The 54,819-nt window shown below is 60.8% G+C and carries 57 protein-coding genes (1 of these 57 only partly in view); 18 read left to right on the top strand and 39 right to left on the bottom strand.

Annotated features, from left to right (window positions below):
• The first annotated feature begins 311 nt into the window (after positions 1 to 311).
• From PH605_RS09830 to recO, 3 genes are all read left to right on the top strand, one after another.
• Positions 312 to 1,064 (top strand): Crp/Fnr family transcriptional regulator, encoded by a 753-nt coding sequence (locus PH605_RS09830; RefSeq protein ID WP_065654134.1) that lies wholly within the window; start codon positions 312 to 314, stop codon positions 1,062 to 1,064.
• 136 nt (positions 1,065 to 1,200) lie between these two features.
• A complete protein-coding gene (locus tag PH605_RS09825; RefSeq protein ID WP_125145847.1) occupies positions 1,201 to 1,578 on the top strand; it encodes a response regulator in 378 nt (125 codons plus the stop codon).
• 69 nt (positions 1,579 to 1,647) lie between these two features.
• A complete protein-coding gene (recO, locus tag PH605_RS09820; protein WP_125145848.1) occupies positions 1,648 to 2,427 on the top strand; it encodes a DNA repair protein RecO in 780 nt (259 codons plus the stop codon).
• On the opposite strand, the gene PH605_RS09815 is transcribed toward recO, so the two are convergent.
• Entirely contained in the window at positions 2,428 to 3,642 is a 1,215-nt protein-coding gene (locus PH605_RS09815) for an MFS transporter (RefSeq protein WP_161987829.1), read from the bottom strand. It lies immediately after the preceding gene.
• A gap of 178 nt (positions 3,643 to 3,820) precedes the next feature.
• On the opposite strand from PH605_RS09815, the gene PH605_RS09810 reads away from it, so the two are divergent.
• Positions 3,821 to 4,555 carry a class I SAM-dependent methyltransferase gene (locus PH605_RS09810; protein WP_142844792.1) on the top strand — a complete coding sequence of 245 codons (735 nt, stop codon included), beginning with the start codon at positions 3,821 to 3,823 and terminating at the stop codon, positions 4,553 to 4,555.
• Positions 4,556 to 4,730: 175 nt separating this feature from the next.
• Here the strand turns inward: PH605_RS09810 and PH605_RS09805 are convergent, their stop codons facing one another.
• From PH605_RS09805 to PH605_RS09790, 4 genes are all read right to left on the bottom strand, one after another.
• On the bottom strand, positions 4,731 to 5,573 hold the full coding sequence (locus tag PH605_RS09805; RefSeq protein WP_142844793.1) for an MOSC domain-containing protein: 843 nt from the start codon (positions 5,571 to 5,573) through the stop codon (positions 4,731 to 4,733).
• A gap of 11 nt (positions 5,574 to 5,584) precedes the next feature.
• Positions 5,585 to 6,229, bottom strand: coding sequence for an HD domain-containing protein (locus PH605_RS09800; protein ID WP_059752335.1), 645 nt, complete (start codon positions 6,227 to 6,229; stop codon positions 5,585 to 5,587).
• Entirely contained in the window at positions 6,226 to 8,976 is a 2,751-nt protein-coding gene (locus PH605_RS09795; protein ID WP_161987830.1) for a DUF2339 domain-containing protein, read from the bottom strand. Before PH605_RS09795 ends, PH605_RS09800 begins: the two co-directional genes overlap by 4 nt.
• A gap of 111 nt (positions 8,977 to 9,087) precedes the next feature.
• Positions 9,088 to 10,647 carry a VOC family protein gene (locus PH605_RS09790; protein ID WP_080856175.1) on the bottom strand — a complete coding sequence of 520 codons (1,560 nt, stop codon included), beginning with the start codon at positions 10,645 to 10,647 and terminating at the stop codon, positions 9,088 to 9,090.
• A 290-nt stretch (positions 10,648 to 10,937) separates the two neighbouring features.
• Between PH605_RS09790 and PH605_RS09785 the strand changes: the two genes are divergently transcribed.
• The 3 genes from PH605_RS09785 (at position 10,938) to PH605_RS09775 (ending at position 13,794) form a co-directional block, all read left to right on the top strand.
• The gene (locus PH605_RS09785; RefSeq protein WP_142844794.1) at positions 10,938 to 11,981 is read left to right on the top strand and encodes an ABC transporter substrate-binding protein; all 1,044 of its coding nucleotides are present in this window, start codon (positions 10,938 to 10,940) and stop codon (positions 11,979 to 11,981) included.
• Between the two features lie 209 nt (positions 11,982 to 12,190).
• Positions 12,191 to 12,979, top strand: coding sequence for an ABC transporter ATP-binding protein (locus PH605_RS09780; protein WP_065654124.1), 789 nt, complete (start codon positions 12,191 to 12,193; stop codon positions 12,977 to 12,979).
• Positions 12,976 to 13,794, top strand: a complete 819-nt coding sequence (locus PH605_RS09775) for an ABC transporter permease (protein ID WP_080856177.1) — start codon at positions 12,976 to 12,978, stop codon at positions 13,792 to 13,794. Before PH605_RS09780 ends, PH605_RS09775 begins: the two co-directional genes overlap by 4 nt.
• Positions 13,795 to 13,846: 52 nt before the next feature.
• Here the strand turns inward: PH605_RS09775 and PH605_RS09770 are convergent, their stop codons facing one another.
• The 9 genes from PH605_RS09770 to PH605_RS09730 form a co-directional block, all read right to left on the bottom strand.
• Positions 13,847 to 14,533 (bottom strand): metal-binding protein ZinT, encoded by a 687-nt coding sequence (locus tag PH605_RS09770; protein WP_142844795.1) that lies wholly within the window; start codon positions 14,531 to 14,533, stop codon positions 13,847 to 13,849.
• A gap of 166 nt (positions 14,534 to 14,699) precedes the next feature.
• Entirely contained in the window at positions 14,700 to 15,521 is an 822-nt protein-coding gene (locus PH605_RS09765; RefSeq protein ID WP_065654121.1) for a mechanosensitive ion channel family protein, read from the bottom strand.
• Positions 15,522 to 15,596: 75 nt separating this feature from the next.
• A complete protein-coding gene (locus PH605_RS09760; protein WP_142844796.1) occupies positions 15,597 to 16,115 on the bottom strand; it encodes a tyrosine phosphatase family protein in 519 nt (172 codons plus the stop codon).
• On the bottom strand, positions 16,112 to 16,735 hold the full coding sequence (locus PH605_RS09755) for a YfbR-like 5'-deoxynucleotidase (RefSeq protein WP_161987831.1): 624 nt from the start codon (positions 16,733 to 16,735) through the stop codon (positions 16,112 to 16,114). Before PH605_RS09755 ends, PH605_RS09760 begins: the two co-directional genes overlap by 4 nt.
• Before the next feature lie 2 nt (positions 16,736 to 16,737).
• Entirely contained in the window at positions 16,738 to 17,586 is an 849-nt protein-coding gene (gene ygfZ, locus PH605_RS09750; protein ID WP_142844797.1) for a CAF17-like 4Fe-4S cluster assembly/insertion protein YgfZ, read from the bottom strand.
• Positions 17,587 to 17,707: 121 nt separating this feature from the next.
• Complete coding sequence (locus PH605_RS09745; protein WP_142844798.1) at positions 17,708 to 18,475, bottom strand: hypothetical protein; 768 nt, start codon at positions 18,473 to 18,475, stop codon at positions 17,708 to 17,710.
• 14 nt (positions 18,476 to 18,489) lie between these two features.
• Positions 18,490 to 18,747, bottom strand: a complete 258-nt coding sequence (locus tag PH605_RS09740) for a hypothetical protein (RefSeq protein WP_003501987.1) — start codon at positions 18,745 to 18,747, stop codon at positions 18,490 to 18,492.
• Between the two features lie 105 nt (positions 18,748 to 18,852).
• Positions 18,853 to 19,290, bottom strand: coding sequence for a TIGR02301 family protein (locus PH605_RS09735; protein ID WP_142844799.1), 438 nt, complete (start codon positions 19,288 to 19,290; stop codon positions 18,853 to 18,855).
• A gap of 113 nt (positions 19,291 to 19,403) precedes the next feature.
• Complete coding sequence (locus PH605_RS09730; RefSeq protein WP_003520673.1) at positions 19,404 to 19,820, bottom strand: NUDIX hydrolase; 417 nt, start codon at positions 19,818 to 19,820, stop codon at positions 19,404 to 19,406.
• A gap of 132 nt (positions 19,821 to 19,952) precedes the next feature.
• Here PH605_RS09730 and PH605_RS09725 point away from each other — a divergent pair, with 132 nt between their 5' ends.
• Both PH605_RS09725 and PH605_RS09720 read left to right on the top strand, forming a co-directional pair.
• The gene (locus PH605_RS09725; RefSeq protein WP_142844800.1) at positions 19,953 to 20,276 is read left to right on the top strand and encodes a YnfA family protein; all 324 of its coding nucleotides are present in this window, start codon (positions 19,953 to 19,955) and stop codon (positions 20,274 to 20,276) included.
• A 10-nt stretch (positions 20,277 to 20,286) separates the two neighbouring features.
• Positions 20,287 to 21,048, top strand: coding sequence for an SOS response-associated peptidase (locus PH605_RS09720; RefSeq protein WP_142844801.1), 762 nt, complete (start codon positions 20,287 to 20,289; stop codon positions 21,046 to 21,048).
• A gap of 224 nt (positions 21,049 to 21,272) precedes the next feature.
• Here PH605_RS09720 and PH605_RS09715 read toward each other — a convergent pair whose 3' ends face one another.
• From PH605_RS09715 to PH605_RS09690, 6 genes are all read right to left on the bottom strand, one after another.
• A complete protein-coding gene (locus tag PH605_RS09715) occupies positions 21,273 to 22,565 on the bottom strand; it encodes a GGDEF domain-containing response regulator (RefSeq protein ID WP_078054109.1) in 1,293 nt (430 codons plus the stop codon).
• A gap of 388 nt (positions 22,566 to 22,953) precedes the next feature.
• Complete coding sequence (locus PH605_RS09710; RefSeq protein WP_003496883.1) at positions 22,954 to 23,085, bottom strand: hypothetical protein; 132 nt, start codon at positions 23,083 to 23,085, stop codon at positions 22,954 to 22,956.
• A gap of 172 nt (positions 23,086 to 23,257) precedes the next feature.
• Complete coding sequence (gene pssA, locus PH605_RS09705; RefSeq protein ID WP_059753142.1) at positions 23,258 to 24,127, bottom strand: CDP-diacylglycerol--serine O-phosphatidyltransferase; 870 nt, start codon at positions 24,125 to 24,127, stop codon at positions 23,258 to 23,260.
• A gap of 22 nt (positions 24,128 to 24,149) precedes the next feature.
• A complete protein-coding gene (locus PH605_RS09700) occupies positions 24,150 to 24,848 on the bottom strand; it encodes a phosphatidylserine decarboxylase (RefSeq protein WP_003520681.1) in 699 nt (232 codons plus the stop codon).
• A gap of 162 nt (positions 24,849 to 25,010) precedes the next feature.
• Entirely contained in the window at positions 25,011 to 26,897 is a 1,887-nt protein-coding gene (locus tag PH605_RS09695; RefSeq protein ID WP_142844802.1) for an ABCB family ABC transporter ATP-binding protein/permease, read from the bottom strand.
• 110 nt (positions 26,898 to 27,007) lie between these two features.
• Positions 27,008 to 29,014, bottom strand: coding sequence for a LysM peptidoglycan-binding domain-containing protein (locus PH605_RS09690; protein ID WP_142844803.1), 2,007 nt, complete (start codon positions 29,012 to 29,014; stop codon positions 27,008 to 27,010).
• 156 nt (positions 29,015 to 29,170) lie between these two features.
• Here PH605_RS09690 and PH605_RS09685 point away from each other — a divergent pair, with 156 nt between their 5' ends.
• Both PH605_RS09685 and PH605_RS09680 read left to right on the top strand, forming a co-directional pair.
• Positions 29,171 to 29,791 carry a TIGR00730 family Rossman fold protein gene (locus PH605_RS09685; RefSeq protein WP_142844804.1) on the top strand — a complete coding sequence of 207 codons (621 nt, stop codon included), beginning with the start codon at positions 29,171 to 29,173 and terminating at the stop codon, positions 29,789 to 29,791.
• A 249-nt stretch (positions 29,792 to 30,040) separates the two neighbouring features.
• Positions 30,041 to 31,801, top strand: a complete 1,761-nt coding sequence (locus PH605_RS09680; RefSeq protein ID WP_142844805.1) for a peptidoglycan D,D-transpeptidase FtsI family protein — start codon at positions 30,041 to 30,043, stop codon at positions 31,799 to 31,801.
• Between the two features lie 54 nt (positions 31,802 to 31,855).
• Here the strand turns inward: PH605_RS09680 and rarD are convergent, their stop codons facing one another.
• Positions 31,856 to 32,764 carry an EamA family transporter RarD gene (gene rarD / locus PH605_RS09675; RefSeq protein ID WP_142844806.1) on the bottom strand — a complete coding sequence of 303 codons (909 nt, stop codon included), beginning with the start codon at positions 32,762 to 32,764 and terminating at the stop codon, positions 31,856 to 31,858.
• A gap of 237 nt (positions 32,765 to 33,001) precedes the next feature.
• Here rarD and PH605_RS09670 point away from each other — a divergent pair, with 237 nt between their 5' ends.
• Positions 33,002 to 33,256: a hypothetical protein gene (locus tag PH605_RS09670; RefSeq protein WP_065654109.1), complete on the top strand. Its 255-nt coding sequence runs from the start codon at positions 33,002 to 33,004 to the stop codon at positions 33,254 to 33,256.
• Here PH605_RS09670 and PH605_RS09665 read toward each other — a convergent pair.
• The 14 genes from PH605_RS09665 to alr all read right to left on the bottom strand — a co-directional run bounded on the left by PH605_RS09665 (position 33,237) and on the right by alr (position 45,439).
• Positions 33,237 to 34,325 (bottom strand): helix-turn-helix transcriptional regulator, encoded by a 1,089-nt coding sequence (locus tag PH605_RS09665; RefSeq protein WP_065654108.1) that lies wholly within the window; start codon positions 34,323 to 34,325, stop codon positions 33,237 to 33,239. The two genes, PH605_RS09670 and PH605_RS09665, sit on opposite strands and share 20 nt — an antisense overlap.
• A 95-nt stretch (positions 34,326 to 34,420) precedes the next feature.
• On the bottom strand, positions 34,421 to 35,377 hold the full coding sequence (gene pip, locus PH605_RS09660; RefSeq protein WP_142844807.1) for a prolyl aminopeptidase: 957 nt from the start codon (positions 35,375 to 35,377) through the stop codon (positions 34,421 to 34,423).
• Positions 35,374 to 35,859 carry a GFA family protein gene (locus tag PH605_RS09655; protein WP_142844808.1) on the bottom strand — a complete coding sequence of 162 codons (486 nt, stop codon included), beginning with the start codon at positions 35,857 to 35,859 and terminating at the stop codon, positions 35,374 to 35,376. The genes pip and PH605_RS09655 overlap by 4 nt, the downstream gene beginning before the upstream one ends.
• Entirely contained in the window at positions 35,856 to 36,320 is a 465-nt protein-coding gene (locus PH605_RS09650; protein ID WP_142844809.1) for a GFA family protein, read from the bottom strand. Before PH605_RS09650 ends, PH605_RS09655 begins: the two co-directional genes overlap by 4 nt.
• On the bottom strand, positions 36,320 to 36,793 hold the full coding sequence (locus PH605_RS09645) for a GFA family protein (RefSeq protein ID WP_142844810.1): 474 nt from the start codon (positions 36,791 to 36,793) through the stop codon (positions 36,320 to 36,322). Before PH605_RS09645 ends, PH605_RS09650 begins: the two co-directional genes overlap by 1 nt.
• Positions 36,790 to 37,158 carry an endonuclease domain-containing protein gene (locus PH605_RS09640; protein WP_142844811.1) on the bottom strand — a complete coding sequence of 123 codons (369 nt, stop codon included), beginning with the start codon at positions 37,156 to 37,158 and terminating at the stop codon, positions 36,790 to 36,792. Before PH605_RS09640 ends, PH605_RS09645 begins: the two co-directional genes overlap by 4 nt.
• A 252-nt stretch (positions 37,159 to 37,410) precedes the next feature.
• Complete coding sequence (gene cysS / locus PH605_RS09635) at positions 37,411 to 38,796, bottom strand: cysteine--tRNA ligase (RefSeq protein ID WP_142844812.1); 1,386 nt, start codon at positions 38,794 to 38,796, stop codon at positions 37,411 to 37,413.
• Between the two features lie 217 nt (positions 38,797 to 39,013).
• Positions 39,014 to 39,757, bottom strand: coding sequence for an SDR family NAD(P)-dependent oxidoreductase (locus tag PH605_RS09630; protein ID WP_142844813.1), 744 nt, complete (start codon positions 39,755 to 39,757; stop codon positions 39,014 to 39,016).
• 144 nt (positions 39,758 to 39,901) lie between these two features.
• Positions 39,902 to 41,410 carry an amidophosphoribosyltransferase gene (purF, locus tag PH605_RS09625; RefSeq protein ID WP_003520704.1) on the bottom strand — a complete coding sequence of 503 codons (1,509 nt, stop codon included), beginning with the start codon at positions 41,408 to 41,410 and terminating at the stop codon, positions 39,902 to 39,904.
• Positions 41,411 to 41,549: 139 nt separating this feature from the next.
• Complete coding sequence (locus tag PH605_RS09620) at positions 41,550 to 42,137, bottom strand: CvpA family protein (RefSeq protein WP_035261832.1); 588 nt, start codon at positions 42,135 to 42,137, stop codon at positions 41,550 to 41,552.
• A gap of 89 nt (positions 42,138 to 42,226) precedes the next feature.
• On the bottom strand, positions 42,227 to 43,633 hold the full coding sequence (gene radA, locus PH605_RS09615) for a DNA repair protein RadA (protein ID WP_035217985.1): 1,407 nt from the start codon (positions 43,631 to 43,633) through the stop codon (positions 42,227 to 42,229).
• Between the two features lie 6 nt (positions 43,634 to 43,639).
• Positions 43,640 to 43,930, bottom strand: coding sequence for a type II toxin-antitoxin system RelE/ParE family toxin (locus tag PH605_RS09610; protein ID WP_142844814.1), 291 nt, complete (start codon positions 43,928 to 43,930; stop codon positions 43,640 to 43,642).
• Positions 43,887 to 44,198 (bottom strand): type II toxin-antitoxin system ParD family antitoxin, encoded by a 312-nt coding sequence (locus PH605_RS09605; RefSeq protein WP_142844815.1) that lies wholly within the window; start codon positions 44,196 to 44,198, stop codon positions 43,887 to 43,889. Before PH605_RS09605 ends, PH605_RS09610 begins: the two co-directional genes overlap by 44 nt.
• 65 nt (positions 44,199 to 44,263) lie before the next feature.
• A complete protein-coding gene (gene alr / locus PH605_RS09600) occupies positions 44,264 to 45,439 on the bottom strand; it encodes an alanine racemase (RefSeq protein WP_142844816.1) in 1,176 nt (391 codons plus the stop codon).
• A gap of 86 nt (positions 45,440 to 45,525) precedes the next feature.
• On the opposite strand from alr, the gene PH605_RS09595 reads away from it, so the two are divergent.
• The 3 genes from PH605_RS09595 (at position 45,526) to PH605_RS09585 (ending at position 47,522) form a co-directional block, all read left to right on the top strand.
• Positions 45,526 to 46,383 carry an AraC family transcriptional regulator gene (locus PH605_RS09595; protein ID WP_161987832.1) on the top strand — a complete coding sequence of 286 codons (858 nt, stop codon included), beginning with the start codon at positions 45,526 to 45,528 and terminating at the stop codon, positions 46,381 to 46,383.
• Positions 46,384 to 46,518: 135 nt separating this feature from the next.
• On the top strand, positions 46,519 to 47,223 hold the full coding sequence (locus PH605_RS09590; RefSeq protein WP_065654095.1) for an AzlC family ABC transporter permease: 705 nt from the start codon (positions 46,519 to 46,521) through the stop codon (positions 47,221 to 47,223).
• Complete coding sequence (locus tag PH605_RS09585) at positions 47,220 to 47,522, top strand: AzlD family protein (RefSeq protein ID WP_003520714.1); 303 nt, start codon at positions 47,220 to 47,222, stop codon at positions 47,520 to 47,522. Before PH605_RS09590 ends, PH605_RS09585 begins: the two co-directional genes overlap by 4 nt.
• Positions 47,523 to 47,621: 99 nt before the next feature.
• Here PH605_RS09585 and PH605_RS09580 read toward each other — a convergent pair whose 3' ends face one another.
• Positions 47,622 to 49,118: a replicative DNA helicase gene (locus PH605_RS09580; protein WP_003520716.1), complete on the bottom strand. Its 1,497-nt coding sequence runs from the start codon at positions 49,116 to 49,118 to the stop codon at positions 47,622 to 47,624.
• A 298-nt stretch (positions 49,119 to 49,416) separates the two neighbouring features.
• Here PH605_RS09580 and PH605_RS09575 point away from each other — a divergent pair, with 298 nt between their 5' ends.
• From PH605_RS09575 to PH605_RS09565, 3 genes are read left to right on the top strand one after another with little or no spacing between them, the layout of a single operon-like run.
• Positions 49,417 to 49,872 carry a MarR family winged helix-turn-helix transcriptional regulator gene (locus PH605_RS09575; protein WP_065654093.1) on the top strand — a complete coding sequence of 152 codons (456 nt, stop codon included), beginning with the start codon at positions 49,417 to 49,419 and terminating at the stop codon, positions 49,870 to 49,872.
• On the top strand, positions 49,869 to 51,614 hold the full coding sequence (locus tag PH605_RS09570) for an MFS transporter (protein WP_161987833.1): 1,746 nt from the start codon (positions 49,869 to 49,871) through the stop codon (positions 51,612 to 51,614). The genes PH605_RS09575 and PH605_RS09570 overlap by 4 nt, the downstream gene beginning before the upstream one ends.
• Positions 51,615 to 51,633: 19 nt before the next feature.
• Positions 51,634 to 52,701, top strand: a complete 1,068-nt coding sequence (locus PH605_RS09565) for an HlyD family secretion protein (RefSeq protein ID WP_142844818.1) — start codon at positions 51,634 to 51,636, stop codon at positions 52,699 to 52,701.
• A gap of 260 nt (positions 52,702 to 52,961) precedes the next feature.
• Here PH605_RS09565 and rplI read toward each other — a convergent pair whose 3' ends face one another.
• The 3 genes from rplI to rpsR all read right to left on the bottom strand — a co-directional run.
• On the bottom strand, positions 52,962 to 53,537 hold the full coding sequence (gene rplI / locus PH605_RS09560) for a 50S ribosomal protein L9 (RefSeq protein ID WP_003520720.1): 576 nt from the start codon (positions 53,535 to 53,537) through the stop codon (positions 52,962 to 52,964).
• Positions 53,538 to 53,551: 14 nt separating this feature from the next.
• Positions 53,552 to 54,526, bottom strand: a complete 975-nt coding sequence (locus PH605_RS09555; RefSeq protein ID WP_065654091.1) for a DUF2232 domain-containing protein — start codon at positions 54,524 to 54,526, stop codon at positions 53,552 to 53,554.
• 187 nt (positions 54,527 to 54,713) lie between these two features.
• Positions 54,714 to 54,819: the 3' portion of a 30S ribosomal protein S18 gene (gene rpsR / locus PH605_RS09550; protein ID WP_003502063.1), read on the bottom strand. The gene runs 143 nt beyond the window's last position; only the last 106 of its 249 coding nucleotides appear in the window; the start codon falls outside the window, past its right edge; the stop codon is at positions 54,714 to 54,716.

Genomic DNA, 54,819 nt, shown 5'->3' with positions numbered 1-54,819 from the left:
TGCTTGATCTCGGCTGCGTAAACCAGTCCGGAAATACGGCCGCCTGCCTGCATAGGCCGGGATGCGCATCCCGGCCTATGCATCAAGTAAACCACAATACGTCCACACAAGGCCGGAATGACGGGCGGGAAATGTCGCGAACCAACGCGAACGTCGAGATTGCCCAAGCCCTTCGCTTTTTTGTGTTCGAGACGGGGCGCGACGCAATCCCGGAACGAACTGAATATCTTCACTCACCATCGGGAACCGAATACGTTCGGGCGGGTTGTTCCAAAACAATTGGGCGCAACCTTTTTCGATGATGGATATTCATGTCGCCAAAAAAACCGAACGGAATTTCCACCACCCCGTGCCAGCAATGTCCCCTGCGCGACCTACCGCATTTCCGGGATTTTTCCTCTTCCGAACTGGATTTCGTCTCGCGTTTCAAGACGGGGGAACTTGCGGTGGAAAGCGGCTCCGTCATCCTGATGGAAGGCTCGCACAGCGCCCATCTTTACACCGTTCTGCAGGGCTGGGCTTTCCGTTACAAGACGCTTGAGGACGGCCGGCGGCAAATCCTCAACTATGTCATGCCCGGCGATCTCGTCGGTCTTCAGGGCACGGTGATGGGGGAAATGCAGCATTCGGTGGAGGCGCTGTCGCCGGTGACGCTCTGCGTCTTCGAGCGCTCCCGCCTCAACAACCTCTTCACCGATCACCCGACGCTTGCCTATGACCTCACCTGGATCGCGGCGAGCGAGGAACGCATGCTGGACAACCACCTCCTCAGCATCGGCCGCCGCACCGCGCTGGAACGCGCCGCCTATCTGATCGCGTTTCTTTATCGCAAGGCGAAAGCGGTCAACCTCATCCCCGGCGAAACACCGATCCCGGTCACCCAGCAACACGTTGCCGATACGCTTGGCCTGTCCATCGTTCACACCAACAAGACCTTGAGAAAGCTCGTCGATCGCGGTCTCATCCGCTGGACGGACAAGGGCTGTCTGGTGCTGGACGATGCCGGCTTGACCAACGTGGCGGGTTGGGAAAGCGATGAAAAGCGGCAGAGGCCCTTCATCTGATCTTCCTTTGACATGTCTTTTTTAAATGACGGCGCAGCCGCAATTTGCGACTCCTGTCGTGTTATCTGACGGGAGAATCATGTCGGAGACCGCAGCTTCGAGCCGTGCGGTCCTCTTTTTGGGAAGAAGAAAACATATGGTGCCACAACGGGTTATCATCGTTGAGGATGAATATCTGGTGGCGCTCGATGTGGAAGCGGTTCTCCAGTCCATGGGGGTGGAATCCGTCGCCATCGCCACCACGCTTGCGCAGGCGAGGCAGGCTGTCGAAGAGGATGGCGCCGATTGCGTGCTTCTCGATGTCAGCCTCACCGACGGCAAGAGCTACGATTTCGCGCGCGGGCTGCGCGATGCGGGCATTCCCTTCGGTTTCGTCAGCGGTTATGGTGACACGACGGGTTTTCCGGAAGATCTCACGCACGCGCCGTTGCTCGGCAAACCCTTCGGGGAAAACGAAATTATCGATTTCGTTCTCAACCTCGTCGGCGTGGTTGACGGTGCCGTAAAAGAATAACGTTTTGCCGCCAGATCGGGTATGATCGGGCCTGAATCGAACTCCTGAATCGAAATTCGGACGCGTTTCATGCAGTGGCAGGAAGAGGCAATCATTCTCGGCGTCAAACGCCACGGCGAGACGAGTGTCATCGCCGAGGTGATGACCCCTTCGCGTGGCCGCCATCTGGGGCTGGTGCGTTCCGGCCGTTCCCGCAGCATGCAGCCTGTGCTACAGGCGGGCAACCGGGTGGATGTCATCTGGCGGGCGCGCCTCCACGATCATCTGGGTGAATTCCGCATCGAGCCGCTGCAACTGCGCGCTGCGCAGTTGATGGAAACAGCGACCGCCGTTTATGGTGTGCAGGCCATGGGCGCGTTGCTCAGGCTTCTGCCGGAGCGCGATCCGCACCCGCATCTCTATCAGGCGCTGGATATCATTCTCGACAATCTGCATGACCCCGTCGATGCCGGGGAATTGTTCGTGCGCTTCGAACTGGCGGTGCTGAACGAACTCGGTTTCGGGCTCGATCTCACCGAATGCGCGGCGACGGGGCTGCGCACCGACCTCATCTATGTATCGCCGAAAACGGGCAGGGCGGTTTGCCGCACGGCAGGTGCGCCCTATGCGGAGCGGATGCTGTCGCTTCCGGCTTTCTTAAGCGAAGGCCAGTCGAAGGCCGCCGATCCTGACAGCCTCGCGGCTGCTTTCCGCCTCACCGCTCATTTCCTCAACCGGCATGTCTACGATCCGCGTGGCCTCAACGAAAACGCCGCCCGCGACGGTTTCGTGCAGGCGGCGCTGAAGGCGCTTGAGCGCAGGGCGAAGGAGGGCAGGGCGATGTCGCCCGCCCTCGATAAGGCCGTCTGACTAGGCCATTGCAGGCCTCGGAGCCGGTCGCTCCTGAATGGGCCAATGCACGATGGCCGCGAAAATCCCCATGCCGACGCCCAGCCACCAGACGAGATCATAAGAACCCAGCCTGTCGTAAAGGAAACCGCCGAGCCAGACGCCGAGGAACGAGCCGATCTGGTGCGACAGGAACACGACGCCGCCGAGCATGCCGAGATGGCGCGTGCCGAACATGATCGCCACCAGCGCATTGGTCGGCGGCACGGTGGAAAGCCAGAGAATGCCCATGACGGCCGCAAAGATGATGACTGAAAGCGGCGATTGCGGCAGGAGCAGGAAAGCGGTGACGGCAACCGAGCGGGCGATATAGATATAGGCCAGCAGATAGGGTTTCGAATAACGCTGGGCGATGACGCCGGCGGCAAGCGATCCGATGATGTTGAAGAAGCCGATCAGCGCCATGGCGATGACGGCGTAGCGCGGTTCGATGCCAATATCGCCGAGATAGGCCGGGAAATGCGCGGTGATGAAGGCCACCTGAAAACCGCAGACGAAAAAGCCCGTGGTCAAAAGCAGGTAGCTTTTATGGCCGAGCGCTTCTTTCAGCGCTTCGCCCGCCGTCTGCTGGAACTGCGCCTGCGACTGGCTGCCGGAAGAGGAATTGCCACGCATCGGAAAGGCGAGCAGCGGCACGAGCATCATCATCGCGGCAAGCCAGACGAGGCTGTCCGACCAGCCATAGGTGGAAATCAGGCCCTGGCTGATCGGCGCGAACAGGAACATGCCGGCTGAGCCCGCCGCGGTGCCGATGCCGAAGGCGAGCGAACGCTGCTGCGGCGTGACATGGCGCGCAAAGGCCGAAAGGATGACGCTGAAGGAGCCGGCGGCAATGCCGAGCCCGACGAGAACGCCGCCGCCGAAATGCAGCCAGAAGGGCGAGGTGCCGAAGGACATGCAGATGAGGCCGGCAGCATAAAGCAGGCCGGAAAGCACGAGCACGCGGCCAGTGCCGTATTTATCGGCGATGGCGCCGAAGAAGGGCTGACCGAGCCCCCAGAAGAGGTTCTGCAGGGCCATGGCGAGACCGAAGGTGGAACGGTCCCAGCCGGTATCGGCGAGCATCGGCAGCTGGAAAAAGCCCATGGCGGAACGGGGGCCGAAGGTCATGACCGCGATCAGCGACCCGGCGGCGATAATCAGCCAGGGCATGGTCTGGCGTGTGGCTTGCGACATGAATATTCCCCCATCGCGGCGCCGCGTCCCAAAAAATAGGGACATGGCTTGCCGCAGATTCCGCTACGATGGGATGAATATTATCTTTTGTCAGCCGGTCCCACTAGCGACTTTTCTTGACGGCCACTATTCATGGGATTGATGGAATGCCCCACATGCCGCCACCGGAGAGACGACGATGAAACAGAATATCTACGACGATCCCGGGTTTTTCGAGCGCTATAGCGCCATGCCGCGTTCTTTGGAAGGTCTGCGTCAGGCCGGCGAGTGGCATAAATTGCGCGCCATGCTGCCGGAGCTGAAAGGCACGGAGTTTCTCGATCTCGGCTGTGGTTTCGGCTGGCATTGCCGTTATGCCGCAGAGCAGGGGGCGGCCCATATCGTTGGCGTCGATCTGTCGGAGAATATGCTGCGCCGTGCCGCCGAGATAAATGGCGGGCCCGGCATCGAATACCGTCGCGCCGCTATCGAAGACATCGATTTTCCGCAGGAAAGTTTCGATGTGGTGCTGAGTTCTCTCGCCCTGCATTACGTCCGCGATCTCGACATGGCATTCGCAAAGATTTTCGCCGTGCTGAAATCCGGCGGCGATTTCATCTTTTCCATCGAACACCCCGTTTTCACGGCGCTGGAAAAACAGGACTGGTTTTATGGCGAGGATGGCGAAATCCTGCACTGGCCGCTCGATAATTATCAAAGCGAGGGCGTGCGCCATTCCAAATGGATGGCGGACGATGTGGTCAAATATCACCGCACGATGTCAGGCATTCTCAACAGCCTGCTTTCTGCCGGCTTTGCCCTGACGCGTCTGGCCGAGCCGAGGCCCGATCCCGCCTTGCTCGCGGAGCGACCGGAGATGAAGCACGAAGATCGCCGCCCGATCTTTCTGATCGTCAGCGCTCGCAAGCCGTGATCGATTCCATCCTCTCCTCATCCCTGTGCTTGTCACAGGGATCCAGTCGACACGCGTCTGCGTGGCGGAAAGAGTCTTTTCAGCCCAAGGACTTGGGCTGACTGGATTCCTGTGACAAGCACAGGAATGAGGGAGGACATCCGCGTCCCTTAGGCTCGATCTGACCTGGACCGGCTTACCGCCGCTTGATCGCCCAGCCTTCCGGCCTTTCCTCGGTCACCTTCGCTACATCACCGACGGATAGCCTGCCTTCACCACGCGGCGTCACGTTCCAGCCGAACAGCGGGCCGGGCACGCGCCGGTCGCCGGACATGCGGATGCGGCCCATGGCTTTCATGGGGGAGGGCACATCGCGGGAGCCGGTCGTCTGGTCCTGCGTGGTCATGATGCAGCGGGCGCAGGGTTTGACCAGATCGAAGCGAATGCCGCCGATCTCGATGGCCGCCCAGCGGTCCTCGGCCCATGGCTCGTCCGTATCAAGCACGATATTGGGCCGGAAGCGTTCCATGCCGACCGCGTCCTCGCCATTGGCGCGCATATTGTCGTTCAGCGCGGCAAGCGAGGCGGTGGTGGTGACGAGTATCTGGTAACCGTCCGCAAAGGTGACGGGCGTTTCGTTGCCGGTCCATTCGAGGCTTGCAATGCGTTTCGAGGCGTCGTCGAAGAACACCAGCTTCACCGCGCGCCCCAGCCATGCCGAGAGCGTGTCGTTGGTCTCGTCATCGGCTATGTTGGCGCTGACGATTGATTTCCACACCGCCACATCCATGCGCTCCCCGGAAGGCCTTGCGAGAACCTCGCCATTCGCTTCCCGCGAAAGCGCCATGCCGCCATCCTCGTGCCGGGCCAGAACCGTAGCGATGGCCGGCAATTCGCGCTGGGTGATGAAATGGCCGGTGGGATCGATGAGCATGGCGCGGCGGTCGCCCGGCAGGCCTTCTGCCGAAACAGTGCTTTCGGAGAGGGGAATGCCGCGCGCGCTTTTCAGCGGATAGATGTTGAGCTCGGTCACACGCATCTCGGGTCTCCTCAAATCTCGTCGAGAAACAGGTCCAGCACCTGTTTCAGCCGCTCATGGCGGGCCTTGGCCATCTGCCGGCCCGTCTCGGTGCGAAAGCCGTCGGCCAGCTTGAACAGCTTGGTTTCGAAATGGTCGATGGCAAAGGCGCGGTCGTCAAGCGGCCGCTCCTTCGCCAGCGGGTCGACCGGGTCGTAGAGAGCCGAGCCCATGCGTCCCGCAATATAAAAGCAGCGCGCCGCTCCCACCATGCCGATGGCGTCCAGCCGGTCGGCATCCTGAAGGATTTTCGCCTCCAGCGTCTGCGGCTCTATATTGGCTGAAAAGCTGTGGGTGGTGATGGCATGGGCGGCGGCGTCGATATCGCTGCGTCGCCAGCCAAGGGCTTCAAGAATGCCCGAGGCTTTTTCCGCCGCCAGCCGTGAGGCCTGCGCGCGGAGCGGCGAGTTCTTCTCCACCGCCACGCAATCATGCAACAGCACGCTGGCGGCCAGCACAGTGCCATCGCCGCCTTCGCCCGCATGGATGCGCATGGCGTTGCGGAAGACGCGGTGAATATGGGCAAGATCATGCGAGCCGTCGCCCGTATCGGCGGCGTGCGGTATCAGGTCCTGCGCAAGCGCCGCATAGGGCGCGAAAGCCTCGGCCGCGATCATGCCTGCGGCTTCCGGGTGAGGATTTTCTGGTAGAACAGGCCGATGCCGATCAGCACTGCGCCAAGACCGATGAAGGACAGCGCTCTCAGCACGCCTTCGAGGTTGCTCATGTCGATCAGGAACGCCTTGGCAACCGAGATCAGCACGAAGGCGGCGGATGCAAGACGCAGGCTGCGGGCATTGAAGCGCGAGCCGAGCACGAGCAGCAACACGCCGATCAGCAGCCAGACCACCGAATAGCTATAGGTCTCGCCCTGCAGGAAACCCTTCCAGTCGGCAATGTTCTCGCCCTGCCAGAAACGGCGCACCGAAAGCGTGGCCCAGGCAAAGCCGAGTGCCGCACCTGCCACCGCCAGCATGCTGACATAGGGCGGCGGACGTTTTCCGCGCGCATAATAGGCCAGGCCGCCATAGGCGAGCGCCGGCAACAGGTAGCCGATCAGCAGCAGGTTGAGGAACGGAATGCTGCCGGTATTTTCGCCGGTGAAATAGGGGTTGAGCGTGAAGAAATGCATCGTCAGCACATTGATGACGGCAATCACGCCGGCAATCATCGAGCCGTAGCGGAAGACGGGGCTGGGGCTCTTCAGGTCCAGCGTCATCAAGACGCCCGAGAAGCCGATGGTCAGCAGCGTGTAGATCGACTGTTCGCCAAGCGTCGGCACGCTGTCATCCAGCGTGCCGCCATTCATCGCGTGGCGGATGAGGATGGCGACGGCGAGAAGCCCCATGACGCTGGCAATTGCCTGCAGGAAGTTCTTCGCCCTGACCCCCGGCCAGTCGCGCAGCAGCCATGCCGAAGCGACAGCCAGCAGTGCGGGAATGCCGTAACCCGGCAGAAGCGCGTTGAAGACCGGCGTGGTGCCGAGGTTCTGCGGCCCGACAATGGTGGGTTCCCAGGCGATGCGGCCGAGAACGGCAACGCTCGCCACGGCCATCACCCAGGGCAGCACATCCCAGTTGCGGTAACGTGTCGCGAGCACATAAACGAAACCGATGACGGAGAGCAGCACGGTCGTCGCAAGCCCCTGCGTCAGCGTGTGCAGGCAAAGCGTAAAGGCGGCGAAGGAGCCGAGCACGAGGATGTTCAGCGGCTTGCGATAGGCCTCGTTGTTCTGCCGGTGCAGCCACTCGGCGCCCGCAAGCAACACCAGCCCAAGGCCGAGGCCATAGGCGGCGTGCAGCCAGTCACGGCCGAGATTGCCGTATTCGACAAAGCTTGAGGTGGCGAGCCAGACGGGGAAAAGTGCTGCGATACCGGCCCAGAGCTGGGCGAAATCCGCATCTTCAGCGCCTTTGCGTTTCAGGAAAGAGAAGGCGCAGAGCACGAAGACAGCCCCGAGGCCGAGCGCCATGGCGATTTCCGCCGTGTAGCCGACCGATACGGGCGGAAGGGACACGGACGTATCGTTGATAAGGCCGATGAAGTCGATGCCCTGCCGCGACATCAGCGACACGGCAGCCTGCGCGCCGAGCGCTGCGATAATGGCGGGCCATACCGCATAGTGGCGGGCGGCGCCAAGGGCCGCAAGGGCGGCGGTGAGCGCTGAAACGATGAGTGCCGGATGGGTGTCGATACCGCCATCGGCAAACAGGAAACCCATGGCCGGCAGGATCACGGCCATCGACACGGTGAGATTGAGAGCGAGCGACGGGCGCAGCAGAAGGCGCAGGGCGCGGATGGCGCGCCGCTCGGGAGCGGCGGTTTCGCCGGCCTCGGCAGGCGGCGTGTCGAATGCCTTGCCCGGCCAGAGCAATATGGTTCCCGCCAGCATGACGAGCAGGGCAAGCGTTGGCGGTTCGGCGCTGATCGTTTCGGAAAAGCCGATATAGCCGAGCGCCCAGAAGCCGAGGCCGGCATTGGCGAGAGAGGGAACCACGGTCCAGCCCTGCCTGCGCGCCGCGGCCGCTGTTGCCAGCCAGGAGATGGTGAGGAACAGGAAGAGCGCCCAGATATTCGGCGTTTCGGTAGAAATCAGCGCCGGCGTCAGCATCGAACCGAGAAGGCCGAGGCCGGCCAGCGCCTGCCCGTGCAGCAGCGAAAGCCCGATGGTCGCGAAGGCGACGAGCCCAAGCAGGCCAAAAGCCACGCCGGGGCCGATATAGCCATAAATGCCATAGGCCGCATAAACCACGCCGAACAGCGTCAAGGCGCCGGCCGCCGTCAGCACGCCCGGTATCATGGCGTTGGAATAGGTGGCGGCGATGCCCGGCACCGCCTTGCGGCGGACAGCCTCGCCGGCAAGCCCGAGGAGGAGGCCGAAAATGGCGGCGAGCGACAGCCTGACCGCCGGGCTGAGCAGCCCCGATTCGATCGAATATTTGACGAGGAAAATACCGCCGAGCGCCAGCGCCAGCCCGCCGGCCCAGACGGCCCAGCGCGCGCCGAGCAGGCTTTCGAAGCTTTCCTTCGTCGCCGGAGCGGATGCCGTATCGCTCGCAGGAGCGGAAGGTGCTTCCTCGCTGACGGGGTCTTCCGCCTGCGCGATGGCGGCGGCTTCCTGGGGTTCGGAGGCGTCTTCCGCAGTCGCCCTGCTTTTCTCTTCCGCCTCGAAATCCGGTTTTGCCGTGGTTTCCGCGCTCTCCGCCTGCGCCGCCGCAGGAGACGTCACGCCCGCAGCCATCAGCCGCTTGAGACTGAGAACTTCCCGTTCCAGCGACTTGATTCGACTTGAGTTGCGGATGCTCGCGACCAGCGTGTAGATGAAGGCCGCGACGAGGGCGAGGATAAACAGCGGGATTTCCAAACGGACTCTCCAATTACGAAGCTGTTTTTAAAGCCCTTTTGGTGAATTTATGCAAGGCCCGGTTGATGAATGGCTGGGTGGCGAGTGGGTGGCACACGCCCTCCCGCCGTGTCAGGAAACATCCGCCAGCCAGCGCCGCGCCGCTTCGATATCGGCAACCCCGAGCTCATGCCCGTCCTCAACCGTTTCCATCTCAGCTCTTGCTCCGCTCGCCGCCAGCCGGCCCTGCAATTCGTGAGCCTTGTCGAGATATTTGTCCCGTTCTCCCGCCACAAGCAGGACATTGCGGCCGGAAAGATCAGCCTGCGGCCATGTTTCCAGAACCGGCATCGGGCGATAGAGCAGGGCGTCTCCGGCAAGTTCCGGATAAAGTGCTGCAAAGGCCGCGTAGAAATTTGCGCCATTGGAATGGCCGATAAACTTCAGTTTCGAACGGTCGAGACCATAGGACCGTATCGCCCCCTCCACGAAGGCGGCGAAGGCTTCCGCTTCCGAGACGATATCCTTCTGGTCGAAGCTGAAATCGGGATTGCGGCGGAACCAGCGGGCGATGTCCTCCTCCGTGCTGCGGCCGCGCACGCCGAGAAGCGTGGCGCGCGGCGCTGCCCGGTGCGCGAGCGGCATCAGGCTCGTTTCGCTGCCGCCGGAACCGTGCAGCAGGATGATGGTGCTGCCATCCGGCTCCTCGGGCGTATAGAAACGGTGCACGAAGGGCAGGTCGCGATAGACGATGCGCTCCTCGCCCGGCATTGCAAATTGCGGCAGGGCGACACGCACATCCGCCTCGTCCTTCATGAAGAGCGGCGGGATGAACAGTTTTTCCCCCAGCGATTCCAACGGTTCGTCCATGGTCATGCCCGGCCCGTCGGTCGCCATTTCGATCAGCACACCGCCCGGTTCGCGGACATAGAGCGAGTGGAAATATTTGCGGTCATGGGCATTGGTGGTGCTGGAATTCAGCGATTTCAGCCCGGCATGAACCGCGTTCAGCTCGTCCATGTCCTTGGCCCGGAAGGCGATATGATCGACAGTGCCGGTGCCCGGCGCGCTGGACCAGAAGCCGGTTGCGTCGCGCACATCGATAATGTCGCCGCTTTCGGAAACGAGGCGGCGGATTGCGCCTGCCTGGCTTTCCTGCCGGTAACCGAAATGTTTCTCCAGAAACGCCACGGTTTCTTCCGGCACTTCGCTCAGCACCGTTGCGCCATAGATGCGGCGAATGGCGTCCTGCGCGGAAATATCGTCCGTCACATGCGGCGTCGCATCGGCAAAGGCGTGGGTGCCGACCAGCTTGACGATCAGGCCGTCAGGATCTTTCAGCCGGATGACCGGAGCGCCGAACTCATCGGAGGGGCCTTCCGCCCGCATGCCGAATTTCAGTGCCCGCGTCAGCCAGAAGCCGATGGCGGCGGGATCGATGGCCACGGAAATCTCCAGCGTCTGGCCATAGCCGACACGGCCTTGACCACCATCTTCCCAGACGAGAAATGTCAGAAGCGAGCCGGGCGAAGCGATATCGTCGCCATAAAGCAGGTGCAGCTGCATAGCGTCTTCGAAACCGGCCGTGCGCTTGGCCAGCCTCAGGCCCAGAAAGCCGGCGTAAAAGTCCACATTCGCCTGCACCTTGCGGGTAATCATGGTGATGTGGTGTATGCCCAGTGCAGAATTCATCTTGCCGTCCCGCTGTTTCGCCTGCTGTTCGTGGCCCTATTTGCCGCACGCTGCCCCTGATCCGCAACCCCGGCAAATGAGAACGCTGTGTTCTCTGCGTGAACGATCCCGCTTTCGCTTCGTTGCATGCGCGATGGGCAAAATGCCGGCTTTTTGCCTGCCCTGCGCCCGTTTATGCATATAAAATAAGCATACAAAATAACGGCTATTTTGTATGCAATTTTATCTTGCCTTGAGGGCTGGAATTGGGTCTTATGCAACCAATCCAACAAAACCATCAGGGGGAATAGATGATTTTAACGCGCAGGTTGTTGACCAGGGCTCTGACCATTGCCGCCATCGGTGTGACCGCTGGTTTTTCGCTGCCGGTCGTCGAGGCGCGGGCCGAAACGCCGGTGAAATTCACGCTCGACTGGAAGTTCGAAGGCCCCGCTGCCGGTTTCCTGCTGGCGCTCGATAAGGGTTACTTCAAGGCTGAAGGTCTCGATGTCACCATCGATAGCGGCAACGGCTCGGTGGAAGCCATTCCGCGCGTGGCGACCGGCGCCTACCAGATGGGCTTCGGCGACATCAACTCGGTGATGAAGTTCCTCGACGAGGATCCGAGCCAGAAGATCAAGGCCGTTTATATGGTCTATGAGCGCCCGACCTTTGCCGTGGTGGGCCGCAAGTCGCTCGGCGTCACCGGCGATCCGAAGTCGCTGGAAGGCAAGAAGCTCGGCGCGCCGCCGCCGGATGGCGCTTTTGCGCAATGGCCCGCCTTCAAGCAGGTCGCAGGTCTCGATGACAGCAAGATCGAGATCGAATCGATCGGTTTTCCGGTGCGTGAACCCATGCTCGCCAAGGGCGATGTCGACGCCGTTTTCGGCTTTGCCTTTTCGGTGATCCTCAACCTCAAGAAACAGGGCATCGCCGATGACGATATCTCGACCATCCTGATGGCCGAGCACGGCTTGAATCTCTATGGCAATGCGGTGCTGGTAAACACTGATTTCGCAGAGAAAAACCCGGATGCCGTGAAGGGCTTCCTGAAAGCGCTGGCCAAGGGCTTCGCCGATTCCGTCAAGAACCCGGAAGAGGGCGTGGCGGCCGTGCTCAAGCGTAACGAGACGCTCGACAGCGCCATCGAGCTTGAACGCCTCAACATGGCCAACAGCATGAATATCAAGACGCCCTATGTGGTGGAAAACGGCATGGGCGGCGTCGATCCGGCCCGGCTTTCCGCCTCCATCGAGACGCTGAAAGTTTCTCTTGGCCTGAAGGGCAACGTCAAGGCGGAGCAGGTGTTCGACGCGACCTATCTGCCGGCCAAGGAAGAACGCATGCTTCCGTAATGGACGAAGTGAGCAGGTGCGGCATGCTTCTTCTCCCCGCCTGGGAGAAGTCCGCGGCAGCGGGATGAGGGGGGCAAGCTCTCGGTCTATCGCTGGCGCTGCCCCCTCATCCGACCCTTCGGGCCACCTTCTCCCCGGCGGGGAGAAGAAACAAGCCGCAACGCTGCAGGGTTCAACCGCCCGATCAGCAACTTAAAACGGGAACAGCAATGTCACATCTCGTGGAAATAGACAGTGTGGACATGCGCTATGGCGGCTCCGCCGGCACGCTGGCCGTATCCGGCTTGAATCTCACGGTCGACAAGGGTGAATTCGCCGCCGTGGTCGGCCCCTCCGGCTGCGGCAAGTCGACCCTGATGAAACTGGTGACAGGGCTGCACATTCCGCAGAGGGGCAATGTCATCGTTGCCGGGCGGCAGGTCACGGAGCCGGTTTCCATCGTCGGCATGGCGTTTCAGAACCCGACGATGCTGCCGTGGCGCACCACGCTTGAGAACATCCTGCTGCCGCTGGAGATCGTCGAGAAACATCGTCGACGCCTGCGCGCCCACAAGGCGGAGTATGTCGCGAAAGCCGAGCGCCTTCTGGAAATCGTCGGCCTGAAGGGGTTCGGTTCGAAGTATCCGTGGCAGCTTTCCGGTGGCATGCAGCAGCGCGCCAATCTTTGCCGGGCCTTGATCCACGAACCGGAACTGCTGATGCTGGACGAGCCTTTCGGTGCACTCGATGCCTTCACCCGCGAGGAATTATGGTGCGTCATCCGCGACCTGCACGCCGCGCAGCGCGTCACCATCATCCTCGTGACCCATGATCTGCGCGAGGCGACATTTCTGGCCGACAAGATTTTCGTGATGAGCGCAAGGCCGGGCCGGGTGCTGGCGGAACACCGCGTGCCGTTTGCGCGCCCGCGCCAGCTCGATATCATGTATGACAAGGGTTTCAACGACATGGTGCAGGAACTGCATGGCGAGATCGCGCAGGCGAGGGTGGCGGCATGAGCGCCATCATGGAAGGCACCGTTGCGGCCGAGCCGCGCAAGCCGCTGATTGCCCGCGTCAACTGGGTGAAAGCCGCGCCCTGGCTTTATACGCTGGCGCTTTTCGTGTTGTGGGAACTGTTGGTCTACGCGCTGAAAATGCCGCCCACCATTCTGCCGTCACCGGTAAGGGTCGGACAGGCCATCTTGCAATATTGGTCGCCGATCTGGAAGAATTCGCTGCAGACGCTTTATACCACGACGCTGGGTTTCGCCATTGCGGTGGCCGCCGGCCTCGCCATCGGCCTGTTCATCGGCTGGTCCAAAACCATTTATGCCGGGCTTTATCCGCTGATGATCGGCTTCAACGCCATCCCGAAAGTGGCGCTGGTGCCCATCCTCGTCATCTGGTTCGGCATCGGCACAGTGCCTGCCGTGTTGACCGCCTTCCTGATCTCTTTCTTCCCCATCGTCGTCAACGTCGCGACCGGGCTTGCCACCATAGAGCCGGAAACGGAAGATGTGCTGCGGGCGCTTGGCGCAAAGAAGATGGACATCATGCTGAAGGTCGGCATTCCGCGCTCCATGCCCTATTTCTTCGGTTCGCTGAAAATCGCCATCACGCTCGCTTTCGTCGGCTCGGTGGTGTCGGAAACCGTCGCCTCCAATTACGGCCTCGGCAACATGATGAGTTCGGCGCAAAGCCAGTTCAATGTGCCGCTCGTCTTTGCCGGCCTGCTGATGCTCGCGGTGGAAGGCATCGTCATGTACGCCATCATGGCCTGGCTTGAAAAGCGCATGACCGGCTGGGCGCATCGCTCCACTATGGGGCAATAAGGAATGCAGCACGGGCATGAAGAATATGCCCGTGCCGGAATGTCGTGCGAAGTTAATGCGCCGCCATTTCTTCGACGATATCGCCGCCGTCCATCAGGAACGGGTAGTAGGTCGGCCAATTGGTCACTTCGTCCAGCAATGCCTTGCGGTCGTTGCCCCAGTAGAGATGGTAATGGCCTGCCTTGACCGGGGCGATGGAGTGGTCGCTGAACTGGATGAATTGCGGCGCGGCCTCATCGCCGCCGGTTTTCTTGAAGATGTAGCGGACACCGCGATTGCCCTTCTTGTAGGTCAGGATTTCATGGCCATCGCTGACATAGGTGCCTTCAGCGGGTTTGCCGTCCTTATAAAACGCCACGCTGTCGCTCTTGATGACGATGCGATTCACATCGGTCTTGTAACCGATCTCGTAATAGGCGCGGTACTCCGCCGCCGTCTTGTCGCCATGCGCCGCCTTTTCGGCCATGACGGAATCAAGCGAGCCGTTCAGCAGATAGGGATAGACCGACTGCCAGTCGCCTTCCCAGTCGGAAAGCGTGCGCGCCTTCACCTGCGCATCCTCGAAATAACCCTTGTAAATCTGCTTTTCAGCTTCGGTCATCTGGTGGCCGTGATCGTGCCCATGGTCGTGGCTGTGGGCTGCGGATTTGTCGCCACCGGCAGCCATTGCCGCGGTTGCCGCCAGCAGCATGGAACCTAGTGCGACGGCGCCGGTGACGCGGGTGAGTATCTTCTGCATTGTTTCGGCCCTCTCATATCGACGAAGATAGTTACGTAATAACATTACGTATCGACCTATAGAGGCCGCATTCGCGGGATGCAAGTGCGCGCTGCTACGTGGCCAACGAAAAAGCGCGGTGGCTGTTGCAGCCACCGCGCTTGAAAAGAGAGGAAGACGTGAGGTCTCAGGCCGGCTGGGCGCTCACTTCCGCCTTGCGCTCGTCGAAGGCGAGTTTCATGGCTTTCGTCACATCGCGGGTCGTTGCGAAATAAGTGTCGCTGCGCACCCAGTAGCGCAATTTGACGGTGGCGCTGTCGGCGCTGACCGAATCGACGAAGGTGACGGGGGCGGGGTCCAGCAAAACCCGGCTCTCCGAACGCACGACTTTCATCAGCATATCCTGTGCGGCCGCCAGATCCTCATCATTCTTGACCGTCAGGCTGAGTTCGTGACGGCGCGAGGGAAAGCGGCTGTAATTGGTGATCGGCACGTTCCAGAGCGTGGAGTTGGGCGCGAGACGGTAAAGCCCGTCGCTGGTCTTCAGCTCGGTCGCAAACAGCCCGATCTCGATCACAGTGCCGCTGACCGTGCTGGTCTCGATATATTCGCCGACCCGGAACGGGCGCAGCACCAGAAGCATGATGCCGGCGGCAATATTCTGCAGCGTGCCCTGCAACGCAAGGCCTATGGCCAGACCGGCGGCGCCAAGGGCGGCGAGAATGGAGGCCGTCTGCACCCCGAACTGGCCAAGCACCATGACCAGCACCAGAATGAGAACCACATAGCGGATGGCGCCGGCGAAGAAACCGGCGAGTGTCGCATCGAAGCCGCGAATGCGCGACAGGCCCTGAAAAGCCCAGCGTTGCAGGAAAGTGGCGGCCAGCCAGCCGACGATCAGCAGCAGAAGCGCACCGACGACCGAGAAGGAATATTGCACCGCAAGCGCGCTTGCCTGCTGCAACGCCGCCTGCGATGCGACGATGATATCCGTTGCCTGTTGTTCCATGAATTAACCTGTGATTTTCATTGCTCTTCAGGGTTGGTAACGACTGGACGCCGTGAGGGTTCCGCCAAAACCACCTCAGTTACCAAGCGGCAGCACGAAGGGCACGTTACCATCCGTATCCGCGCCCCTGCCGATTTTTTTGATCGCCGCCACCAGCCGGCCATCGCGCCCGAGCAGACGGTCGCCGATGGCGATGATGCGGGCATTGGGCGTGGCATAGGGCGAGACGGCGCGCAGGCGCAGCGCAAGTTCGATCTCATCCTGGTCCGGATAAAGGCTGAGCGCGGCGATGACGGCGGCGGCGGGTGAGCGGGAAACGCCCATCCAGCAATGGATGAGCAGTGGTGCTGACTGGTCCCATTGCCGGGCGAAATCGATCAGCTTCAGCACATGTGCATCGTCAGGCGCGATGAGATCGGCGGTGCCCTTGAATGCGATGTCGTTCATGGCAAGCGTCAGATGCCGGCCTGCGGCAATGACGGCGGGACGGTGAAAGGACTGCTCTTTGGCGATCAGCGTCACCATTTCGCGGGCCTTGTGTTTGACGGCCATCTCTGCGATCCGCGACAGCGGCGATACGACAATGGCGGTCATGTCGCACCCCCCGTCTTGACGGCACGCATCGCCTCGATGGCCTCGAAACGTTCGATGAACAGCTTTTGCGCTTCGGTTGAGGGCAGGGGCGTCATGTCGAACATGTCGCGGGTAATGCCGCGCGGCAGGCCGAAGAATTTCTGCGCCTCGGCGGTGGAAAAACCGGCAAGCTCCGTCGCCTCGAAAAAGGCGGCGACCGTATCGGCCTTCTTGATGCGGTCCTTCAATTCGCGCGATGCATGCGGCGGCAGGCCGAAACGCAGATGCACGGCGGCTTCCAGCCGTTTTTCCACGGTCTTGTAACCGCCGCCGACCACGGATTTGAACGGCGAGATCATGTCGCCGATGACATATTCCGGCGCATCGTGCAGAAGCGCCATCTGCATGTCGTCAGGCGTCGCACCTGTGCACATGCGGCAGAAGATGGTCTCGACGATGAGGCAATGCTGGGCGACGGAAAAGGCGTGGTCGCCGCGCGTCTGGCCGTTCCAGCGGGCCACGCGGGCAAGGCCGTGGGCGATATCGGCGATTTCCACATCGAGCGGCGAAGGATCGAGCAGATCGAGCCGCCGACCGGACAGCATGCGCTGCCAGGCGCGCGGGCTTTTTGCAGGCGCCACTCTCAGTCCTCCGCCCGCGCTGCTGGATCGGCCGCCGGGAAGGAAAGGCCGCTCCAGGCGGGCAGGGCCACGGTCACGGGAACAGTCTCCGCCAGAAGCGGCGTGCCGGATGCGAACGCATCGGCAATGCGGTCGATCCGAACGATGGCAAGCGCCCTGTTGCCGCAAACGGTTCCGAGCGTGCCGACCGGTTTTCCATCGGCGGTCATCTCCGTCCCACTGGTTGGAAGCGCGCCCTCGGCCGAAACGGTGACGACGCGGCGTCTTGCCGTACCGCGATGTTTCATGCGCGAGACGACTTCCTGGCCGACAAAGCAGCCCTTCTTGAAGGAAACGCCGTCATTCACATCCATCAGCACATCATGGGGAAAGGCATCCTGCAACGCATAGTCCCGGCCGGATTCGGCAATCCCATGCTCGACACGGAGCGCATCATAGGCCGCGATGTCGCCGGATGCGGATGCGCCCGGCATACGGTAAAGATCGATGCCGCCCTTGCCGAAACGACCATCCCGAATGCCTGCCGTCGGCGCAGTCTCGTTCCAGAAGACACTCACGCCTTCGACAGTCTCGGCTTTGAGATCGACCGGTGCACGCAGCTTGTACATGGTCAGGCGGCGCAGCAGCGCGTCTTGTTCGGCGACGCCCGTCTCGATCAGATAATCGCCGCCATCGCGCCAGATCAGGAAATCGAACAGGATCTTGCCCTGCGGCGTAAGAAGGGCTGCGGCCCGTGCTTCGCCTTCCGGCAGGTTTTCAACGTCTGCGGTGATGAGGTTGTTCAGAAATTCCTCGGCGCCGGTGCCGGAAACCCGGATCAGGCGGCGGTCGGCAAGAAGGGCGGAAGGCATGGCGTCACCGTTCGGTTCGTCGAGACTCTGTGATCTCCGGCAAAAGCCGATGCGCTTTGCCGGAATGCTCATTCCGCACAGTTAGGATTTTTGCCACAGAACGGCAAGCACCGCGATGCGATCAATCGCCGGCGGTGAAGAACTTCCACTTGCCATCGGGCGAAATGCCGACCCGGTAGAAGCTGTAATTGCCATATTCCTGCATGTCCGCCAGATCGCCCGCGGTGATGATGCGCAGAAGCTCCACCTTTTCCTGCGCAGTCAGCGTATTCAGCGGCTTTCCGGCGAAATAGGGGAAAACATAGGCTTCGTCAGGCGTGCCGGCATCGATATGGGCATAACCGGTAGACAGAAGGTCGATAATGATCGCCAGCACTTCCAGCCCGTCAGGATCGCCGGAATAGCTTTTCAGCGCCGCAATCGCGTCTTCGCCGTCGTTGCCGTCGATGCGGAATTCTTTCTGGCTGGCGGCGATGAAGGGCCGCAGCTTTTCGATATCGCCCGAGGCGGCGGCTTCGATGATCTGCTGGCGCAGCTTGCGCACGGGTTCCGGCGCCTTGGAAATGTCGTGCTCGATCACCACGGACATTTCCGGCGTGTTGTCGGGCTTGGAGGATTGCTGGTTCGCCTGATTGGCGGAACGGTCCACCAGAGGGTCGGGCAGGGGAATGCCTTCCGAATCGCCTTCGATCTCGTCCGGCTCTGCGGGCTGGGCCTGCTGCGGCTCACCGCCATTCTCAGCCTTCGGCTCGCTTTCGGTGTTCTGCGCCGGCTTCAGCTCGGAAAGGGCAAAGGCGCGGCCTGGCATGCCAATCGGCCCGGCGGTCAGGGCAAGCAGGATGGACAGCAGGGCGGAAGAGCGCAAAAGCCCCTTGCTCAGGCAAGACATGATAGACCCCGGCTTTACTGTATTACCCGCTGCGGCGAAAACTCGCCCTGAAGCATGCGCTGGCGCAGCGATTCCAGCATTGCTTCAGCGCCGGCCTCGCCATGGATACGGATGGTTTCGCGCATGGCCAGAGCGATGGCGGCATCGGCGATGATCTCCGGCTCGATGCCGTCGGCCATGCCGTCAGCCCATGCCTCGTTCTGGTGTTCCAGAGCGACCTGCATCTTTTCATGCACGATCATATCGTCGATTTCGTTACGGCTTGTCTGCATCTTTCATCCTCGACAGGGCGGGCAAGTCCTTACCACCCTGTTAACAACACTAGCAGCCTTTTATCAAAACGGCACGGCCTGCGGCGAAAAGAGGTTAATAATCCTCTAATTTCCGAACCGGGACGCGATTTCCTGCGCGAGTGTTGCCCCTTCGTTACGGTAGTTCTCTTCTGCCATGATGGCGGCGCGTGTGCAACTGGTGTGGATGGCCGCAAAGGAGCGGTATCCACGGTTGAACGCAGCCGTCATGCGCTGACGTCGTTCAGGTTCGTTGACCGTGTCCGCAGCCAGAAGATCGCTCATCGATCTGCGCCAGTCCTCCGGTCCGGAAGAAGGGCACAGGGTTCTGAGATATTGCACCGCGCCCAGTATCTCCGACAGCCGTGCGAGCTTGTCGTCATAAGGAGCGGGTTTGGGCGGCGCGGCTTCCGCCGGACGCACCTCGGAACCGGGTTTTGAAGGCTGCGCATAAGCGACGCCCTGCTGCCCGGCGGTGGCAAGCATTGTCAGAAAAAGAGACAGGAAGATGGTTGGCCGTATCAAAATTCTATTCTGCCCCACACATACTCGTGAACTATTGGCTCGTGAACTGTTGGCTCGCGACCATCCGGCGGGCGGATCGGCCCTAGATAATAGCGATTCTGGCTGGCTGGCAATCATGCAAGCAGGCGCTCGGCGCATTCGACGACGCTTTCCGGCGCCGGCAGAAGGCGGATTTCCGCCAATGTGTACCAGCCCGCATCCGCCGCATCGTCACCGACAGTCACGAGCGGATCGGCATCGGTTTCCACGGTAAAGACCGACAGGAAATAATGGCTCGTCAGCACCCCTTCGGCGTCGCGGGAGGGAAGATCGTATGTCGCGAAAAGCTGCGGCCTGCGCGCCACGATGCCGGTTTCCTCGTGCAATTCGCGCAGCGCCGTTTCGGCCGGGGTTTCGCCGTCTTCGCCGCGACCACCCGGAAAGGCGAACATGTCCTTCGAAGGCGGGTTGATGCGGCGCACGAGAAGCAGCCGGTCGCCGTTCCTGACGATGGCGGAGGAGGCGGGGCGGGGCTTGATACGGAGGGTCATGAATGGTTTCGCTTGTTTCGGCCGTTGCCGGCCTGTCTATAGTGGTACGTGGCTCGGAAAAATCGATTCCGGTTTCCGTGCCGATGCTTATAGTCCGGAACTGGCGCGATTGTGCATGTTAAAGACGGTGGAATGAAGGTCTATCTTATCTATGTCCTGGCGGCTCTTGCCGAAATTGCCGGCTGCTTTTCCTTCTGGGCCTGGCTGAAACTCGGCAAGACCGGGTGGATATTGCTGCCTGGCATGGTGGCGCTGGCCGTTTTCGCGTGGCTTCTGACGTTGGTTCCGACAGAGGCGGCGGGCAGGGCCTATGCCGCCTATGGCGGGATTTACATTGCTGCTTCGCTCTTCTGGCTCTGGGGCGTGGAAGGGCATGCGCCGGACTGGTGGGACATTGCCGGCGGCGCCATCTGCCTTGCCGGCACCGCCATCATCCTGTTCGGACCAAGGGGTTGAGGAGAAAAGCATGTGCGGACGTTTCGTGCTGAAGGCGACGCCGGAAGAGATCGCCGATTATCTCGATCTGATCGGCCTTGAGGATTTTCCCGCCCGTTTCAACATCGCGCCGACGCAGCCCATTCTGGTCGTGATGGAGGGGGAGCGGCAGGAGCGCGGCAGCAACCTGCCCAATCGCCGGGCCGTGCTGGTCCGCTGGGGTTTTATGCCGGGCTGGGTGAAGGATTCGAAGGATTTTCCGCTGCTCATCAATGCGCGGTCGGAAACCGCCATCGGCAAGGCCTCCTTCCGCGCCGCCATGCGCCATCGCCGCGTCCTCGTTCCGGCAACCGGCTTTTACGAATGGCGACGCCCGCCGAAGGAGGAGGGCGGCAAACCGCAGCCCTATTTCATCCGCCCGAAAAGCGGCGGCATCGTCGCCTTCGCCGGTCTCATGGAAACCTGGTCTTCCGCCGATGGCTCGGAGGTCGATACCGGCGCGATCCTCACCACCGCCGCCAATGCCGCGATCGGCCGTATTCACGACCGCATGCCTGTTGTCATCGCGCCCGAGGATTTCAGCCGCTGGCTGGATTGCAAGGCCCAGGAGCCGCGCGAGGTCGCCGATCTGATGCGGCCGGTTCAGGATGATTTTTTCGAGATGATCCCGGTATCGGACAAGGTCAACAAGGTCGCCAATGTCGGCGCGGATCTCATCGAGCCGGTGCCGGAAAGCGCGCCGCTGGCGAAGATCAAGCCGGCAAAGGACGAAGGGCAGATGTCATTGTTTTGAAGAATGGTCTGCGCATTTGCGCATAATCGTTTGAGCTGGAAGTCGCCGCATATTTCTTCTCCCCGCCGGGGAGAAGATGGCCCGAAGGGTCAGATGAGGGGGCTACGGAACAGAGATGCGGAGAGCTTGCCCCCTCATCCCGCTGCCGCGACCTTCTCCCCGGCGGGGAGAAGAAACAAGCGGCACGCGCTCGATCCCACGCAAGACTATCTTGTTCAGAAAACTCAGCCGTTCCGCCCGATCTTCTGCAGGCCTTCCTGGATCATGATGTCGGAATAAACGCGGTTGCGGCCATTCGCCTTGGCGAGATAGAGCAGCTGGTCCGCCGCATTCAGCTGGTTGTCGAAGGGCTCGCCCTTTTCGATCTCCACGACGCCGAGCGAAATCGTCAGGGCGAGGCTGCTACCGCTCAGCTGCCGGCCGTTCTTTTCCACCTGTCCGCGCAGCTCCTCGCAGAACTGATAGGCGGCGTGCGCATCCAGCCCGCGCAGGAACACGGCAAACTCCTCGCCGCCCAGGCGGGCGGGAATGTGGCGTTGCTCGTCACACATGTCATGCAGCAGTTCGGCCAGCTTTTTCAGCGCCCTGTCGCCGGCATCGTGGCCCAGCGTGTCGTTGATCTTCTTGAAATGGTCGATGTCGAGAATGGCAATGGCGCCGCTCTCGTCATTGCCGTTGATGACATCCATCAGCGCCCGCGTGCGCTCGAAGAAGGAGCGGCGGTTCGGCAGGCCGGTAAGGTGGTCGCGTTCGGCCAGTTCGCGCAGGCGTTTGAGCTGCTTCAACGTCTCGATATTGTTATCGATGCGGCACTGCAATTCTTCCGGCACGAAGGGGCGGTAGACGAAATCCGAGGCGCCAGCCTTCAGGAAGCTTGCCGAAAGCAACCGGTCTGTGGAGGACGATATCCCGATCACCCGCAAATCTTCGGATGAGCGGCTGTCGCAGATGCGGCGCGTCAACTCATAACCGTCCATGTCAGGCATATGATAATCGGTGATGACGAGCTGGATCGTCGGGTTCTGCGACAGGATTTCCAGCGCCTGCTTGCCGGAGTGGGCCTCGCTGACCCTGAAATTTTGCCGCTCCAGAATTTCCACGAGGCCGGACCGTGCCGCGCGCACATCATCGACCACAAGAACGGAGAATAGCTTGTTGTTCAAAATCCGCTGGACGGTTCTGACGACTGCATCGACGGTGCGATGACCGTCCTTGACGATGTAATCGATGATCTTCTTTTCGGCGTAGCGCTTGCGCGCCTCCTCATCCACCGTGGCGGTGAAAACGATGGCCGGCACCTTGCGCTCGGATAGAAGTGCGAGAATTTCGCCCTTCGGCGCATCGGGCAGGTTAAGGCCCGTCAGCGCCAGCGTGAAATTATGGGCCTGCATGAGGGTATCGGCTGCGGCCATGCTGTCGCAATGGACGACCTCGGCTTCCGTTTCTTCCGAAAGCCGCGTCTTCAGCAGCATGGAAAGAGCAACGGAATCTTCAATCAGAAGGATTTTATCCTGCATGGCCGTCCCAAGCCCCCCTGGCCTGTCTTCACAATCTTTCCTCAACGCCGAATATTCGTCATCCGCGTGTCTGCGGATTCGAAAGCCGGCTTATGCATTGTTGTGGAAAAAAATGCGGAATAGAAAAGTTCTTTTGTATTCACTAATCTATACGTCGGTGTTCGTATAGCCTTCTTGTGGAAGGCGAGATTTTTACTACACTTTCGTTGCAGCTTCGTTACAGAAGGCTGCCGATTTTATGAAAGACTGACGCTCTGCAGTTTAGCGGCAGTGCTTGAAACAAAAACGGCGCCCGGAAAAGGCGCCGCGTGATTGTCGATTTTCCGTTGGGAACGTTCCGTTTTCCAGACAGTCCGCAAAATTCGAAAAATCAAAAAACCGAATATTTTCAGGCGGTTTTGGCGGCAGGCTTGCGCTTCAGCATCAGGGCTGCGGCCGCAACGGCCTTCAGTCCGAGCGGGCGGTAGTGGCTGTTGAGGTCGGGCTTCGCCTGCGGCTGCGCCTTCGTCTCGTTCGTCATTTCTCTCTCTCCACAATTCACGCCAATCGCCGTTGCGATGCGTGTGAGCCACTTCTTTCGCGGCTAATCTTGACGGATTCGAGGCGAAGAAAAACGAAACCGGCTTTTCAGGCTGCGACATTTTGCGTCACATCCTGCGCCGGCTTGTGCGAGAAAAAATAAACCTGCGGTTTTAAATACCGCGATCGAGGCCGTTGCCGCCATTGGCGTCGTCATGCCCGTCTTCCTCGATGGTCAGCGTGCCGTAGCGGCGATGCCAGAGGCGAGCGCTGATGGGAATGAAAACGAGATAGGCGGCAACCGTCAGAACCAGTACTTCCCAGGTGAAGCTCATCAGCATCGCTACATAAAGCACGACGACGAGGATCATCGGCAGCACCAGATCGCGGCGAATGCGGCTGGTGCCGGATTTGCCCGACCAGACCGGCAGGCGGCTGATGAGGAGGTAACCGATCAGCACGGTATAGGCGGCGGCGACATAGGCGAAGGGCTTGTCCGGCTCGACGCCGAGGAAGCCGAGATAAACCGGCAGCAGCACCAGCATGGCGCCCATCGGGGCGGGAACGCCCACGAAGAACTCATTCTGCCAGGGCGCCTTCACCGGCCGCTCGATCATGACGTTGAAGCGCGCAAGACGCAGGCCGGCGGCGATGACGTAAATGAGGGCGGCGATCCAGCCGATGGAGCGTGCCTGATCGAGAAGGTAGGCATAGACCACCAGCGCAGGCGCGACGCCGAAATTGACGATATCGGCCAGCGAGTCCATCTGCTCGCCGAATTTGGACGTCGCTTTCATCATGCGGGCGATGCGCCCGTCTATGCCGTCGAGGAAGGCGGCCAGCAGCACCATGCCGACGGCCAGCTCGAACCGCCCCTCGATGGCGAGACGCACGCCGCTCAGCCCCGCACAGATGGCCAGAACGGTGATGAGATTGGGAACGACGAGGCGAAAGGGAATTTCCCTCAGCCGCGGTCCACGGCCGCTATCGCTGCGGCCCTCGGGTTTGCCGTTCTGTTGCGGCTCGGCGATCGGCGTTTCCATGCGCATGCCCTTCCTGTTTCCGTCAGCCGCGGCGGCTGACGACCGGACCCTTGGCGGAGCCGAATTCGGCGAGCACGGTTTCACCGGCAATCGCCGTCTGGCCGACCGATACACGCGGCTCGAAACCTGCGGGAAGGAAGATATCGAGGCGCGAACCGAAACGGATAAGACCGAAACGCTCACCGGCATCGACTGGTTCATTCGGCTTTACCCAGCAGACGATGCGGCGTGCAACCATGCCGGCGATCTGCACCACGCCGACCTTGCCGTGCGATGTCTCGATGACGAGGCCGTTGCGCTCATTGTCTTCGGAAGCCTTGTCGACTTCGGCATTGAGGAAGAGGCCGGGACGGTAGGCGACATTGACGATACGGCCGCGTACCGGCGAACGGTTCACATGGCAGTTGAACACGTTCATGAACACCGAGATGCGCACCAGCGGCTCCTTGCCGAGTTCCAGCTCCAGCGGCGGAACGACGCTCTGCACGGCGGAAACCTTGCCATCGGCCGGGCTGATGATGAGGTCGTCATCCTGCGGCGTGACGCGCTCGGGATCGCGGAAGAAATAGGCGCACCAGGCCGTCAGCACCAGACCGACCCAGAACAGCGGTTCGGCGATCCAGCCGAGCACCAGCGATGCGACGAAGAAGGCCGCCACAAAGACATAACCTTCCTTGTGGATCGGTACGATGGTGTTGCGAATGGTGTCGAACAGATTCATGAGATTCCTTGCTCCGGTTTCCGTCTGTCGCGTCTATATGGTCGCGATACGACACGATCCAAACGGCAATGCGACAAATTTTGCCTAGCTGGTTACAGCCAAAAAGGCCGCCCGGCAATGGTGGGGTGCGCCCGTTGGCCCTGTTACCCCGGGGTACAGCCATCAATGGGCGGGTTCCCCGCGGTCGATGACACCCAGATCGTCGGTTTCACGCACATGGCGCAGCATTTCCTCGGCGCGGATCGCCTCGCGCTGGCGGCTCCACATCGAGGCGTAGAGGCCGTTCTGCCCCATCAGCGAGCTGTGCGTGCCGCGTTCGGCGATCTGCCCGTCCTTCAATACGATGATCTCATCCGCGCCGATGACGGTGGAAAGGCGGTGGGCGATAACCAGCGTCGTGCGGTTCTTCGAGACGATGTCGAGCGCGCTCTGGATTTCCTGTTCCGTATGCGTATCGAGCGCCGAAGTCGCCTCGTCGAGAATGAGGATCGGCGGCGCCTTGAGGATCGTGCGGGCAATCGCCACGCGCTGTTTTTCCCCGCCGGAAAGCTTCAGGCCGCGTTCGCCGACCATGGTGGCGTAACCCTCCGGCAGCTTGCCGATGAAGGCGCTGATCTGCGCCGCATCCGCCGCAGCCCTCAGTTCCTCGTCGGTGGCCGAGGGGCGGCCATAACGGATGTTGTAGGCGAGCGTGTCATTGAAAAGCACCGTGTCCTGCGGCACCATGCCGATCACCGAGCGCAGGCTCTTCTGCGTCACTTCGCGAATATCCTGCCCGTCGACGGTGACGGAGCCTTCCTGAATATCGTAGAAGCGATAAAGCAGCCGCGAGATCGTCGATTTTCCCGCACCCGAAGGGCCGACGATGGCCACCGTCTTGCCGGCCGGCACGTCGAAGGAAACGCCCTTCAGGATCGGTCTTTCGGGGTCATAGGCGAAGTGCACGTCGCGGAAGGAGATCGCGCCCGGTCCGGCTGCGAGCGGCTTTGCATCTGGCCTGTCGGTGACTTCCGCCTCCACCTCCAGAAGATCGAACATCTGTTCGATGTCGGTCAGGCCCTGGCGGATTTCGCGATAAACGAAACCGATGAAGTTGAGCGGCACCGAAAGCTGCAGCAGCAACGCATTGACGAAGACGAAATCGCCGATGGTCTGTTCGCCGCGCTGAACGGCAAGCGCCGACATCACCATCATGACGGTGGAGCCGATGCCGAAGATCACACCCTGGCCGAAGTTCAGCCAGCCTAGCGAGGTCCAGATGGAGATCGCCGATTTTTCGTAACGCTCCATGGCGACGTCGAAACGCCGCGCCTCCATCTCCTCATTGCCGAAATATTTGACGGTTTCGAAATTCAGAAGCGAGTCGATCGCCTTGGTATTGGCGTCTGTGTCGCTGTCGTTCATGGCGCGGCGAATGCCGATACGCCAGTTGCTGGCCCGCACGGTGAACCAGATATAGGCCCAGACCGTGATGACCGTGACGAGCACATAGGAAAAACCGTAGGAGGCCCAGAAAATGATTGCCGTCAGCAGAAATTCGATAAAGGTCGGCGCGGTGTTGAGAATGGTGAAGCGGACAATGGTTTCGATGCCCTTGGTGCCACGCTCGATGACCCGCGACAGCCCGCCGGTCTTGCGCTCCAGATGGAACCGCAAAGAAAGCCGGTGCATATGCACGAAGGTCCTGTAGGCGAGCTGACGCACCGCATGCTGGCCGACGCTGGCGAAAAGCGAATCGCGCAGCTGGTTGAGCCCGACCTGTATCAGCCGCGTCAGATTATAGGCGATCACCAGCGCGACGGCGCCGAGCAGGAAGGCGGGAACAAGCCCGGCCATGTCCAGCCGGCCGTTCAGCGCATCGGTCGCCCATTTGAAGAAATAGGGAACGGAGATCAGCACCAGCTTGGCGACGATCAGGTACACGGTGGCCCAGATCACCCGCATCTTCAGGTCCCACCGCCCTTCCGGCCACATATAGGGCCAGAGATTGATCAGCGTCTGGGTGGGATTGCTGGAATCCGCCGAAATGGTTTTTTTCTTCGTGGCCATCATTCGCTCCGGTCACTGCCGGAAGCCGACAGCAGGGCGGCGGCTTTGGTCAAGCCGCCGCGCGTGTCACAGATAGGGTCGTTGCGGGTTCACCGCAACGTTTCAAATGCTCAGGAGCCGCTCTTCAGCCGCTTGCGGTGAAGTTCTTCCGCATTCGGCAGCGCCTCTTTCGGCACGCCGAAAATCTGGCCGGGCTCGATCAGATCGGGGTTTTTGATCTGATCTTCGTTGGCGAGGTAGATCGTGGTGTAACGCACGCCCTGACCATAAACGCGACGGGAAATCTGCCAAAGCGTATCGCCACGGCGGATGATGACGCTGTTCTGGCTCTCGGCCAGCGGCGCCTGCTCGAAGGTCTGCGGGCCGGCGGGCGCCTGTGGCGCGGGAGCGGCGGGTGCCGTGATGTGGAGTTCGGCAAGGCGGCTTGCCAGAGACGCAATACCCTTGCCGATTGCCGCCACATCGTTCGGCCATGCTTCAACCGATGTCAGCAACTGACGCGCTTTGGCGGTAATATCGCCCGCAAAAGCGGTGAAGGCGGGTTCGGTCGCGGCTGCGGTGCGGAATTCCGAAAGCGACTTGAGGCCGATGACGACGGCGGAGCGGCCGGCAATGGCCTGATCGAGCGCAGGCGTGGCCTGATCCTTGTAGAGGTTGGAAAGAATGCCGAAGGCCTTGGCGACATCGGCGCGCAGCTTTTCGAAAGTGGCGCGGTCGCTTGCCGTGCTCTGGTTTTCAGCCGGCGCCGCAGTCGTGGTTGCTGACGACGAAGCGGACGGCGTCTGCATGGCGACGGTTGCCTGGTCGGTCTGCGGCCGCTCGAAGGGAACGCGCACACGCACCTTCGCGGTGCCGTCGGCATTCAGTTCCTCGACGGTGATGATATGGCTGCCGACGCTAAGATCGACATCGCCTTCGACGACGAAATGGCCGGAGGCTTCCGTGGTGCTCTTGCCGATTTCCCTGTCATCGACCAGCGCACGCACCGTTGAACCGGCAGGTGCAGAGCCCGCGACGAAAATCTTCGATCCCTCGAACTCGACGGCAGTCACCTGGACGCTCGACGTCAGCGGGGCCGCGGCGGACGGAGCCGCAGTACCGGCGAGCGGTGCGGAGGCGGTGTTGGCGCTGGGCTCAGATGTCGCCGCAGGCTGCTGCGACGGCGCGGCTTGCGGCTGGAGCGCCGGCGGAGCCGCCTCCGGCATGGCCAGCACGCGGCTTGCCTTGCCGGGCTTGGAAACCATGGCCAGAAGCTCGCCCGTCTTGCCGTCAGGCACGGAAACCGTGGCCACTTCTTCGGATTGCGTCGCCTTACCGCTGGCATCGGTCGAACGCAGCACCAGCTCGTGATCGCCCGGGGGAAGCGGATTGTCGAAAACGGCGGCGAAATCGCCGGTGCCGTCGATGGTCGTCTGGGCGACCACCTTGCCGTTGCTCAAGATTTCGAGCTTCGCGCCGGGCTGTGCCTTGCCGGCAATCACGGCCGAACCGTCCGGCTCGACGCGCAGCACGTCGAAAGTCGGCGTGGCGGCAGACGATTGTGCCGCATCGGGCGGTGCTGCGGCCGGTTTTGCCGGTTCGGGCGCGCCATCGTCGGTGCCGGCGAAAACGCCTGCCAGACGACGCACCTGTGCTGCCGCCGCCGCCGCATTGTCGGGCAGGCCGCGCAGGAAGGCCGTGGTGCGCTCGGCCGCCGTGCGGGCGGTGGTGATGAGGCGCGACGTCGTTTCGTCCAGCGACTCTGGAATTTCGATATTCGTCAGTTCCTTGAGCGAGGTCTCGACCTTCTTGCGCGCCGCCGCGAAATCGGCGTCTGAGGGAACCTTGCTATCGGCGAAAAGCGTCGTCAGATCCTTGATCGACTGGGTGGCGGAAGCGGCCCGCCGCCCGACCTTGTCGGCGATATTGGCGGTTTCCTCGGCGGCGTCGGAGAGAATGTCGCCCGCCTTGTCTGCGCCCATTTCAACGCTGTTCTTCACGGCGTTGCCGGCCTCGTTGATGGCGTCGCCGATCGGTTTGCCGTCGTTTGAAATCCGCGGCAGGACGAAAAAGATCATGAGCAGGGACGCAACGCCCAGCACGATCAGCGCCAGCAAACCGGCCTTATTGTTTTTCATCCTGGAATCTCCGGGTATTTCAAGCTTTTCACACGAGTTGAGATTGCTAGCGTCTTACCTTGCGCCAGACAAGCGGCGAGTGGCCAAAAGGCCATATTTGCAAGGGATTTCCCAAATTTTCTTGACGTGCCGCATCGCACATAGTTCCTTCCCTTCATGACGGACAAAAATACAGCGATTCGATCCATCTGCGTTTATTGCGGCTCCCAGCCCGGACGTGATCCGGCCCATATGGAAGCGGGCCGCGCGCTTGGGAAATCCATTGCCGAAAACGGCATTCGCCTCGTCTACGGCGGCGGCACCAAGGGCATCATGGGCGCGGTTGCCAGCGGCGTTCTTTCCAATGGCGGCGAAGTGACCGGCATCATACCGGAATTTCTGGTCGATATGGAGGCGACGCGCCATTCTCTCGGACAATTGAACGAGCTTGTCATCACCAAGGACATGCATGAGCGCAAACATATGATGTTCGAGCGCTCCGATGCCTTCGTGACATTGCCGGGCGGTGTCGGCACGCTGGAAGAGATCGTCGAGATCATGACCTGGGCGCAGCTCGGCCGCCATGCCAAGCCGATAGTCTTCGCCAATATCAACGGTTTCTGGAACCCGATGCTGGAACTGGTGCAGCACATGCGCGATCAGGGTTTCATCCACCGCGCGCATCTTCTCAACCCGCTCGTCATCGACGAGGTGAAGGATATCGTGCCCGCCATCATCGACCGGGCGCTGGCGCAGCAGAAGCCGGAAGGCGACCCTTCGGTGATTTCCCGCCTCTAGGCCGGGGTGGCGAAAAGCGTAAGCGGTTTTCGCCTTAAATCCCGGTCTGTTCATCCTGATCGGCGCGACGATTGTTAACGGCCGCCTCACGGCTCGTTACAATTTTAAGTGTATATTAATACAGATTTAACGGCGGCCTCGCCCCGCCCGCTCTTTTCATGGCCCCGCGACCGATCCTGTGCCAGCGTCAATAAGGCGTTGGTGTCGCGAAATTCGTTTCGCCGCCATGAGAGTGGGTGTCATCGGGAAATGATTGCTTTTGTGGTGCGGCTCAAAAGCCGGGCGCATTTTATTATTCAGAGAAATTCCGCGCAGGGCAGGGAGGCGCTCCTCGGTTCCGCCGCCCGCCGCAGGGTCGACGCGCGCATGAGGCTCGGCATCCTGATCGCCGTCTTCGTCGCCATCTATGGCGTCGTCGCGGCGCGTCTCGTCCAATACGGTCTTGCCGAACCGGTGGCGACCGCATGGATCAATACCGGTGCCAACGCCGTCGCCTCCCGTCCGGATATTATCGATCGCAACGGCACGCTTCTGGCGACCGATCTCAACATGGTCTCGCTCTATGCGGATCCGCGCCGGATCGTCGATCCGGATGAGGTGGTGGAGAAACTCGCGACCGTCATTCCCAATCTCGACTGGCGTGAAACGCACCGCCGGTTGCGCTCGGATACCGGCTTTCAATGGCTGCGACGCCAGCTGACGCCCCGGCAGCAGGCGGATATTCTCAATCTCGGCATACCGGGCATCGGCTTCCGGCCGGAAAAGCGGAGGTTTTATCCGGGTGGCCCCACCGCTTCGCATATTATCGGCCACGTCAATGTCGACAATCAGGGGCTTGCCGGCATGGAGCGTTATCTCGACCAGCAGGGCCTGGCCGATCTGCGCGCCGTGGGTCTTGCCAGCGGCGCGCCGCTGGAGCCGGTGCGTCTCTCCATCGATCTCAGGGTACAGAACATCGTCCGCGAAGTGGTCGTGAAGGCGAAAAGCGCCTATCAGGCCGAAGCGGCAGGTTCAGTGATCCTCGATGTGGAGACGGGCGAGGTGCTGGCCATGGCCTCCGTGCCGGATTACGATCCGAACGAACCTTCCCGCACCCTTGCCGATGGCAGCATAGACAAGGAGTACGAAAAGGGATGGTTCAACCGGATGAGCAACGCCACCTTCGAAATGGGCTCCACCTTCAAGAGTTTTACGCTCGCCATGGGGCTGGATGCCGGGGCGATCACACTGGGTTCGGTGGTGGATGCGTCGCGGCCGATCCGCATGGGCGGCTTCACCATCAAGGATTTCAAGGGCCGGAACCGGCCGCTCTCCATTCCGGAAGTGTTTCAATATTCATCGAATATCGGCACGGCGGCGGTGGCCGACAAGGTTGGCGTCGAAGGCCATCAGCAGTTCCTGACGAAGCTCGGGCTTCTCACCCGGATGGACACGGAAATGCCGGGCGTTGCGACGCCCACCCAGCCGAGAAACTGGAAGAAGATCAATTCCGTCACCATCTCCTTCGGCCACGGCGTCGCCACCACCCCGTTGCAGACGGCGGTGGCCGCTGCCGCGCTGATCAATGGCGGCAACCTGATTTCGCCGACCTTCCTGCCGCGTTCGAAAGAGGCTGCCGCATCGCTCGCGCGCACCGTCATCAACGACAGGACGAGCGCCGATATGCGTTACCTGTTCAACTGGAACGGCATCAAGGGTTCCGGCCGTGGCGCGCAGGTGGAAGGATTTCATGTGGGCGGCAAGACCGGAACCGCCGACAAGGTGATCAATGGCCGTTACGCCAAGGATATCAATTTCAACGCCTTCGTGGCCGGTTTTCCCATGCACAAGCCGAAATATGTTGTGCTGACGATGATCGACGCCCCGAGAACCGGCGTGAACGGCGGGCGCACGGCGGCCTCCACCGCAGCCCCCATGACCCGCGAAATCATCGCCCAGACGGCAGGCCTTCTCGGCGTTAAACCGCGTTTCGGCTATGATGCCAACCCGCAATTGCTGGTGGATTATTGACGCCACTTCTCCCCATTCCCGTGATGAGCAAAGGAATGAGGGAAGCAGCCCGGATTACCGCTTGAGCCGCAGCAGGCTGGAGCCGGTATAGATCGCCAGCGCCACCCAGATCATCGCAAAGGCGGCCATGCGCACCATGTCGAACGGCTCCTTGAAGACGAAGATGGCGATGAGGAAGATCATCGTCGGCGCGATATATTGCATGATGCCAATGGTCGACAGCCGCAGCAGTTTCGCGCCATTGCCATAGAGGATGAGCGGCACGGCCGTGATGAGCCCGCTTGTCGCCAGAAGCCAGGTATCGGCGGAATTGCCGCCCATGAAATGCGCCTGTCCGTTGAAGGCAAGCCAGATCATCACGAGCACGGCGGGGATGGATAAAAGCATGACTTCCAGCAGGAAGCCCTGCGTCGCGCCAATCGGCAAAGTCTTGCGGAAAAAGGCGTAAAAACCCCAGGACACGGTGAGCGCGATGGACACCCAGGGCAGGCTGCCCGCATGCCAGGTGAGGATGGCCACCGCCAGCGCCACGAGGCCGATGGCGGCGATCTGCGCCGGATAAAGCTTTTCCTTGAGGAGAACCGCACCGAGGAAAATACTGAACAGCGGATTGATGAAGTAGCCAAGTGCGGCATCGAGCGCGCGGCCTGCGCCGATCGCCCAGATATAGACGCCCCAGTTGATGCTGATGAGGATGGCCGTCAGGCTGGCCATTGCCAGCATCTTGGGGGTTCTGAGCGCGGTTCTGATTTCCGCCGTGCGCCCGAGCGCAATCAGCACAACCGCCGCAATCGGCACCGACCAGACGACGCGATGGACGATGACCTCGATCGGCGAAATATGCGCAACCGCCTTCATGTAAAAGGGAAGAAACCCCCAGAGCAGATAAGCGGAAAGCGCGAAAGCAAAACCGCGCGCGCTGTCGCCGCCCTCCTGGGCCGGGAGCGATTTGTCGACTGCCATGGGGAGTACCGCCAATTGTTCGGATAGCGTTTTATAACGGATCGCCACAGTGGCGGCCAATTCATTTCCGTGAAGGGTTCATGAGAAAAACTGCATGGAACAGGTGCGTGCCTGTTCTTCCGCTGTCATCAGGGCGACCCCACATATTTCTTTATCCTGTGTCCCCCGAATTGGGGAGGAATGCGCCGCCCTGTTATGCGACTTGTGCCGTCATTGCAGGATGGGAAGATAAAATTCATGGGCGAGTTCGATATTGCCGCAAAAGTTTTCGGCGTTGCCGGTTATGTACTCGTCGCGGCGTTTTTTGCTTGTCAGACGCTGAGGGAACAGCTACGCCGAAGCGGAAAAGTGACTTTGGCCGGACTGCTGGGTTTTATCCTGTGTCTCCTGTGGCCGCTGGCCGTTCTTCTCGTGCTCGCCGCCATCCATTGCCGGTCTTTTGGAACGGCGCGTTCCGGCAGAAGCAGGTCCGTCATTGTTCGATGGTTCTGATGCTCGCGATAGCGGCTATGAAATCCGCCTGACGAGACATTCCCGTTTTTGACAGGATCGCTTTCACATGCGATCTGACGGTTTCCCTGCCGACGGAAAGATGGTCGGCCACGGCGGCGACATCGCTTCCCGTCGCCAGTTCGCGCGCCACCTTCGCCTCGGCTGGCGTCAGATCGAACAGGCCCCTGATGATGTCGGCGGAAGGCAGGCGCTGGCGGTCGACAGGCGTAATGATCATGAACAACGCCGCATTGGTGAAAATATCGCGCGCGCCGCCTTCCACGGGCACGACATGGACGACGGCCGCAGGATGATCCTCCACCCTAGGCAAGGGAAGCGATCCGCTTGCACCGCTGTGAGCGACCCGGCTTCGTTCGAGCAACCGGGCTAAAAAACTGTTGGCAGGGGCATGCTGGAACCGAATTCGGTCGAAAGCCGCTGTCACTATACGCGGTGACATCCGTTCCAGCAGGTCGTTGACGGCAAGCGCCACGCCATCGGCCCGAAGAACGGCGGCGGGAAGACCGGCGATCTGCAAGGCCTCGGTTGCGGCCCGGACGCGCTCGAATTCCAGTCTGCTGGACATCATCGCCGCCCGCGCGAGATGCGGCCGAAGGCTGTCCAGATAGAGGATGGCGGAAGTGGTGACAGGCCCTGTCGCCGCTTTTTTCTCCACCGCGAAAATCATGCGGTCGCCGCTGGGGGCGGTAATGAAGGTGGATGTTCCGAAGCCATAACCGAGCGGCTGCATCACCTGCGTAAAGATTGGCTGGGAATTGTAGTCTTCGGCGGTGAAATAATCCGCCTCGTTGATGAAACCCTCGTGCTCGATGGTCAGCAGCCTGGCAGCGCGCGAATTGCGGCCGAGCCAGCCCTCGTTCACCATTTTCTGAGTGAGGTCGGCAAGCGAGTCCGAAGCGAGGGACCGCGCAGCCGTTTTGCCGGTGTTGAAGAGCGCTGTGCCATGGCCACCGGCGCCGTTCGCCATGACATCCAGCACCTCTCGCCACCGTTCCGGCACGAAGGCTGCTTCGTAAATCAGGTCGAGCGTCTTGAGGATGTCGTTCACAAAATGCCCCCTAATGCGTCATTCGTTCCAGCCGCAAACCAGCGATTGCACGATCTTTGCCAAGATCTGGTAAACCGAAGGGCAGGTGCAGCGGATTATTTTTCCGCAAAGCCGTCGTTGGCGCGGATCAGTTGGTCAAGAATGCCCGGCTCGCTCATCGCGTGTCCGGCCGCCTCGATGATGTGGAAATCCGCCTTCGGCCAGGCCTTGGCCAGCTGCCAGGCATATTTCAGCGGGCAGGGCATGTCATAACGCCCATGCACGATGACGCCGGGAATATCTTTCAGTTTGCCGGCGTCGCGCAGCAATTGCCCTTCCTCCAGCCAGCCGCCATTGACGAAGAAGTGGTTTTCGATGCGGGCGAAAGCGATGGCGTATTTATCCTCGCCGAAATCCTCGACCCGGTCGGGATCGCTGACGAGCGAGATGGTCGCCCCTTCCCACTGGCTCCATGCCTTGGCGCATTCGAGTTTCTTTGCCTCGTCGGTGCCGGTGAGATAGCGGTTATAGGCCTGCATCATCTCGCCGCGTTCGGCTTGCGGGATGGGCGCGATGAATTTCTCCCACCGATCCGGATACATTTCGGAAACGCCGAACTGGTAGTACCAGTCCAGTTCCGGTCTGGTAACGGTGTAGATGCCGCGCAAAACCAGTTCGCTGACGCGGTCGGGATGGGTCTCGGCATAGGCGAGCGCCAGCGTCGAGCCCCAGGAACCGCCGAAAACCAGCCATTTTTCGAAGCCGCAGAGTTCGCGCAGCCTTTCGATATCGGCAACGAGATGCCATGTGGTGTTGGCTTCAAGTTCGGCATGCGGCGTGGAGCGGCCGCAGCCGCGCTGATCGAACAGGATGACGTCGTAAAGGGCGGGATCGAAGACGCGGCGATGCGTGGGGTTCACCCCGCCGCCCGGACCGCCATGCAGGAAAACCGCCGGTTTTCCACCGCGCGTGCCCACCCTTTCCCAATAAATCGTGTGGCCGTCGCCGACATCGAGCATGCCGGTCTCGAAAGGTTCGATCTCGGGGTAAAGGCCGCGCAATTCTTCGGTCATGGGTCATCGTCCTTCGCTGGCCATTCGGCCGTATCATGGTCCGGGTGCTGGCAATTTTTCACCCGAGGGGGAGGGCTATCCGTTGCAGGTTCCGGCTCGACCGGCAAGCCATCGAGCGCGCCGAACCAGTGCATTTTGCCGGCGAGATTGGATTGCGCCTCGGGTCTTACCCGCTGGGGTTCGTCCAGAGAACCGAGGGTGATATTGATGAAATCGGCGCCCGGCATGTCATAGAATAGCGGCGTGCCGCATCGGCCGCAGAAGCCGCGACGCACGTGATCGGAAGACTGGAACCACGCTGCTTCGCCACGGGTCATTTCAAATTGCGTAAGCGCAGCTGCGGCAAGCGGCATGAAATAATTGCCCGATGCCTTCTGGCACATGCGGCAATGGCACAGATGCGGATAACGAAGACCGCCTTCTATCCGATAACGCACTGCGCCGCACTGGCATCCGCCGCTGAAACCCTCGGCTCCGCTCATGCGCGACCGTCTTCCGGCGGCCAGACCTGCGTGTCGTGATCCGGGTGCTGATAGGAGGTGATTTCCGCCTCGTCCACGCCCTGTTCCACGGTCGGCTTGCCGAACAGCTGCTCGATCCACGGCATGCGCTTATGGAAATTGACCTGCACCTGCGGCTCGATCCGCTCGGGCTCATCGAAAGCGCCGATGGCTATCTCCACGCCGCCGGGATAATTATAGGTCAATGGCGTGCCGCATTTGTTGCAGAAACCGCGATGGATTTTTGCCGAAGAGCGGAAGAGGGCAGGCTGGCCGCGTGTCCAGGTCAAATGAGCCTGATCGGCGCTGACCAGCGCGCCGAAGAAATTGCCGAAATGTTTCTGGCACATGCGGCAATGGCAGATGGAGGCCCGGCCGAGTTTGCCCGCATGGAAACGCACGGCGCCGCACTGGCAACCGCCGGAAAATCCCGCTTCACTCATCATCTCTTCTCCGGTGGCCAGTTTTCAGTGTCGTGGTCGGGGTGCTGGTAGGAAACGAGATCGGCGAGGTAATCCACCTGCGTCAGGTCGTCCTCGGTGGCAACGGTAGGCAGCGTGTGAAGCGTGTCGACGAAATCGATCTTGCGTTCCACGCCCCACTGAATGGTCGGCGGCAGCGCGGCCGGATCGTCAAAGGCCCCGGCCGCCACCGCCACACCGTCAGGCGCTTCATAAGTCAGCGGAGTTCCGCATTCAGGGCAGAAACCGCGCTTGACGACGCTGGAGGACTGGAAGCGTTTCGGCTCTCCCCGCGTCCATTCGAATTCCACACCGCGCACCGAAACCAGCGGCGCGTAATAGGCCCCGAAAGCCTTCTGGCACATGCGGCAATGGCATATTGAACTGTCTTTCAGTTCACCGGAGGCGCGAAAACGGATCGCGCCGCACTGGCATCCGCCGGTATATGTCGTCATGGTCGGTCCTCCTTCACCGTTCGGATAATATGGAGACAGACATTGTCGATGTCTCCGAGGATATCCTCGTTCCAGAAACGGAGGACTGTCCAGCCAAGTTCCTCAAACGCGCGTGTTCTCTCTCGGTCATAGGCTGCCGCAGCGTCGTCCGCGTGCTGAAACCCGTCCAGTTCGACAATGATCTTATGCGAGGGGCAAGCGAAATCAACGATATATCCTGCGACCGGCAGCTGGCGTCTGAAAGACATGCCGTCAAGGCGGTGAGCGCGGACGGCGTTCCAGAACTTCAGTTCTGCGTCGATCATGGCCTTTCGCATCTGCCGGGCATACGCGCGGTGTTTTAGCTCGACCTCGGCATGGGGCACGGGATGCTCGCGGCTTGATGGGGGTGCGGCGAGATTGGAGCATGGCGTGGGTGAAAGCAAGGGCGTGTCGTGGGGCTTTCCCCCCTCTGCCCTGCCGGGCATCTCCCCCTCAAGGGGGGAGATCAGCAGGAGGCGCTACCTCAACTTCACTCTTAAGCGTTGAGATGGGCGAGACCGCGCCACAGATCGATCTCCCCCCTTGAGGGGGAGATGCCCGGCAGGGCAGAGGGGGGTGAGCCTCGAATGCGGAGCCTACCGCTTCAACTCCCACGTCGTCGTCCGTTCCCCGGTCTCCTTGTCCTTCCCATCCTTCAGCTGAATACCCTTCTCGGAAAGCTCGTCACGCAAACGATCCGCTTCCGCAAAGTTCTTCGCCTTCAACATTTCCAGACGCAATTCCACCAGCGCATCGACGGCCGAAACGATGGCCTCGTCCATTTCCGCCTTCTTCGGCAGGACACCGAGCAGGGCAGCACTCGCCGCAAAGGCGGGCAGCCTGGATGGATCGGTGTTGGCAGCATGCGCCAGCGCATGCAGCGCCTGTACGGCGGCAACGGTATTGAGATCGTCGGCAAGCGCTTCGAGCACGGTTTCATCCGGTGCAGCATCGGAGGCTTCCGCCGCTGGCCATTTGGCGAGCAGGCGTTCGGCTTCTTCCAGACGCTTCACCGAAAAATCGATCGGCTCGCGATAATGCGTCATCAGCATGGCAAGGCGCAGAACCTCGCCGGGCCATTTCCGGCCGCCGAATTTCTCCGTGTGCAGCAATTCGTAGATCGTCACGAAGTTGCCTTCGGACTTCGACATCTTGCGGCCTTCCACCTGCACGAAGCCGTTATGCATCCACACATTGGCCATGACATGCGTGCCATTGGCGCAACGCGATTGCGCAATTTCGTTCTCATGGTGCGGGAAGATGAGGTCGAGCCCGCCGCCATGAATATCGAAGACCTCGCCGAGGTAGCGACCGGCCATGGCCGAGCATTCGATGTGCCAGCCCGGACGGCCGCGCCCCCACGGGCTTTCCCAGCCGGGCTCATTATCCGAGGACAGCTTCCACAGCACGAAATCGCCGGGGGTTTTCTTGTGGGCTTCCACCGCCACGCGCGCGCCGGCTTGCTGCTCGTCCAGCGGCCGCTTGGAAAGCTGGCCATAATCCGCCATCGAGCGGGTATCGAACAGCACCTCTCCGCCAGCCGTATAGGCATGGCCGCGGGCGATCAGCTTCTCGATGAGGTCGATCATTTCCGCGATGTAGTCGGTGGCGCGCGGTTCGACGGTCGGCGGAAGGCAGCCGAGCGTGGCCACATCCTCATGGAACTGGTCGGCGGTCTTTTTCGTCACCGCATGGATGGCGTCGTTCAGCGGCAGATGCGGATAATCCCTCAGCGCCCGCGCATTAATCTTGTCATCGAGATCGGTGATGTTGCGGGCATAGGTCACATGGTCTTCGCCAAAGACGTGGCGCAGCAGCCGGTAGAGAACATCGAAAACGATGACCGGGCGCGCATTGCCTATATGAGCAAAATCATAAACCGTCGGACCGCAGACATACATGCGCACATTGTCAGCGTCGATCGGTGCAAATTCCGCTTTTTCGCGTGTGAGTGTATTGTGAAATTTCAGGCGCAAGGACATGCGGCAGTTCCCTAAAGGCAGAATATTATCCTGGCCGGAACGTTTATCTTTCTTGACCTTGCGGGAGACGAAAACGATCTGGCCGGTGGCGAACCAGCAAAAAAAATCTCAGCAGCAGGTGCAGATCATCGTTCTCATATCTTGCTTTATGGCGCGGCGGTGCGGCCCGGTCAAGAGCAACCGTGGTGGCCATATCGCCGCTCCGAGCGGAAAATATTCACTCTGGCTGATGGTAATCCACGAATTTTCCTTCGCGCACGAGGAAGAGTTTACCGGTTTCTTTGAGATCGGGCGAAGCAAGCGGAAGAATGGCTGCGGCCACCTCAGATGGATGCGGCACGGTGGCCGGGTCTTCGCCGGGCATGGCCTGCGCGCGCATCGCCGTGCGTGTCGCACCGGGATTGATGCTGTTGACGCGAAGCGCGCTCTTCTGCGTTTCCGCCGCCCAGGTGCGGGCCAGCGCTTCGACTGCCGCCTTGGAGGTGGAATAGACACCCCAGAAGGGGCGACAGCTATGGGCGGCGCCCGAAGACAGGATCAGCGCGCGGCCGGCATCCGACTTCAGAAGCAGCGGTTCGACCGAGCGGATCAGCCGCCAGGTGGCGGTGACGTTGATGTTCATGACCCTTTCGAAGACTTTCGCCTCGATATGGCCAACCGGCGAGATGACGCCGAGAACGCCGGCATTGGCGACGAGAATATCGAGCTTGCCCCAGCGCTCGAAGATATTCGCGCCCAGCGCATCGATGGCCTTCATGTCGGAGAGATCGAAGGGAACCAGCGTCGCCGTGCCGCCGACGGCCTTTATGGCGTCGTCCAGCTCCTCAAGGCCGCCCACCGTGCGGGCGCAGGCGATGACATGCGCCCCGGCCTTGGCGAGCTCCAGCGCCGTGAAATAGCCGATGCCGCGCGATGCGCCGGTAACGAGAGCGATGCGGCCCTTGAGATCGATAGTCGTCATTGTCTCCCCCGAAATGATTGCGCTTCCTTCTACGAAGCGCCGCTGGCTTTTCGCAAGCGATCATATCGTCGCATGCGATGACCTGAACAAAAGGCAAGAAAAAAGCGGCCACCGGAAGCCGGATGGCCGCTTGTGTGAGGCGTATCAGCCGTTGCTGGCCAGCATGGAAATCTTGCTGCCCATCGCCTCGCCATTCTGGTCGAGAAGGCGGGTCGGGTAATCGCCGGTGAAATAATGGTCCGTGAACTGCGGACGGGCCGGGTTGCGGTTTTCGCCGCCAACGGCGCGGTAAAGTCCGTCGATGGACAGGAAGGCCAGCGAATCGGCGCCGATATATTTCGCCATCGCCTCGACATCGGCATATTGGTTGGCGAGCAGCTTGTCTGCGTCCGGCGTGTCGATGCCGTAGAAGTCCGGATGGAAGATCATCGGGCTCGCAACGCGGATATGCACTTCCTTGGCGCCCGCCTCGCGGATCATCTGCACGATCTTCACCGAGGTCGTGCCGCGCACGATGGAATCATCCACCAGCACCACGCGCTTGCCCTCGATCATCGCCCGGTTGGCGGAATGCTTGAGCTTGACGCCGAAAGCGCGGATCTGCTGCGTCGGCTCGATGAAGGTACGGCCGACATAATGGTTGCGGATGATGCCGTATTCGAAAGGAATACCGCTTTCCTGCGCAAAACCGAGTGCTGCCGGCGTGCCGCCATCGGGAACCGGAACCACCACATCGGCTTCCAGCGGCGCTTCCTTGGCCAGGTTCATGCCCATGTTCTTGCGCGTCGTATAGACGTTGCGGCCGCCGACGACGGAATCGGGGCGGGCGAAATAGACATATTCGAACAGGCAGAGACGCTCCGGCTGCGGCTTCGAAGGCTTGCGCGCATCGATGGTGATCGAACCGTCAGGCTGGATTTCGCAGATGATGACTTCGCCGTTCTCCACGTCACGAACGAACTTCGCACCGATGATATCGAGAGCGCAGGTTTCCGAGCAGAAGATCGGCTTGCCATCCAGCTCGCCCATGACCAGCGGGCGGATGCCGATCGGGTCACGCGCGGCAATAAGCTTGGTGCGCGTCATCGCCAGCATCGAATAACCGCCTTCCATCTGGCGGATGGCGTCGATGAAACGATCGGCGGTGGAGGAGTGGCGCGAGCGGGCGATGAGGTGAAGGACGACTTCGGTATCCGACGTCGACTGACAGATGGCGCCGGTGGCGATGATCTGGCGGCGAAGCGTCAGGCCGTTGGTGAAATTGCCGTTATGGGCAATGGAAATGCCGCCTTCTTCCAGTTCGGCAAACAGCGGCTGCACGTTGCGCATCGCAACTTCGCCTGTCGTGGAATAACGGGTGTGGCCAATGGCGATGGAGCCGGGCAGGCGGGCAAGGGTTGCGGGATCGGTATAATGATCGCCGACGAGGCCCATATGGCGTTCCTGATGGAAGCGCTTACCGTCGAAGGAGACGATGCCCGCTGCTTCCTGGCCACGATGCTGAAGCGCATGCAGCCCGAGAGCGGTCAGCGCCGAGGCGTCGGCATGGCCGAGAATGCCGAACACGCCGCATTCTTCATGCAGCGTGTCGCCGTCAATCTCTTCCTTGAAAGTGGCCCCCGGGAACGGGGAATGCGAAAGCGGCTCAATCATCCGGCTTGCCCTTGCTCTCTACCGAGAAAAAAAGAAAGACCTCTCCGGTGAGTATTTCCCCCGGTCGGTCCGTCTGTGTCGTGCTTGATATTTAGCACAAATAGCGCGCCTTGCATGCATTGCAAGGCGCGACACTGTGTCAATTATTCGTTGCCGGCGGATTTGTTGCCGGCACATCTTCCGCAGGCGCCTGCGTGGCTGCCGGCTCCTGTGGTTTTCCGAGGATGCGGGCGCGGATTTGCGGTTCGATATCGTCAGGCAGAACCGCCTCCAGCTTGCCCACCAGCCCGTCTAGGAAGGGCTTGGACTTCGCCTGCGTCACCCATTCCGGCTGCGTCTTCACATCCACCAGCCAGTTCCAGAAGGCGACCGCGACGACAAGCAGCAGAATGCCGCGCGCCGCGCCGAACAGGAAACCGAGCGTGCGATCCAGCGCGCCGATGCGGCTGTCGATGATGAAATCGGCAATGCGCGAGGTGATGAAGGAAATCACGATCAGCGAGACGAGGAAGACCACGCCCGCCGAACCGGCAATGGCGATCTTGTCGTCATCGGTATAGTTGCGCGCATAGGGCAGCAGGACGGGATAGAGATAATAGGCAGCGGCGACCGAACCGCCCCAGCTCGCAATCGACAGAATCTCGCGTGAAAAACCGCGCACCATTGCAAGAAGGGCGGAGAAAAGAACAACGGCGATGACGATGCCGTCGAAAATTGTAATGGGCATATACCAACTCCGGAGGTGCGACGCCTTGTCAGACGCTGCCTTGCCAATTTTGCGATCCTCTTACACCACTGTTTCCCTTGGCGAAAGGATCAATATTCGTCGTCCTCAACCTGTTTGAACCGGTTGCCGGAGCCGGCGATGCGGGCCACGAGGTCCGGAAGGCTTTCGATTTCCGTCCAGCGTCCCTTGCCGCCTTTCGGCAATTCAGCCGAAGCAGAAGGCAGAAGTGCGGCGGAGAAGCCAAGTTTTTCAGCTTCTTTCAATCGCTGGCCCGTATGCGAAACCGGCCGAACCGCGCCCGACAGGCTGATTTCGCCGAAATAAACACAATCGGCGGGCAGGGCAAGACCGGCAAGCGATGAAACCAGCGCCGAGGCAATCGCCATATCGGCGGCCGGTTCGGAAATGCGGTAGCCGCCGGCGACATTCAGATAGACATCATGCTGGCCGAGCTTCACCCCGCAATGGGCCTCCAGCACGGCCAGAATCATGGCAAGCCGTGAACTGTCCCAGCCGACCACGGCGCGACGCGGCGTACCCAGCGAAGTGGCAGCGACCAGCGCCTGCACTTCGACGAGCACGGGTCGCGTGCCCTCGATGCCGGCAAAAACCGCAGCACCCGGCGACTTTTCGTTGCGTTCGCCGAGAAACAGTTCGGAGGGGTTGGAGACTTCCCTGAGGCCGCGATCCGACATTTCGAAAACACCGATTTCATCGGTCGGCCCGAAGCGATTCTTGACGGTGCGCAGGATGCGATGATGATGTCCGCGGTCGCCTTCGAAATAAAGCACGGCATCGACCATGTGCTCGACCACGCGCGGACCGGCAATCTGGCCTTCCTTGGTGACATGGCCGACGAGCACCATGGTCGCGCCGGTCTGCTTGGCGAAACGGATCATCGCCTGCACACCGGTCCGCACCTGCGTCACCGTGCCGGGGGCGGAATCGGCCGTATCGCTCCACAGCGTCTGGATGGAATCGATGATGACGAGATCGGGCCGCTTGCCTTCGGAAATTGTGGCCAGAATATCCTCGACATTGGTTTCCGCCGCCAGCAGCACATCGGTTTCCGCAGCCCCGAGACGCTGCGCGCGCAGGCGCACCTGCGCCACCGCCTCTTCGCCCGAGACATAGATGATGCGGTGTCCGCGCCGCGAAAGAGCCGCTGCGGCCTGCATCAGCAACGTCGATTTGCCGATGCCCGGATCACCGCCGATCAGAACCGCCGAACCGCGCACGAAACCGCCGCCGGTCGCCCGGTCGAGTTCGCTGATGCCGGTCGGAATGCGCGGCGCTTCCTCGATCTCGCCGGAAAGCGAGGTGAGCGTGACGGGTCTGCCCTTCTTCGGCACCTTGCCGGGCCCGGAGCCGATGCCGCCCATCGGATCCTCTTCGACGATGGTATTCCATTCGCCGCAGCCTTCGCATTTTCCCGCCCAGCGGGTGTGAACCGTGCCACAGTTCTGGCACACGAATTGGGTCTTGGCTTTGGCCATGTTATGTCAGTTTGCTTCTTGTTTGAAATGGTCGGCGGAAATGTCTTGGTGGCCGTGAAGCACGCGCAGCACATACATTTTATTATCATCGACAATGAAATAGATGCATCGCTCACGATAAGGGAAGGCCCGCAAATTCGGCGCGAAACTTCGAGGTACGCCCGTTATCCCATATCGCGCCAGCGAGATCATTTTGCCGTTGATGTCGTCTAGAAAGCGTCTGGCAGCAACGGGATTGAATTGGGCAATGTAATTATGATCGGCCAGAAGATCGTGCAGCGCCTGTGCGGTGACCACTAGACGCCTTCGCTCCATTCTGCTCCTCCGCCAGCTTCATAATGTGTGCAGTAAAATCATCTGCACTGGAGAACTCCATAACCCGTCCAGCCTCCACATCATCAAGCCCTTCCTGAATCAGTCGTTGAAGCTCTACAAGCTTGCCTTCCTTGCTGCCCAGCAAACGCAGACCCGCTGAGACGACCGAATCCGCGTCCTTAAAGACGCCCGCCGCCACCTGCTCCTCGATGAACTTCTCGTCCTGCTCGCTCAAATGGATTTCGGGCATTTCGATCTCCTTTTGTTCTCTTCTAGCACAGGTGGCCGCAGCTTTCCAAGGGCTAAAGGCGCTGCTCAGTCGTCGGCCATCAGATATTGCCGTTCGTAACGCAGGCCAAGCCCCGTCAGCATCTCGTAACCGATGGTGCCGGCCGCCCGCGCGGTCTCGTCGACAGGCACATTGGGACCGAACAGCTCGATATAGTCGCCGGCACGGATGGCATTGGCCGGAACATCCGTCACGTCGAAAATGGTGAGGTCCATGGTCACGCGGCCGGCGACCGGCACCCTGTGGCCGTTGACGACGCCATAGGCGCCGCCATGGCCCATTTCGCGCAGCGGAATGCCGGAACCGGAAAGCGAACGCTGATATCCATCCGCATAACCGACGGAAGCGATGGCAAGGCGGCTTGCGCGCTTCAGCAGAAAGGTGCCGCCATAACTCACGGTCTGGCCTTCGCCCGCTTCGCGAATCTGAATGATCCGCGCTTCGGCTGTGGCGACGGGACGCATCGGGTTCGCCATGCCGTCGACCGCTTCGCCGCCATAAAGGGCGATGCCGGGGCGGGTAAGGTCGAAATGATAGTCCGAGCCGAGGAAGATACCGGCGGAAGCCGAGAGGCTTGATTCGATGCCTTCGAAAGCGGCGCTAACCTTTCGGAATGATTCGAGCTGGACCCTGTTCATCGGCGAAGACGGCGTGTCGGCGCAGGCGAGATGCGACAGCACCAGAACCGGGTCGAAACTCGCCGGCCGCGTCACGTCGTCAGCCAGAAACAGCGCGTCATCGAGCGGCAGACCGAGGCGGTTGAAGCCGGTATCCACATGCAGCGCGCAGGGGTGATCGCCCCGCTCGGCAACCGTCGCCATCCAGAAGGAGAGCTGTTCTTCGGAGGCGAGAACCGGCACGAGATCATTGTCGAAGACCTGACGCTCCTGGCCCTGCCAGATGCCGGAAAGCACGAAGATGCGCGCTTCCGGGGCATAGGAACGCAGGGTCGCGCCCTCTGCCACCGTCGCCACGAAGAAATCGCGCGCGCCGGCGTGGTAAAGCGTCGCTCCGCAATCCTCGATACCGAGACCGTAGGCATCGGCCTTGACCACCGCCGCCGTCCGCGCCCCCCCGGAACGCTTCTTCATGTCCCGCCAATTATCGGCGAGCGCGCCGAGATCGACGGTCAGCCTCAGCGGTGCGTGCTCGAAAATGTCGGTTTCGTTTTCGGGAAAGCTGTCTTCGAAGTCGTCTGTCATGCCATGCGTCCGGTTGATCTTGAACCGGTTTGGACCCTAGCACTTTTGTTCAAGACGGTAAGGATGGAATGTTTTAAACTCACGCTATGCACAATGTTTCGCAGGAACAGGCCATAGATGTCATGCCGATTGCGACGACGGAAACCACCCGTTTCTGGCGCGACAGGCGTTTTGGCGGCATGGAGTGCCTGAGCGCGACTTTTCTGACCCATGAATATTCGCCGCATGCGCATGATACCTTCTCGATCGGCGCGATCGAAAGCGGTTCGCAAATTTCCACCATTCAGGGCACCACCGAACAGACGGGGCCGGGGCATCTTTATCTCATCAACCCGGATGAGGTTCACGATGGCGCACCGGGCGGCGGCGGTTATCGCTATCGGATGATCTATCCCGATATCGGCTTGCTCCGCGATATTATCGAGGATGTGACGGGCAGGGCGTTTCACGGCACGCCCTCCTTTCCGAGATTTTTGCCCCGCGATCCGCAGATGGCGGCGGCTTTCCAGATGGCGCATCGGCGGCTGGAGGAGAAATCCGGCGCTCTGGAGGCGGATGAGGGCATGTTCTCGGTTCTCGCCGCCCTGTTCGGCAGGCACGGCAGCGCCATTATCCTGCCCGTCGAAACACGCGAGAAAACGGCGGTTTATACCGCCCGCGATTATCTTTCCGACAATTACGAGACCGATATCGGCCTAGAGGAACTGGCCTCCATCGCCGGTCTCAGCCGTGCGCACCTCATTCGCGCTTTCAGGAAAGAGTTTCACATTACCCCGCATGCCTATTTGACGGATGTGCGCATCCGCAGGGCGCGCCGGCTTCTGCGCGCCGGCGAGATGCCGGCCGAGGTGGCGGCGATGTGCGGTTTTGCCGACCAGGCGCATTTCACCCGACATTTCAAGGCCCGCACCGGTGTCACACCGGGGCAGTTTCGGGTAGCCTGAGTTCAAACCCCGCATTTCCGTTCGGAAATGCGACAAAAAAAGCGGCGCTTCAGCAGAAAACCGCCTGACATCACTTTCGTTCAAGACCGAACAATGTCGCAAGCGTAATCCCTCTCTTTCGAAAGGGAGAATGCGATGTCCATATCGGGAAAAGGCACGGAATTCAGCGCGGGATTGCGGGCAGCCGCGCCGTTGCTGGTCGCCATGGTGCCCATCGGCGTGGTCTTCGGCGCGGTCGCCATCGGCAAGGGCCTGTCGCCGCTCGAAGCTTCGCTGATGTCGCTGCTGGTCTTTGCCGGCGGTTCGCAATTCGTGGCGATGGATTTATGGACGCATCCGGCAAGCTGGAGCGCACTCGGCTTTGCGGCGCTGCTGGTCAATCTGCGCCATGTGCTGATGAGCGCCTCTATAGCCGGCAAGCTGGATGATTTCAGGGGCTGGCGCAAATATGCCGCCATGCTGGTGCTGACGGATGAATCCTGGGCATTGTCGGAATTCCGTGTCATTGCCGGCCGGTTGACGGCGGGTTTCTTCACCGGTGCTGCGCTCTCCATCTATCTCGTCTGGAACCTCGCAACCCTTGCCGGCGCGCTGCTCGGTGCGGTGGTGGGGGACATGTCGGTCATCGGTCTGGATTTCGCCTTTCCCGCCGTCTTCATCGTGCTGCTCATGGGGTTCTGGAAGGGCAGGGAAACCGGCTTCGTGCTTCTGGCAAGCGCCGCTGCCGCCTGTCTCACCCACGCGCTGGTTCCCGGCGCCTGGTATATCGCCGCCGGCGCGCTGGCGGGTCTGGCCGTCGCCGCCTTTGGCCACGAGGAACAGGCGGAGCAGCCGGCATGACACTCGATCCGAATACGCTGCTGACAATCCTTGCCATGATGGCCGCAACCGTCGCGACGCGCCTTGGCGGCCTGTTGCTGGTCACTCATTTTACACTGACGCCACGCCTGAAAAAGGCGCTCGGCGTGGTGCCGCCCGCCGTCCTGATGGCCGTGGTGACACCGACGGCGCTCGCCAGTGGGCCGGCGGAAACCATCGCCTGCGCAATCACCGCCATCGCGGCGCTGCGCCTCAGCCTTCTGCCGGCCGCAACGCTCGGTGTTGCCGCCGTGGCGCTGCTACGCGGAATCGGATTGTAAAAAAATCCTGCCAAAGTCCTGAAAAGATTCCGGACTCTGCGTTCGAAATGCAACGGGCGCAGCGAGGGCAAAAATACATCACCCTCGCTGTGCTCCAGATCAATGTTCTTCGTACTGGCTGAAGCTCGGATCGGCCAGATCCGTAAAGCGGGTGAATTCGGACTGGAAGGCAAGCTTCACCGTGCCGGTCGGTCCGTGACGCTGCTTGGCGATGATGACGTCGGCCGTGCCTTTCACCTTGTCGAACAGCGCTTCCCATTCGGCATATTTGGGATCGGAAATATCGCGCGGCTCCATGTTCTTGACGTAATATTCCTCGCGGAACACGAAAAGCACCACGTCGGCGTCCTGCTCGATGGAGCCGGATTCACGCAGGTCGGAAAGCTGCGGGCGCTTGTCTTCGCGGCTTTCCACCGCACGTGAGAGCTGTGACAGCGCAATGATCGGAACGTTGAGTTCCTTGCCGAGCGCTTTCAGACCCGTGGTGATCTGGGTGATTTCCTGCACGCGGTTTTCGCCGCTCTTGCCGGAGCCGGTCATCAGCTGAACGTAGTCGACCACCAGAACATCGAGGCCGCGCTGGCGCTTCAGGCGGCGGGCGCGGGCGGAAAGCTGGGCAATCGAGATACCACCGGTCTGGTCGATGTAAAGCGGCACCTTCTGCATCATCTGGGAGCAGGCAACGAGCTTTTCGAAGTCAGCCTCGGTAATGTCACCGCGGCGGATTTTCGAGGAGGAGACTTCGGTCTGCTCGGAAATGATACGGGTGGCGAGCTGTTCTGACGACATTTCGAGCGAGTAGAAGCCGACGACGCCGCCGTTCTTGGCTTTGTACGATCCGTCCGGCTGCACTTCCTGCTCATAGGATGCGGCGATATTGTAGGCGATGTTGGTCGCAAGGGAGGTCTTGCCCATACCCGGACGACCCGCAAGCACGATAAGGTCGGAACGCTGCAACCCGCCCATGCGGGCGTCGAGCGAATGAATGCCGGTGGAAATGCCGGAGAGATTGCCGTCGCGTTCGAAGGCCGCGCCCGCCATGTCGATCGCCAGCGCCACCGCATCGTTGAAGGACTGGAAACCGCCATCGTAACGGCCGGTTTCCGCCAGCTCGAACAGACGCCGTTCGGTGTCTTCGATCTGCGCCTGCGGCGGCATGTCGAGCGGCGCATCATAGGCGATATTGACGACATCCTCGCCGATCTGGATCAGCGCGCGGCGCAGCGCCAGATCATAGATCGCGCGGCCGTAATCTTCCGCATTGATGATCGATACGGCTTCCGCCGCAAGGCGCGCGAGGTACTGCGCCACCGTCAGATCTCCGATCTTGTCGTCGGCGGGCAGGAAGGTCTTGATTGTCACCGGATTGGCGGTCTTGCCCATGCGGATGATATCGCCCGCCACCTCGAAAATCTTGCGGTGCAGCGGTTCGTAAAGATGCACGGGCTTCAGGAAGTCCGACACGCGGTAATAGGCGTCGTTATTGACGAGGATGGCGCCGAGCAGCGCCTGTTCGGCCTCGATGTTGTTCGGCGCTTCGCGGTAATGCGGTTCCGCCGGTTGCGCGGGGGTGATCTTTCTCACAGCGTCGTTCATGGTTTGCGCGATCTCCCTTTGCCTTTGTCCTTGAACCTCGGGTTTGGCTTCCTGGGGCATGGCAGTCAATGATAATGTTGCAACACTCTATGGCAGGCTGACGTCCGCTCTGCGAAGCTCGATCACTTCTTCAGTTGTCCCCAGCAATCCACAGGCGGGTTGGATCCTTCCGGCAAGGTGATTCGCTGCCATGAGTTTATCGCATGGCAGACCCGGCGTGAAAGAAACTTGAAAATCGTCAGTCTTACGAATAAATAGGCAGAAAATAAGTAGTGTGCTAATTATAAGGCTTGCTGACATGTCCCGCGAGACCGACAAGGAACAGCTTCTGGATGAAGTCTCCGCTTTTACCCGCAAACTGCGCGCGTTTTTCGATGCGCGGGTGGGGGAGAGCGGGCTGACGCTTGCACGGGCGCGAGCGCTTTTTGCACTCTCGCGTCGTGGACCGCTGACGCAGACCGAGCTTGCCGAGGAAATGGAAATCGAAACGCCGACGCTGGTGCGGGTGCTCGATGGCATGGAGAAACAGAACCTCATCGAACGCCGCTCCGATGAGAACGACCGCCGCGCCAAACGCATCCACATGACGGCGGAAGGGGAGAAAACCTCCGAGACGGTGCAGGCGATGGCGAAGTCGCTGCGCTCCGAGATTGCCGCCGATATTTCTTCGCAGGAACTGGCCATGGCGCTCGATGTCATGCGCCGGCTTTCGGCCAATCTGCAACATCTGGCGGCGGGGAGGGCGCAATCGTGAGTACCCTGGTGCCGCAAACCGCAGATGAGGCCGCTGCCCGAAATGCTGAGGCGGTCTCCAAACCCGCCGACCTTCCGGAAGAGGCTGTGACGCCGATGAGTGCTTCGGGCGCGGCTGAAACAGTGACAGAGCCTGCCGCCGCCGCACCTCAGCCGGCCGAGCGGCCGCTATGGCTGCGGCTGTGTTTCATCTTCGCGGGCCTGTCGTTCTTCATTACCCAGGGCCTGGGCATGAACCTCGTCATGGCCAATATCTACCAGTTGCAGGGCGAGTTTTCCGCCACCGTGGCCGAGGTCGCCTGGCTCTCCGCCGCCTATATGGCGCCCTATGCCACCTTTTCCATTGCGCTGTTCAAGGTCCGGGCGCAATATGGCCTGCGGCCTTTCGCCGAAGTTTCGATTATCGTGTTTGTCGTCGCTTCCTGTCTCAACCTGTTCGTGACAGACCTGCATTCGGCAATCGTTATCCGTTTTGTCAGCGGCATGGCCGCCGCACCGATCTCGTCGCTCGGCTTTCTTTATATTCTGGAGGCCTTTCCGCCTGCGCGGAAATTCTCGCTCGGTTTCAGCATAGCGCTGACCGGCACGTTGCTGTCGGCGCCGCTCGCGCGCATCGTCTCGCCATCCCTCTTGGAAATCGACGGCTGGAATGCGCTCTATTCCATGGAAGTGGGATTCGCGCTGATCGCTTTCGCCATGATCTATGTGCTGAAAGTCACGCCGCCGCCGCGCGCGAAAGTTATCGAGCGCATGGATATTCTGAGCTATCTTCTGTTTGCAGGTGGTCTCGGCTGTCTGGCGGTCATGCTCACGCTCGGCCGGTTCTACTGGTGGTTCGAAACATGGTGGCTGGGCGTCCTTCTGGCAGCGTCGATCACACTTCTGACCCTCATGGCTTTCATCGAATTGCCGCGCAAGAACCCGCTGCTCGACCTGCGCTGGATTTTCTCGAAAACCAACCTGCACATTATTGCGGTCCTGCTCGTCTACCGCGCGGTTTCCTCCGAGCAATCCTCAACGGCGGTCAGCTTTTACCAGCAGCTCGGCCTGCTGAACGAACAGACGACAACACTTTATGCGCTTGTGCTTTTGGCGACCGTTCTCGGCGGTGCGGCCTGTGCGTGGCTGATGCTCACGAAATACGTCGATACCGCCCACGTGATTGCGCTGGCGCTGATCGCTGCCGGTTCGTTCATGGATAGCCAGTCCAACAATCTGACGCGGCCGGGTGAGATGTATCTCAGCCAGATGATGATCGCCTTTGGCGCGGCCATGTTCCTGCCGCCCGTCATGGCAAAGGGTTTTGCCGCCGCACTGGCCCGGGGTGCGCCCTATCTGGTGAATTTCATCACCATCTTCCTGTTTACCCAGATCACCGGATCGATGCTGATGACCGGCCTGCTCGGCAGTTTCGTGACGCTGCGGGAGAAATTCCACTCCAATATTCTGGTGGAAAATATCCTGCTCACCAATCCGATGGTCGCCCAGCGCGTCTCGCAGCTTTCCGGCGCTTACAGCCATGTCATCACCGATCCGGCATTGCTGAAGGCCGAGGGGCTGTCGCTGCTTGGCCAGCAGGTCAGCAAGGAGGCCTATGTGCTTGCCTATAATGATACGTTCCTGCTGATCTCCGTCGTCTCTGCGCTGGCGCTGGCCGCGCTTTTGATCCACCTTGCATGGCTGCGCATCCGTCCTTTCCTTTTCCGGGAAGAAATCGATGCCGCACCGGCACCACAGTCTTGAACATTCCAAGAGTGACAAAATGCAGAAGAAGTTTTTTACCCCCGTTTCCATTCTCGTGCTGCTCGGCGGTCTCGCCGGCGTGGCGCTGGTGCTTTACGCCTGGCGGCTGCCGCCGTTCCTTTCCACCGTCGAAATGACCGACAACGCCTTCGTGCGTGGTTATGTCACGACGATGAGCCCGCAGGTGAGTGGCTATGTGGTGGACGTGCCGGTGAAGGATTATCAGGAGGTCAGCCAAGGCGCGCTGCTGGCGAAGATCGACGACCGCATCTACCGCCAGAAGCAGGCGCAGGCGGAAGCAACGCTCGATACGCAGAAGGCGGCTCTCGATAATTCCCGCCAGCAGGAAAATGCGGCCAATGCCAATATTCTTTCCAGCCAGGCGGCGGTCGACAGCGCGCAGGCCTCGCTGAAACAGGCGCAGCTCGCATCCGACCGTCAGGATAACCTCATCAAGAGCGGTGCGGGAACCTCCAGCCTTCAGGAAGAGGCCCATGCCGCCCTCGAAAAGGCGCGGGCTTCGCTTTCGCAGGCCAAGGCGGCGCTTGAGGTTTCGCGGCAGGATTTGCAAACCATCATCGTCAACCGCAGCTCGCTGCAGGCGGCCGTCGCCAATGCTGAAGCGGCCGTCGAGCTTGCCAGGATCGACCTTGCCAATACCGAAATCCACGCGCCCGTGGATGGCAGGCTCGGTGAAGTCGGCGTCCGCACCGGCCAATATGTCACCGCCGGAACGCAACTGATGGCCGTCGTGCCGCATGATGTCTGGGTCATCGCCAATTTCAAGGAAACCCAGCTTGCGGGCATGCAGGTCGGCCAGCCGGTGACGATCGCCGTGGATGCGCTGCATCGCCGCAAGCTTACCGGCCATGTGGAACGGTTCTCGCCCGCCACCGGCTCGGAATTCGCCGTCATCAAGCCGGATAACGCGACGGGCAATTTCGTAAAGATCGCCCAGCGCCTCGGCGTGCGCATCGTGATCGATGCGGATCAGCCGCTGGCGGCGGAGCTTTCGCCGGGCATGTCGGTGGTGGTGCATGTGGATAAGAGCAAGGCGCCTGAGGGAGCGGAGACGGCGGAGAAGTAGTAGGAAAGTTTGGTGGCTGCGGCTTCACCCCCCTCTGTCCTGCCGGACATCTCCCCCTCAAGGGGGGAGATCGGCAAGAGGCACTGCCACCACTTCATTCGCAAACGTTGAGATGGGCGAGACCTAATCGCGAGTCGATCTCCCCCCTTGAGGGGGAGATGCCCGGCAGGGCAGAGGGGGGTATTCTTCCGCGAATTCAACCCAACAAAAAACCCCGGATGTTTCCATCCGGGGTTTTCCTTTGACCGTTAAGCCAAATCTTACTCGTCGTCGCCGTCGCGATCGGCTTCCGGATCGAAGAAGTCTTCCGGACGCAGCGCGTCTTCGTCAACGCCGTAGATGGCGTCAGCGGAGGTGAGGCTTTCGCCCTTGGCCTGACGCTCGGCTTCTTCAGCCGAACGGGCAACGTTCAGCTCAACTTGCAGCTCGACTTCGGCATGCAGGTGAAGGGTAACGTTGTGCAGGCCGATGGTCTTGATTGGCGTGTTCAGTTCAACCTGGTTACGGCCGATGTTGAAGCCTTCTGCGCCGAGGATTTCAACGACGTCGCGAGCGGCGACAGAGCCGTAGAGCTGGCCGGTTTCGCCAGCCGAACGGACGACGATGAAGGATTTGCCTTCCAGAGCCTCGGCAACCTTCTGGGCTTCCGACTTGCGCTCGAGGTTACGGGCTTCGAGCGTTGCGCGCTCGGTTTCGAAACGTGCCTTGTTGGCAGCGTTGGCGCGCAGCGCCTTGCCCTGCGGCAGCAGGAAGTTACGGGCGTAGCCGTCGCGAACCTTTACGGTTTCGCCCATCTGGCCGAGCTTGTTGATGCGTTCGAGAAGAATGACGTCCATCTTCTTGATCCTTTCTATGGTTTGGTTTCGTTCGTATTGTCGGTTTTCCGCGTCGGAGTAAGAGAGATCGTGCTGCGCACGTCGCTCAGGCCGAACACGAGAATGATGAACAGCGGAAAGACAAAGACCGCCGAGAGATATGCGAGAATGAGAACCGGCAGCCGCCAGTCCTTGCCGCGGGCGCGCTTGTGCAGCGAGGCGTAACCCGCCATCAGGAAGCCCGCGCCGAAGGTGCCGCAGATGACCGCGCCGACCATGGCCGCGACGCCGCCGAGGAACATGGCGACGATGCCGGCCAGAAAAATGAAGATGGCGTTGCGGTGCATGCGCAGCGCGGAAGCGATATCCTCACGCGGGCGAAGGCCCTTGCCGAAGGAGCCGACCACCCGGGTCGCGAAATAATAGGCCGCAAACAGAAGGATGACCCACAGGCCGCCCTGCACGATCGGCAGCATCAGCACCAGCAGCGATTTCGTCTGGGCGAGCGCCTCGGCATTGGGTTCGAACAGCGGCTCACGGTTCTGCACCGAGGTCATCATGATATCGACCATGCGGGCGACCAGATCGGGGCCATAACCGATCATCCAGCCGAGAATGACGACGGCGATGGAGACCAGAATGCACAGGTGCAGGACGATGCCGGAGAGCGGATACCAGGCGAGAAGATCGTCCGGGCCGCCGAGTTCGGAAGCCGGGCGTGCCAGATTGGCGAGATGCGAAAGCCAGCCCGCCGGGATCAGCGTGAAGATCGCGATGGTCAGCGCAAACAGCGGCGACATGACGAGAGCGCCGATGATGGCCGTGGTGATGATCGCGACGATGGCGGCGCGATTGCCCCATCCCATGCCTGCGATCAGGATCGGCATGGCGGAACCGGCATAGAGCAGGAAGGAAAAGGACGACTGTGCCGTTGCGCCAAGCGTCAAAAACGCGGCGCATATGCCGGCGAGAACGCCGGTGATCAGCACTGTCTGGTTCAACTTTTGCACTTCGCTGTCCTGCTGAAACGAAAGCAGTTAGAGGATCGCTCCCTGGAGCCTCATCCCCAACATGGGTTTTATGGTATCGATCCGCGCCCAACGCGGAAGGATGAATATTTCTCGACCCGCTGATTAAGAGTCAGCTGCTTCGAGGAAAAAGCGAGGCCGCGCCAAGACGCAGCCTCGCTTCAATTCATTACGCTACGACGTAGGGCAGCAGGCCGAGGAAACGGGCGCGCTTGATCGCCTGGGCGAGTTCGCGCTGCTTCTTCTGGGAAACGGCCGTGATGCGGGACGGAACG

It is taken from the genome of Agrobacterium sp. CFBP 3001 (assembly GCF_027871605.1).
GTDB classification, from domain to species: domain Bacteria; phylum Pseudomonadota; class Alphaproteobacteria; order Rhizobiales; family Rhizobiaceae; genus Agrobacterium; species Agrobacterium leguminum.
The sequence above is the reverse complement of the archived record's forward strand: the minus strand, read 5'-3'. Positions and strand labels throughout refer to the sequence as shown.

Bases quoted from the DNA above. Each gene is read 5' to 3' on its own strand.
- PH605_RS09830 (WP_065654134.1), top strand. From the start codon at position 312: ATGTCGCCAAAAAAACCGAACGGAATTTCCACCACCCCGTGCCAGCAA.
- PH605_RS09825 (WP_125145847.1), top strand. From the start codon at position 1,201: ATGGTGCCACAACGGGTTATCATCGTTGAGGATGAATATCTGGTGGCG.
- recO (WP_125145848.1), top strand. From the start codon at position 1,648: ATGCAGTGGCAGGAAGAGGCAATCATTCTCGGCGTCAAACGCCACGGC.
- PH605_RS09815 (WP_161987829.1), bottom strand. From the start codon at position 3,642: ATGTCGCAAGCCACACGCCAGACCATGCCCTGGCTGATTATCGCCGCC.
- PH605_RS09810 (WP_142844792.1), top strand. From the start codon at position 3,821: ATGAAACAGAATATCTACGACGATCCCGGGTTTTTCGAGCGCTATAGC.
- PH605_RS09805 (WP_142844793.1), bottom strand. From the start codon at position 5,573: ATGCGTGTGACCGAGCTCAACATCTATCCGCTGAAAAGCGCGCGCGGC.
- PH605_RS09800 (WP_059752335.1), bottom strand. From the start codon at position 6,229: ATGATCGCGGCCGAGGCTTTCGCGCCCTATGCGGCGCTTGCGCAGGAC.
- PH605_RS09790 (WP_080856175.1), bottom strand. From the start codon at position 10,647: ATGAATTCTGCACTGGGCATACACCACATCACCATGATTACCCGCAAG.
- PH605_RS09785 (WP_142844794.1), top strand. From the start codon at position 10,938: ATGATTTTAACGCGCAGGTTGTTGACCAGGGCTCTGACCATTGCCGCC.
- PH605_RS09780 (WP_065654124.1), top strand. From the start codon at position 12,191: ATGTCACATCTCGTGGAAATAGACAGTGTGGACATGCGCTATGGCGGC.
- PH605_RS09775 (WP_080856177.1), top strand. From the start codon at position 12,976: ATGAGCGCCATCATGGAAGGCACCGTTGCGGCCGAGCCGCGCAAGCCG.
- PH605_RS09770 (WP_142844795.1), bottom strand. From the start codon at position 14,533: ATGCAGAAGATACTCACCCGCGTCACCGGCGCCGTCGCACTAGGTTCC.
- PH605_RS09765 (WP_065654121.1), bottom strand. From the start codon at position 15,521: ATGGAACAACAGGCAACGGATATCATCGTCGCATCGCAGGCGGCGTTG.
- PH605_RS09760 (WP_142844796.1), bottom strand. From the start codon at position 16,115: ATGACCGCCATTGTCGTATCGCCGCTGTCGCGGATCGCAGAGATGGCC.
- ygfZ (WP_142844797.1), bottom strand. From the start codon at position 17,586: ATGCCTTCCGCCCTTCTTGCCGACCGCCGCCTGATCCGGGTTTCCGGC.
- PH605_RS09745 (WP_142844798.1), bottom strand. From the start codon at position 18,475: ATGTCTTGCCTGAGCAAGGGGCTTTTGCGCTCTTCCGCCCTGCTGTCC.
- PH605_RS09740 (WP_003501987.1), bottom strand. From the start codon at position 18,747: ATGCAGACAAGCCGTAACGAAATCGACGATATGATCGTGCATGAAAAG.
- PH605_RS09730 (WP_003520673.1), bottom strand. From the start codon at position 19,820: ATGACCCTCCGTATCAAGCCCCGCCCCGCCTCCTCCGCCATCGTCAGG.
- PH605_RS09725 (WP_142844800.1), top strand. From the start codon at position 19,953: ATGAAGGTCTATCTTATCTATGTCCTGGCGGCTCTTGCCGAAATTGCC.
- PH605_RS09720 (WP_142844801.1), top strand. From the start codon at position 20,287: ATGTGCGGACGTTTCGTGCTGAAGGCGACGCCGGAAGAGATCGCCGAT.
- PH605_RS09715 (WP_078054109.1), bottom strand. From the start codon at position 22,565: ATGCAGGATAAAATCCTTCTGATTGAAGATTCCGTTGCTCTTTCCATG.
- PH605_RS09710 (WP_003496883.1), bottom strand. From the start codon at position 23,085: ATGACGAACGAGACGAAGGCGCAGCCGCAGGCGAAGCCCGACCTCAAC.
- pssA (WP_059753142.1), bottom strand. From the start codon at position 24,127: ATGGAAACGCCGATCGCCGAGCCGCAACAGAACGGCAAACCCGAGGGC.
- PH605_RS09700 (WP_003520681.1), bottom strand. From the start codon at position 24,848: ATGAATCTGTTCGACACCATTCGCAACACCATCGTACCGATCCACAAG.
- PH605_RS09695 (WP_142844802.1), bottom strand. From the start codon at position 26,897: ATGGCCACGAAGAAAAAAACCATTTCGGCGGATTCCAGCAATCCCACC.
- PH605_RS09690 (WP_142844803.1), bottom strand. From the start codon at position 29,014: ATGAAAAACAATAAGGCCGGTTTGCTGGCGCTGATCGTGCTGGGCGTT.
- PH605_RS09685 (WP_142844804.1), top strand. From the start codon at position 29,171: ATGACGGACAAAAATACAGCGATTCGATCCATCTGCGTTTATTGCGGC.
- PH605_RS09680 (WP_142844805.1), top strand. From the start codon at position 30,041: ATGATTGCTTTTGTGGTGCGGCTCAAAAGCCGGGCGCATTTTATTATT.
- rarD (WP_142844806.1), bottom strand. From the start codon at position 32,764: ATGGCAGTCGACAAATCGCTCCCGGCCCAGGAGGGCGGCGACAGCGCG.
- PH605_RS09670 (WP_065654109.1), top strand. From the start codon at position 33,002: ATGGGCGAGTTCGATATTGCCGCAAAAGTTTTCGGCGTTGCCGGTTAT.
- pip (WP_142844807.1), bottom strand. From the start codon at position 35,377: ATGACCGAAGAATTGCGCGGCCTTTACCCCGAGATCGAACCTTTCGAG.
- PH605_RS09655 (WP_142844808.1), bottom strand. From the start codon at position 35,859: ATGAGCGGAGCCGAGGGTTTCAGCGGCGGATGCCAGTGCGGCGCAGTG.
- PH605_RS09650 (WP_142844809.1), bottom strand. From the start codon at position 36,320: ATGAGTGAAGCGGGATTTTCCGGCGGTTGCCAGTGCGGCGCCGTGCGT.
- PH605_RS09645 (WP_142844810.1), bottom strand. From the start codon at position 36,793: ATGACGACATATACCGGCGGATGCCAGTGCGGCGCGATCCGTTTTCGC.
- cysS (WP_142844812.1), bottom strand. From the start codon at position 38,796: ATGTCCTTGCGCCTGAAATTTCACAATACACTCACACGCGAAAAAGCG.
- PH605_RS09630 (WP_142844813.1), bottom strand. From the start codon at position 39,757: ATGACGACTATCGATCTCAAGGGCCGCATCGCTCTCGTTACCGGCGCA.
- purF (WP_003520704.1), bottom strand. From the start codon at position 41,410: ATGATTGAGCCGCTTTCGCATTCCCCGTTCCCGGGGGCCACTTTCAAG.
- PH605_RS09620 (WP_035261832.1), bottom strand. From the start codon at position 42,137: ATGCCCATTACAATTTTCGACGGCATCGTCATCGCCGTTGTTCTTTTC.
- radA (WP_035217985.1), bottom strand. From the start codon at position 43,633: ATGGCCAAAGCCAAGACCCAATTCGTGTGCCAGAACTGTGGCACGGTT.
- PH605_RS09605 (WP_142844815.1), bottom strand. From the start codon at position 44,198: ATGCCCGAAATCCATTTGAGCGAGCAGGACGAGAAGTTCATCGAGGAG.
- alr (WP_142844816.1), bottom strand. From the start codon at position 45,439: ATGACAGACGACTTCGAAGACAGCTTTCCCGAAAACGAAACCGACATT.
- PH605_RS09595 (WP_161987832.1), top strand. From the start codon at position 45,526: ATGCACAATGTTTCGCAGGAACAGGCCATAGATGTCATGCCGATTGCG.
- PH605_RS09590 (WP_065654095.1), top strand. From the start codon at position 46,519: ATGTCCATATCGGGAAAAGGCACGGAATTCAGCGCGGGATTGCGGGCA.
- PH605_RS09585 (WP_003520714.1), top strand. From the start codon at position 47,220: ATGACACTCGATCCGAATACGCTGCTGACAATCCTTGCCATGATGGCC.
- PH605_RS09580 (WP_003520716.1), bottom strand. From the start codon at position 49,118: ATGAACGACGCTGTGAGAAAGATCACCCCCGCGCAACCGGCGGAACCG.
- PH605_RS09575 (WP_065654093.1), top strand. From the start codon at position 49,417: ATGTCCCGCGAGACCGACAAGGAACAGCTTCTGGATGAAGTCTCCGCT.
- PH605_RS09565 (WP_142844818.1), top strand. From the start codon at position 51,634: ATGCAGAAGAAGTTTTTTACCCCCGTTTCCATTCTCGTGCTGCTCGGC.
- rplI (WP_003520720.1), bottom strand. From the start codon at position 53,537: ATGGACGTCATTCTTCTCGAACGCATCAACAAGCTCGGCCAGATGGGC.